Here is a 57,122-nt window from a genome sequence, read left to right as displayed (position 1 = left end):
CCGGGCCGAGGTCGAGGCGAAGGCCTGAGAGAGAGCCCCGAGCGATCCCCCTGGGGAGCGTGGCGGGCCTCCGGTCGGTGTCCTTGGCTGCGGCGGTGTCCGTGTCGGTGTCGGTCGAGCCGAGGCCGGGCGGCGGGCCGATCTCCTCGCTCAAGGCTCGGCTGGCCCGAGGGGGGGCGGGGGCGAGAGGCCGAGGCCCCCTTGGGAGGGGAACTCCGGGCGGCTATGGTGGAGGCATCTCGCCCCGAACCGACCGCCGGGTCGGATCCGATCCGAGAGGAGCACCGTCATGGACCCATCGAGGCTCGTGTCCGCGTTCGCCGCCGTCCTTCTCCTCTTGCTTGCCGCACCTGTCGCGGGGCCGGCCGACGCGAGGGCGGCGGCGCCGGACGAAGACGGGGGCGGAGGCGGGGGCACGGGTGAACCGAGCCCGCCGAACGTCGTGCTGATCATCTCCGACGACCACGGCTGGGCCGATTACGGCTTCATGGGACACCCGACCGTCCGCACGCCGAACCTCGACCGGCTGGCGTCGGAGAGCCTGACCTTCCGCCGGGGGTATGTGCCGTCGAGCCTCTGCTGCCCGAGCCTGGCATCGATCATCACCGGACTGTTTCCGCATCAGCACAAGATCACCAGTAACGACCCCCCGCAGCCGGCCGGGATGCCCAACCGAGCGTTCTACAGCTCGGACCTCTTCGCCCGGGGCCGGGAGGCGATGAACCGCCATCTGGAGGCCGTGCCGACGCTCCCCCGACTGCTGGCCGATCGCGGCTACGTCAGCCTGCAGACCGGCAAGTGGTGGCAGGGCGACTTCTCGAGGGGAGGATTCTCGGAAGGGATGACCCGGGGCCAACGGCACGGCGACGAGGGGCTGGCCATTGGACGGTCGACGATGGAACCCATCGAGGAGTTCATCAGCGACGCTCGGTCGCAGGGCCGCCCGTTCTTCGTCTGGTACGCGCCGATGATGCCGCACTCGCCGCACACTCCCCCCGACCGGCTGCTCGACCATTACCGCGACCTCGCCCCGCTGCCGGTGGCCCGCTACTGGGCGATGATCGAGTGGTTCGACGAGACCTGCGGCCAGTTGCTCGACCTGCTCGACCGCGAGGGACTGGCCGAGGACACGATCGTCCTGTATGTGGCCGACAACGGCTGGACCCAGGACCCCGACGGTCCCGGATTCGTCCGATCGAAACGCTCTCCCTACGACACCGGCCTGCGCACGCCGATCCTCGTCCGATGGCCCGGCCGGGTCGCCCCGCGCGAGGCCGACGAGCTGGCCATGTCGATCGACCTGGCCCCGACGATCCTCTCGGCCGTCGGCCTGGAGCCGACGGCCGAGATGCCCGGCGTCGACCTGCTGGATGCCGACGCCGTCGCCGGCCGCTCGGCGATCTTCGGCGCCTGCTATGAGCACACCGCCATCGACCTGGACGACCCCGCCGCCAACCTCCGCGAGCGCTGGGGGATCGACGGCGACTGGAAGCTCATCCTGCCCACCCCCCTGAGCGACCTGGAGGCCCCCGAGCTCTACGACCTCGCCGCCGATCCGGGGGAGACACGAAACCTGGCCGGGGAGCATCCGGATCGCGTCGAGGAGATGCGGACGATGATCGACCGGTGGTGGGATCCGTCGGCCTGAGGAGGGAGACCGTTGATGGCCGATGGCCGATGGCTGATCGGTGATGGCCGGTCGCGGAGGGCCCTGGCCGGCCGCTCGGGACGGTCGGGGTCTTTCGGGGGATCTGACTGTGATTGATGAATTGTTCGTGGCGGTCGATTCCCCGCCATTGGGCGTCCGCTGGGGATCATCGGCCTTCCCCCACCGTCGTCGCGAGCTCGAATCGAGGGATCGGGGTTTCCAACCCGGCCCATGATCGGTTAATGATGGAATTTCGGCTCTGCCGCGGCGTGGAGCGCCCCTCGACCCGATTCCCGACGGAGGTTCCCATGGCCCAGGCCCAATCTGGCGACACGGTTCGCATCCACTACACCGGCCGGCTGGCCGACGGCACCGTCTTCGACTCCTCCGAGGGACGCTCGCCGCTGGAGTTCACCCTGGGGGAGAACCAGGTGATCCCCGGCTTTGAAGAAGCGGTCTCTGGGATGGAGCCCGGCCAGGAGACGACCGTCACCATTCCCTCCGATCGCGCCTACGGCTCCCACCGCGCCGAACTCGTCTTCGACGTGCCCCGGTCCCAGTTCCCCGACGACCTCGATCCCCAGGTCGGTCAGAAGCTCCAGATGACCAACGGCAGCCAGACGGCGGTCGTCACCGTGTCGGAGGTCAACGACAGCTCGGTGAAGCTCGACGCCAACCACCCGCTCGCCGGCAAGGACCTGACCTTCGACATCGCCCTGGTCGAGATCCGCTGACCCGAACGTCCCGGTTCCCCTTCCCGGTCTCGGGAGACGATGAGGCCGACGCCGGCCCTGCGGCTCGGCCCCGCTCAGCCGGTCTGTTCGCCGATCCTCCGTGTCGCCGTCTCCCCGCCGGCCGCGATGCGATTGCCGAGCCCCCGGACATAGGCCAATGGTTCGGGAGACCGCACCCATCCGCCCACCCCGGGAGGGGGACGACCGGGCTCATCCTGTCTTGGGGTCGGGGCTCTGGTCGAAGAGGTCACGCAGCCGGACTCGGGCCGGGGGGGCGCCGGCGGCGGAGGCCAGGGCCTGCAAGGCGGCCAGGCGGGCCTCGGCCGGGCCGAGGGTCCAGCAGAGCTCCGGAGGCAGCAGCTCGATCGGAGGGCCGGGCTCGTCGTTGAGCGGGCAGATGTCGCGCAGCTCGACGGGGGAGCCATCCTCCGTCTCGTCCACCCAGCGCAGCGGGTAGCCCTGCGTCCGGCAGACGTACGGGCGATGCTCGTAAATCCGGCAGGTCCCTTCCGCGTCGAGGAACGCGCAGGCCCCCTCGGGATGCGGGGTTCCGGTCGCCAGCAACCCTCCGTGGTGGCGGCGGATCAGGTCGGCCTCGACCGGAAAGACGGTCAGGTCGTCGACGCAGCAGGAGGAGCAGCCGGGGCCGCACTTCAGCCGGCTGAGGTGGGCCAGGTCGAGCGGCCGGGTGGCGCGGTCGACGTCCAGGTGCAGCGCGGCCACCGACTCGGCCGGCCCGAAGGGCTGGGGATCCATGGGAGGGGCTTCGCTCCGGGTCGGGGGCGGCCGGCGGCTCACCAGCCCTCGCGCTCGGCCATCGCGATGCGGTGGTAGTGCGACAGCAAGACGAAGTTGATGAACGCGAAGTAGCCCAGCCAGAGGGACACGAGCAGCCAGTTCCCGGCCCCTCCCCAGGCGAGGGCCAGGGCGGCGGCCGAACCGGAGGCGAGGAACGAGAGGATGTGCGCCCGTCGGGCGCCGTGGCGGGGGCTCAGGCGGTCGAGCATCGTCAGCAGGAGCTGGCCGCCGTCGAGGGGCCAGACGGGGATGAGGTTGAAGGCGCTGTAGATCAGGTTGAGGACCAGCAGCGCATTCATCGCCAGCTCGGCCTGGGGGGGGAGCCGGATCTCGTAGGCGACCAACGCGGCCCAGGTCGAGACGGTCGCGATCGCCAGCAGGAGCCCGGCCACCGGGCCCATGAGGATGATCATCAGGCGACGGCCGAAGGGCTGGGCCTCTCGGTTCGAGACGCAGGCGCCGCCGAAGCCGTGGAGCACGATCCAGGGGCGGTCGCCGCAGCATCGGGCCGTCAGCCCGTGGCCCAGCTCGTGCACCAGCACCGAGACGAGCACGCAGGAGGCCACCACCGCGGAGTCCTCGGGGCGATCCAGGCCGCTGCCGTAGCGGAGGCCAATGATCGCCGCCAGCAGCCAGAAGAACGGGCTGATCCGGATGGGAATGCCGAACAGTCGGAAATTCAGGTCGAGCTGGGTCGGAGCGGGAATGCCGAGCATGGGGCCTCACCTTGAAGCCTGGGCCGGGGGCGGGGAGGCGGTCTCGGGGCCCGCGGGCGTCGGCTGGCCGAGGACGAGCGTCTCGACCAGCTCGAACCGGTCGCCCGGCAGTCGAAATCGGATCAGGTCGGCCGGCTCTCCCGGGGCGATCGCCGGCTCGGGGCGGCCCAGCAGGAGGGCGGGCCGGGCCGAGGCGCAGGAGATCGCCTCGATCGGGGGCAGGCCGACGATTCGGATCAGCCGATCGACGCCGAGCGACAGCGGCCTGTTCGCCCCGGCTAGGTAGGGGGTCCCGGCCACGACCACTCGCCCGCTTTCCTCGACCGCCCACCGGCCGTAGGTCCCCGGCGGCAGGCCGGCCAGCGGGCTGGCGTCGCTGACGAGGATCACCCGAGCGGGTGTCTTGGCCCGCACGAGCACCCGGAGCACGTCGTCGCTGAGGTGGTGGCCGTCGGCGATCAGCGAGGCGGCCAGGCGGTCGTCGGCGGCCTGGGTCCAGATGGGGTTCGGGTGCCTGGGCAGGGTCGCGACGATGCCGTTGCCCAGGTGCGTGCTCAGCCGGGCGCCGGCGTCGACAGCGGCCCGGATCGTCTCCGGGTCGGCCGCCGAGTGGCCGATGGCGACCACGACGCCCGAGCCGACGACCTTCTTGATCAGGTCGATCGCCCCCGGCCGCTCCGGCGCCAGAGTGAGCAGGACGACCCGGCCGCCGGAGGCGTCCTGGAGCGATTGAAAGAGGTCCCAGTCGGGATCTCGGATCGCCTCGATCGGGTGGGCGCCTCGGTAGCCGTCATCGGGGGAGAGGAAGGGGCCTTCCAGGTGGATGCCGACGACGCGGTGGGCCACCTCCGGGTCGGCCTCGCAGCAGGAGGCGATGGCGGAGACGCCGCTCCTCATGGCGTCGGCCGGGGCGGTGATCAGGGTCGGGCAGCATCGGGCGGTGCCGATGGCGTCCTGGGCCAGCACGATCTGGCGGACCTGCTCGGGCGTCAGCGTCGGGTCGGAGAACGAGACGCCGAGCCGGCCGTTGGTCTGGATGTCCCAGAAGGCCGGACCGATCCAGTCATCGGCGGGATCGACGCGGTCCGGCCCGTCGGCCGGCTCGACGGCGGCGATCGTCGGGCCTTCGATCGTCACTCGGATCCAGGCCCCGTCGGACCAGCGGCGGCCTTCGATCGCGCCCGGGGGGACGGCGCTCATCGGTCGTCCCCCGCCGGGATCAGTTCGACGTTGGCGACGCGGCAGACGACGTCCTGGAAGTCGTCATTGGTCGAGTACTCCCAGCCGATCAGGTAGCTGTTCGTTACCAGTTCGCCCGACTCGGGGTCGCGGTACGGGTAGATCATCGCCTTGTAGGGCTGGGGAGCCAGCCGCTGGTTGACGGCTCGGACCTCGGCCGGCTGGGTGAAGACGCCGCCGTCGTCCAGGCCGTCGTTGGCGACCCAGAGGCCGAAGGGGCGATCGCCGGGATCGAACTCGACCCGGGACTCGGGCAAGAGGGGAGGCGGCAGGTTCTCGCCGCGTTCCAGGTCGGCGCCGGTGTTCTTGAAGCGGTACGACCAGAGTTCCACCGTCTCGGCGCCTCCGGGCTCGTCGCCGGGGACGTAGAAGCCGCCTCGGTTGACCGTTTCCAGGCCCAGGGCGATGAGGGGCCGGTAGGTCACCGGGCCGTCGCCGGCCTTGCGGAAGAGGCCGGGGGTGGCGTCGGGGGTCGACTCGACGGGGTTGAGCAGGTCGTCGACCATGTCGAGGTGGTAGAGCCCCTCCAGGATCGCCACCCAGTCCGGCTCGACCGGCCCCGGCGCGACCCTTGGCTGGTGCGGGGCTTGGGCGACGGCGACGGTCGGCAGGACGGTCGCGAGCAGGGCGAGGAGGAAGCGTCGGAGGGGCGTCGGCAGCGGCATCGCAAGCCCTCTGCTGGCGTTGGGGGAGCGGGGCGATTGTCGCGAGCGAGAAGCGATCCCTATCCTAACACCTCGGTGCCAGGGCGGGAACGATCGCGCCGCGCCGGGGAGTGGGCCGGCGGTCGCCCCTTGCGCGGCGGGGGAGGAGCCGTTAGGCTCGGGGCGCGTTGGTTGGAGCCTTGTTGAGCAACGCCCGGCCGCGATCGGTGAAGGACGGTCCCGGGCGGCCTGACCATCGGAACAGGAGCGTCCCCCATGAGCGTCACCAACAACCCTCGGGCAGGTCGGCCTTCTCGCCGTCAATTCGTGAGGACCGTGGCCGGATCGGCGGTTGGCGCGATCGCGGCGCCGGCGATCGTGCGGGGGAGGAACCTCAACGACAAGCTGAACATCGCGGTGATCGCCACCGGGGGCCGGGGCGGGCACAACCTCGAGCAGGTCTCGGGTGAGAACATCGTGGCGCTGTGCGACGTGTACGAGCCGGCCGTCGCCCGGGCGGCGCAGGCCCACCCCCGGGCGAAGCGATACGCCGACTTCCGCCGGGTCTACGACGACGCGAACGCCTTCGACGCTGTCGTCGTCTCCACTCCCGAGCACACCCACGCCGCCGCGGCCCTGCCGGCCCTGCTGCTGGGCAAGCACGTCTACCTGGAGAAGCCGCTCAGCCGGGACGTGAACGAGGCCCGCATCCTCCGAGAGGCCGCCGCGAAGGCGAAGGTGGCGACTCAGATGGGCACGCAGATCCACGCCAGCGAGAATTACCGCCGCGTGGTCGAGCTGATCAGGTCCGGCGCGATCGGCCCGGTGCGCGAGGCGCACGTCTGGGTCTCGCGGGCCTGGGGATGGCAAAGTCCCGAAGAGGCGGAGCAAAACCGCGACATCGTCTCGGTCCAGGAGCGACCGACGGACTCCTCCCCCATCCCTCCGGGGCTGGACTGGGATCTCTGGATCGGCCCGGCGCCGGAGCGGCCGTTCCACGAGGTCTACTGGCCGGGGCCGAAGTGGTACCGCTGGTGGGACTTCGGCAACGGCACCATGAGCGACCTGGGCAGCCACTGGAACGACCTGCCCTTCTGGGCGCTCGACCTGAAGGCCCCGCTGACGATCGAGGCCTTCGGCCCGCCGCCGCACCCGGAGATCGCGCCGGCGTCGATGACCGCCGTCTACGAGTACGGCCCGAGGGGCGACCTGCCCGCCGTCCGGCTCTCGTGGTATCAGGGGGCCGACAAGCCGGAGATCTGGAAGCGGGGCGAGATCCCGCAGTGGGGCAACGGGGTCCTGTTCGTGGGGGATGAGGGGATGCTGCTGTCGGACTACGGCAAGCACGTCCTGCTCCCGGAGGACACGTTCCGCGATTACCCCGCCCCCGAGCCGTTCCTCTCCCGCCCGAGCAGCCACCACGCCGAGTGGATCGACGCCTGCAAGACCGGTTCGCCGACCGGCTCGAACTTCGCGTACGCCGGCTGGCTCACCGAGGCCAACCACCTGGGCAACGTCGCCTACCGGGTCGGCCGCAAGATCGAGTGGGACGCCGAGGCGATGCGCTGCCCCAACGCCCCCGAGGCCGATGCGTTCCTCCGCCGCGAGTACCGCGACGGGTGGTCGCTGGGCTGACCCAAGAGACTCGGTGGGGCCCCGACGGTGGATGAGATGAGGGCCGATGGCGAACCGTCCGGACCGAAGGGTCCTGGAGGGACCGTTCCTCTGGGATCCTCGGTTCATTGACGGGCCGACCGCCCTCATTCCACCCCCCGCGTTGTCCTCCCGACGTCCCGCACCCGCCCCCGCACTCGCTTCCAGCCTCCCCGCACCCGCTGCCCGCCGTCAGCCTTCCCGACGCAACCAACACCCCCTCCCTGCCCCGAACCCGAGAGGATCCTCTCATGACCGGACCCACCCCCGCTCGCCCGACCCGAAGGACCTTCCTCGCCTCGACGGCCGCCGCCGCCGCCGCGGGGGCCGCGCTGGGGGCGGCCCCCGCCAGGCGGAGGGAGCGAAAGAAGATCGCGCTGATTGGCACGGAGTCGCGCACCCATTCTCATGCGCAGCACTTCATTGATCGGTTCCTGGTGGGCTATGCCTGGCATGGCGGCTGGTACACGCCCGAGGTGGAGCTGGTGTCGCTCTACATCGACCAGTTCCCCGAGGGGGACCTGGCTCGAGGCCAGTCGGAACGGCACGGCGTGCCGATTCACCCGACGATCGCCGAGGCGCTGACGCTCGGCACCGGGGAACTGGCGGTCGACGGCGTGGTCATCATCGGCGAGCACGGGGACTACCCGAAGACGGAGATCGGTCAGACGCTCTACCCGCGCTACGAGTTCTTCAAGCAGGTGGTGGAGGTCTTCGAGGGGAGCGGCCGGAGCGTGCCGGTCTTCAACGATAAGCACCTGTCGACGCAGTGGGACCGCTGCGTCGAGATGGTGGCCGACTCCCGTCGGCTAGGCTTCCCGTTCCTCGCCGGGTCGTCTCTGCCGGTGACGTGGCGACTGCCGGCGATCGACATGCCGAACGACGTGCCGCTGGTGGAGAGCGTCTGCGTCGGCTACGGCGGCGCCGACAGCTACGACTTCCACGGCCTGGAGACGGCCCAGTGCATGTCCGAGCGGCGCAAGGGGGGGGAAGTCGGCATCTCCCGAGTGCAGGCGCTGCGCGGCGACGCGATCTGGGACATGCTGGCGGGGAGAGAGGAGACGACTCGCCTCTTCCTCTCGGCCCTCTGCCGCAGCCACACCCTGCCGGTCGAGAACGGCTACCCGACGGATCCGCCCTCGATCGAATGGGCCCGCCGCAACTTCCAGAACCCGTTCGCTTACTTCATCGAGCATCGCGACGGCTTCCGCACCACGCTGTTCATGATGCCGGTGATCCAGGATTTCACGTATGCCGGTCTGTTGGAGGGAGGAGAGGTCGTCTCCTGCCAGATGTACCTGCCCATGCCCGGCCGGGCGGCGTCGACGGCGGACTTCTTCAACCCGCTGGTCCACCACATCGAGCGTATGGTCCTCGACGGCCGAGCCCCCTACCCCGTCGAGCGGACGCTGCTGACCAGCGGCATGACGATGGCCGGGGTCGCCTCGCTCGCCCGGGGAGGGGAGGTGGTTGAGACTCCGGAGATGGAGGTCGTCTACTCGGCCCCGAGGGAGTCGCAGTTCGTCAACGCGCCGGGGGCGGAGTCGTAAGGGAGGAGGCGGCAGGCAAGAGTCGGGTCGGGCGCAAGAGAGGGTGGCGGGTCGCTTGTGTCGGGGCGATTCCGCCGCCCTCTTGCCGTTCCGGAGACGGGCAGAGCCGGGCGGGACGGCCTGCGAAATCGTCGGGAATCGTGCGAACCGCCGGGCGGGAGAGCGGGTCGGAAGGGGGCACACCGCGAGAGGAGGTGCCATGAGCCGCAACGCCAGGCGGCGACGCGAGCGCCTCGTGCCCCAGGGGTGGGACGCGATCGGCGCCCTCGCGGACGTCGCCATCGTCCCCGGGCCGGAGGTCGACCCGTCTGCGGCCGACCGGCTCCAGGGGGAGACTGACCGCCTGCGCCGGCGGGTCGACGAGGTCGAGGGCCGGTTCCGCCTGGTCCACCGCGACCGCGAGTCGATCCGCAAGGACCGCGACCGCGCCAACTCCAGGGTGCGCGAGCTTCAGGCCGAGCTCAACCGCCTGGCCGACGAGCACGAGGGCCTACGGGCCCACCTCGACCGGCTCCGGGCGGATTCGCCGCATCCGGCTACCATCGTCATGGAAGGAGCACCACAGATGAACTCCGTTGCAACTCTTCTGGGCAAGGCCTGGCGGAACAAGGCGGTCACCGTGGCCGCGCTGGCCGTCGGCCTGCTGGTGGCCCGGGATCCGGCCGTCTCGGGCGCCGTTCGCTCGGTCGCCGAGTCGGCGGCCTCGGCCGTCGGCCGGGGAGACCGGGAGAACGGCTACCTCGGCTACGCCCGCATGGTCGCCGCCTCGCTCGAGTACGAGGCGGCCCGCCGGGCCTACAACGAGTCGGCCGACTCGCTCGACGGCGACGCGCTGCTGGAGGCCCAGGACAACCTCCGCGCCGCCCGGCTCCGCGACCGTGAGGCCCGCCTCGCCTTTCTCCCCGAGCTTGCCCGCCGCTGCGCCGAGGCCGGCGTGCCGGTTCCCCAGCGCGACGCCGTCGCCCTGGAGGACCTGAAGGCCGAGCTCGTCCGCTGACCGGGCGTGAGCCCGGCCGATCCATCCGAGCCGGGCGGCATGCCCGACCGCGACGCCCCCTCCCGGCCCCGAGCCGAGAGGGGGCGTCTCGCGTCGAGTCGTGTCGGCCCCGGGCCTCCCAGAGCGGGCGCCTCGCCCGATGAGGCCGGGTTCGGCTATGCTGTCGGGCACGCGGCCCGGACCGATCGCAGTGCGCGACGAGGTCGAGGCCTCCGCCATCATGGGCCCTTGATGATGACCCTCCGATCCGTCCCGGCGATCCTCTGGACCGTGTTGATCGTGCTGATCTGCGTCATCCCGGCGTCCTGGTTCCTCAGCGGCGGCGAGGGAGACGGGCCTTCCCTGCTCGATCGCCTCTTGCTGGGTCTTCCGCCCGACAAGGTGATCCACTTCGTCCTGTTCGCCGGCTTCGGCGTCCTCTGGCGATTGGCCGGGGCCCCGGGGCTCGCGACGCTGCTGGGCGGCGTGGCCCTCGCCGTGTTGACCGAGTTGATCCAGACGATCCCCGCCCTGGACCGCTCGGCCGACCTGCCCGACCTGCTGACCGACCTCGCCGCCCTCGCCGTCTCGCTGGTGCTGTTCCCCAGGGGCCTCGCCCCGGTTCCTCGGTCGGCCGAGGCGGCCGGAGGGCTGGCGTCGCGGGACGAATGATCGAGTCTGCTCATTTGTTTTTTTTCTGTTCTTTGTTTTTTGTCTTTCTCTAATCCGTTTCCAACGGTCCCTGACCGGGGAGAGCCAGGGAGGGCGGAGGCTGGATGGCGCCCGGTCGATCCGATAGGGTAGCCACCGAGGCCGAGGACGGGCCCTCCGGCGGATTGTCTGGCCTCGGCCCGCCGGTTCGGGAGTTCGCCCGTTCCGAGGGCCCTCCGCCGAGGAGCCCGAGTTCGGCGCCCTGTTCGACCCGACCGACCCTCCAGGCCGGCTCCTCGCGCTGCGTCCGCCCCGGCCTGACCTGGGGAGGGCGTGCCCCGCGTGTCGGCCGGGGGTGATCCCTCCGGCTCTCCTTGCGACCCTCCTGGGAGGACGACCATGATCGCGGCCCCGATTCTCGCTGGATCGCTGTTGTTCTCCGCCGTCGCCGTACCCCAGGATCCCGGGACTCGGCAGGCGACCGGCGTGAAGATCGGCGAAGTCTCTGCGACGTCCGCCATCATCTGGATGAGGCTCACCAAGCACTCCTCCCGCAACGCCGAGGGGCCCGATCGCGTCGGACAGCCGGTCGAGCCGGTCCCGGAAGACGCCGAGGTGCCCGGCCTCCGGCATGCCTGCCCCGGAGCGCCGGGGCGCGTCCGGGTCCGGTACGGGACGGATCCCGGGCTGGAGGGGGCGCTTGCCACCGATTGGGTCGAGGTCGATGCCTCGACCGACTTCATCCATCAGTTCGCCCTCGGCGGATTGCGGCCCGCCACCGAGTACCACTTCGCCGCCGAGACCGCGGGCCCGGACGGAGCTCCCGAGCATACTCCCCTGCTCGGCCGGTTCCGCACCGCCCCTCCTCCCGACGAGCCGGCCCGGGTCGTCTTCGCCATGAACACCTGTCAGATGTACAAGGATGTCGACCACCCCGACGGTTTCGAGATCTACGAGGCCATCGGCCGCCTCTCGCCCGACTTCCTCGTCACGGCCGGCGACATCGTCTACTACGACAACGAGGATCCCCGCGCCCGGACCATCCCGCTGGCCCGCTATCATTGGCAGCGGATGTACGGTTTTCCCCGGCACATCGAGCTGCTCCGACACCTGCCCGTCTATTTCACAAAGGATGACCACGACCTGCTCAGCGACGACTGCTGGCCCGGCCTCGATCCCCCCTTCATGCGGCCGATGACCTTCGCCGACGGCCTGCGACTCTTCCGGGAGCAGGTCCCGATGGGAGACGGCCCTTCGTACCGCACGTTCCGATGGGGGAAGGATCTGCAGATCTGGCTCGTCGAGGGCCGAGACGACCGATCGCCGAACACCCTGCCCGACGGCCCCGGCAAGACCATCTGGGGGGCCGAGCAGAAGGCGTGGCTGCGGCGGACGATGCAGGAGAGCGACGCGACGTGGAAGCTGCTGATCAGCCCCACTCCCATCGTCGGCCCCGACCGAGAGAACAAGCGGGACAACCACGCCAACACCGGCTTCGCTCACGAAGGCCGGGAGATCCGACGCTGGCTGGCCGAGCACCTGCCGGAGAACGCCTTCATTCTCTGCGGCGACCGCCACTGGCAGTACCATTCCGTCGACCCGGAAACCGGCGTCCAGGAGTTCTCGGTCGGCGCCGCCAGCGACGAGCACGCCGGAGGCTCCCCCGGCCTCGACCCGGAGTACCACCGCTTCCACCGCCTCGCCGGAGGGTTCCTGCTTGTCGTCGTCGACCGCCCCGGAGGTTCGCCGACGATCGCCTTCCAGCACCGAGACGTGGATGGCGCGATCGTGTACGAATCCGTCGCCCGATCCCCCGAGTAAGCCCCCCCTGCCCTCCCGGAGCGACCTCCGATGCCCTTCCCCCGACGGACCCTGGCCCGAGCCGCGATGCTGGCCCCTCTCTTCCTGGTCCTCGCCCTCGGCGCCGGCCCCGCCGACCGTCCCCAGGTCGTCCGGGCCGTGGCCGATCGGGAGGCTCGGCAGCCCCAGGTGGCCGTCTCCCCCGACGGCCGGGTGTTCCTCGCCTTCGGCGTCGGGGATGAGATCCGATGCGTCTGCTCGGACGACGGCGGCCGGACCTTCTCCGAGCCGGTGAGGGTCGGCTCCCCCGGCGTGATGGCGCTGGGGATGAGGCGAGGCCCCCGGATTGCCAGCACGGCCGGCTCGGTGGTGATCGCCGCCATCGGCGGGAGGGTCGGCAAGGGCCGGGACGGAGACGTCTGGGCGTGGCGGTCGGCCGACGGTGGCGAGCGCTGGTCCGATCCGGTCCGGGTCAACGACGTGGAGGGCTCCGCCCGGGAAGGCTTGCACGCCCTGGCCGCCGGACCCGACGGCCGGTTCTTCTGCGCCTGGATCGACCTGCGAGACGACCGGGCCGAGGTCCGGGGCGCCTCCTCGACCGACGGCGGCGCGACCTGGAGCGAGAACGTCCTGGTCCACCGCTCTCCGATCGGGCCGATCTGCCCCTGCTGCCACCCCTCGGCCGCCTTTGGGCCCGACGGGACGCTGTACGTGATGTGGCGGGACGCCATTGACGGCAGCCGGGATATGTACCTGTCCCGATCGGCCGACGGCGGCGAGACCTTCGGGCCGGCGGAGAAGCTCGGCCAGGGGACCTGGCCCCTGGAGACGTGCCCGATGGACGGCGGAGCGATCGCCCCCGGCCCCGATGGCCTCGTGCTCACCGCCTGGATGCGAGACGGCCGCTTCTACGCCGCCGAGCCCGGCCGTTCCGAGCGCCTCCTCGGCCCCGGAGTGCAGGGCTGGGCCGCCTGGGGGGCCGGAGGACCTTCGATCGTCTGGCTGGACCGACGGCCCGGGCGCCTGCTGGCCCTACGACCCGGCGACGAGGAGCCGATCGAGCTCTCCCGGTCGGCCAACGACCCGACCGTTGCCTCCCCGGTTGGCGCCCTCGGTCCGGTCGTCGTCTCCTGGGAGTCCGGCCCCGGCGGCACCGGGATCTTCTCGGCCCGGCTCGACAGGGGCTCGAACGACCCGGGCGGTCGGTGAACGGTTGTCGGAGCGGGGCGACGTCGGCGCGACGGAGCACCGGCGATCGGCTGTCAGGGGCCCCCCCTTCGGCTGAGGACGCTGGCCGGTCCTTGGGATAGACAGTGGACAAATGTTGGCCGGATTCCATGCAGGCCCGCAGCGGTCCCCTCGGCCCCTTGACATGCCGACGCCGCCCGGAAACGCTACTGGCACCCCGAGCCCCGATCGCGGGGCCGGCCACGCCCGGCATCCTCGAACGACCAACTCCCCCGCCATGCCCCCGATCGACGCGAAGACCCTGGATGTCCTCTGGCTCGACCCCGACGCCCGCGAGATGGCCCTCCGGCGGGTCGTCGAGGAACGCCTGGCCGAGAACCCGCCGCCGAGGTCCGACGACCACGTCGTCGCCTCCTACTTCTTCGCCTTCCGCACCGAGTCGCTCGGCGACGCCGTCAAGGAGATCGCCTACCACGCCACCAGCGGCATCAAGGACCCGCCCCCCGGCTCGCTGCTGGCCGAATGCACCGCCACCGCCCTGGGCGTCGACCCGTTCGACGCCACCGGCCGGATCGGCCTGCTGCATATCGCCTTCCCGCTGAAGATGATGCTTCAGGGGGACGGCCACCTCACTTCCACCGACCTGCTGCACACGACCGCCGCCGCCATCATTTTCGACGTCTACGAGAACCAGGACGCCCGGCTCGTCTCGCTCCAGATCCCGGATCGAGTCATCGCCTCCTTCCCCGGGCCGGCGTACGGGCCGCTGGGCCTGCGGCGGAAAACCGGCTTCGACGACGGACGCCCCGCCTTCGGCACCATCCTCAAGCCCACCGCCGGCGTCACCCCCGACGACATCGACCGCATCGTCGGCGAGGTCGCCGGCTGCGACCTGCTCATGTTCATCAAGGAGGATGAGGACCTCTATCCGAACCTGCCGTATTCTCCCGTCGCCGAACGCATGAGGCGGGCGAAGGCCGCCATCGAGCGGGCCCAGGACCGGCGCGGCGGCCTGGGGCTCGTCTTCGCTCCCCACGTGACCGGCGCTCCTCACGAGATTCTGGAAACGGTCCACGCCGTGCTCGAGGCCGGCGCCTCCGGCGTCATGTTCAGCGAGACGTTCGCCACCGGGACCGTCCGGATGGTCCGAGAGGCCACCCGGCACCGGCCCGACCCGCCGGCCATCTACGGCCACAACGCCGGCATCGGCACCCGGACCCGCGCCATCTGGCGCGAGATCATCGACCTGCTGGCCCGGCTCGACGGCATCGACTTCCGCCAGACCGCCCCGGTCAAGCCCGGGACGCCGTTCCTCCGCCCCTACGGGGCCGAGTGGATCGCCTCCGAGACGGCACTCTCCCGCCCCCTGCCCGGCGGCCTGAACCCAACGATGATCGCCCGGGCCGGCGCCCTGGACCAGGGGAATGTCATCCTCAACCTCCAGGATGCCGAGCGCCGGAAGCTGACCGACCACATCCTGTTCCTGGCGGGGTCGGCGATCAATTCTATCAAGGACGACTCCGGCCGCTACGAGCCCCGCCTCGGGGCCGAGGCGATGCGGGAGGCGCTGGAGGTCCACCGCTCGGGGGCGATGGCCGGCGTGCCGGCCGAGCAGCACCTGGACGAACTCGTCGCCCTGGCCGACCGCCAAAAGCTCGCCGCCCTGCGCCGGGCCCTCCGCCAGCGCTATCCCGACCGAGCCGGCTGAGGCGGCCCGGCTCTCGTCGCCGGCCTCGAAGAATCGGCCCGCGGTCACTACACTGGGGGCCCGTGGCCCGTCGCCGCGGCGGGCCGTGGGATCGACGGATCGACCGATACGCCACCGCCTCGGCCGCCCCCCGATCCGACCTGGGGGGCTCGCCGGGTTCCAAGGCCCAAGGGATGAACGACCGAACCATGACCACGACCACCAGGTTGATCGCCACCATGCTCTTCGCCAGCTTCGCCTCGGCTTCGGCCGCCGGCCAGGACGCCACCGCCAACCCCCGCGTCGTCCTCGAGACGAGCAAGGGGGCGATCACCATCGAGCTGTACCCGGACAAGGCCCCCAAGACCGTCGAGAACTTCCTGCAGTACATCGACTCGGGCCACTACAACAACACCGTCTTCCACCGCGTGATCGGTCCGAACCCGAGGCAGCCGCAGGGCTTCATGATCCAGGGTGGCGGCTTCGCGGCCGGCCAGCCGATCTCCGAGAAGGCCACCCGCGCTCCGATCCCCAACGAGGCCGACAACGGCCTGAGGAACGAGCGCGGTACGATTGCCATGGCGCGCACCTCCGACCCGCACTCGGCCTCGGCCCAGTTCTTCATCAACCTCTCCGACAACGCCTTCCTCAACCACACCGCCAAAACCCAGAGCGGCTGGGGTTACGCCGTCTTCGGCAAGGTTGTCGAGGGCATGGATGTGGTCGACCAGATCGCCCGCGTCCAGACCGGCCGCGCCCCCGCCCGCGTGAGCAGTGGGCAGACCGCCCCCTTCGACGACGTTCCGGTCGAACCCGTCGTCATTCGGTCGGCCCGCCGGGCCCAGTGACCGCCTCGCTGGCGGGAGGCTGATCCGATCCTCGGAGGTCGAGACGCCCGGGCCTCGGGTCGGTCATCGACGCATCGATCGGGGGCGCGGCCTCGGCCGTCGCCCCCGGTTCGTTTGACGGGAGCGCGCCAACCCCAGGACGATGCCGGGTTGACGGTCGGCCCCGGGGAGCGGACAGTGTTGACCATCGTGTTCACGGTTCCGGGCCGCGAATGGGATCCCCCGCCATGCTCCGCATCCTCGGAAACCAGCAGGATCGCCACGGCGACGGCTTGACCCGGCGGAGCTTCCTCCAGGCGGGGATGCTTGGCGTCGGCGGCCTCGGCCTGGCCGAGTTCCTCCGGCTCGGCTCACCCAACGCTCGGGGGGCGACGACGATCCGGCAGGACCGCCGCGTGATCCTCTTCTGGCTCAGCGGCGGTCCCGGGCACATGGAAACCTGGGATCCGAAGCCGGAGGCTCCCGACCTCTATCGCGGCCCCTTCGGCGCCATCCCCACCGCCCTGCCCGGCGTCCCCTTCGGCGAGCTCTTGCCCGAGCAGGCCCGCCTGGCCGACCGCCTGGCCGTGCTCCGGACCGTCAATCACGGCTCCGGCGACCACACCAAGGGCAACCACTGGATGCTCACCGGGTTCGAGGGCCCCGCCTTCAACGCCCCCGACAACCGCCACCAGCGCCGACCGGCGATGGGCTCCGTCGTCGCCCGCCTGCGTGGGGCCAACCCGCTCGGCCTGCCCTCGTATGCCGCCGTCCCCCACCTGCGCGGAGGCACGGACAACTTCTTCCACTACGCCGCGTACCTCGGCGGCGGCTCGAATCCGTTCGTCGTCGAGTCCGACCCCAACGACCCGACGTACCGCGTTCGGAACCTCTCCCTCCCGAGCGACCTGCCGCTCGAACGGCTCGAAGATCGCCGCCGGATGCTCCGACAGCTCGACGACCTCCGCCGCGGGCACGAGCCGATCCTGGCCGACATGGACGCCCACCAGCGCCAGGCGTTCGACATCCTCACCAGCCGTCGCGTCGCCGAGGCCTTCGACATCTCCCGAGAGCCCGACGCCACCCGAGACCGCTACGGCCGCCACACCTTCGGCCAGAGCGCCCTGCTCGCCCGCCGCCTGGTCGAGGCCGGCACGCCGTTCGTGACCGTCAACTGCGTCCCCTGGGACCACCACGGCACCCCTCCCCAGCTCACGACCGAGGAAGGGGCCCGCCAGCTCATCCCGCCGCTCGACCGCGCCCTCGCCGCCCTCGTCGAGGACCTGATTGCCCGGGGCCTGTACGACTCCACCCTCGTTGTCGCCATGGGAGAGTTCGGCCGCACCCCCAAGATGAACCGAGACGCCGGCCGAGACCACTGGGGCCGCACCTTCAGCGTCCTGATGGCCTGCGGCTCGATGCGCATGGGCCAGGTCATCGGCCGCAGCGACGCCAAGGGCGAGTCCGTTCTCGACCGTCCCCTCAGCCCCGAGGACGTCACCGCCACCGTCTACCACCACCTCGGCATCGACGCCCGCCGCGTCTCTTTCCCCGGCTACGACGGCCGCCCGCTCTCCGTCGTCGAGCACGGCGAGCCGATCCGGGAGCTCGTCGGCTCAGCCCCTCCGGTCGTCGGGGAGCGCGACCGCTCCTCGGCACCCCACGTTGCATCCAGTCAACTCGGGTGAGCAACGTGCATTGAAGCCCTGATGCGGGATGGCCTAACATGGAACTCCTCCCACGATGATCGTGGGAAGGCGGCCCGCTCGCCGGGCCAAGAGGCCGTCCACCACGCGATGCCGCCGGGAAGGTGGGCGGAGACGGTCGCTTCGTCCGAAGCTTCACCGCCATCGGCACCGCCGAACACGAGACCGCGATCGAGTGCCTCGACATCGGGAGCGAGGCGGATGCTCGGGGAGCGGTCCCCGACCGGGACGTGCCGGGCGTTCCCCCCTTGCTCCGAGGAATCCGCTCTCGATGAATCGCATCCTGACCCTGGCCGCGGCCGTTGCCCTGCTCATCACGGCCCGTTCGGCCCCAGCGGCCTTCTCCGTCGGCGACCTGAGCCGGTTCAACCTGATCACCATTGGGGACCTGGAAACCCACAGCGACGTGCAGGGCCGCGTCCTGGTCGGCGGGACGCTGAGGTCCAACGCCTTCACCTTCGGCGGCCAGGCCGGGTCGATCCAGAATGCGCCGCCAACGTTCTTGGGATCACCGATCAACGGGGTGTTCTCCGCCATTGATGCGGGAGTGACGACCCTCAACACCAACGGCCTGCCGGCCTCGTCGGTGGTCTACGGCTCCTACGGCGGGCCGGGCCTGGCCTCGGCGACGCAGAACGCCGCCGCGGTGGACTTCTTCACCTCCGGGCTCTCCTCGGCGCTGACGGGGCTCTCGGAGTCGATCGCCGGGCTGGCCCCGACCGGGATGGTCGACGCCTCCGATCGCAACCAGATCAAGTTCCTCGACCCGACGAACGCCGGGGAGGTCTCGGTGTTTTCGGTGGGCCTCGACTTCTTCGCCAGTGGGGGCACGATCACGCAACTCGAGGTCGGCTCGGCGACGACGGTGATCGTCAACGTCGTCGGCGCCGGTGTCCTGAACGCCTCGAGCGGGCTGCAGTACTTCCAGAACTTCCAGGACTCGGCGAACATCCTCTTCAACATGGTGGACGCAACCGAGGTCAACGGGATCAACAACCTTGGCGCCTCGCTGCTGGCTCCCAGGGCCGTGCTGAACACGAACGCCACGTTGCGGGGGGGCATCTACGTCGGCTCGGTGGCGAACGTGGGAGAGATCGACCTGCCCAGCTCCGACGGCCGGTTCTTTGGCGGCTACACCGGGTTCGTGCCGACCTCCATGGTCGTTCCCGAGCCCTCCAGCGCCGTGCTGTTCGGCACCGCCGCCTCGGTGCTCGCTGTCGTCGGCTGGCGTCGCCGCCAGGGCTCGGGCCGCTGAGTTCCGCCGCCCCCGAGGCCGACCAGGGAAGCTTGGGATCGCCGGCCGGGTCGGCACGACTCCGGCCCCCGGCGAGAGCGGCCGATCGGAAGCGGCTCGGCCCCCTCGGACGTCAATTGGTCGCGGGCTCGCCCCGACGGCGATCGAGGCTGGACCCAGCGGCGGTGTCTGGCCGATCAGAACGAGAGGTTCCCTGGCGGGGCGTCTGGATGGTCGTCCCCCCCGACCCCGGGACCGCGTGCAAGGAGGCGAGGCCGATGCTCGGGACCGCGATTGAGGCCATCAAGCTTGTCCGGGACGCCTGGCCCCGCCGTTGGTCGAACGTGGAGTCTCGGGTGACGCTCGACGAGCTGGGGGTGTCTGTCTCCTGCCGGGGAATCGGGCCGGGGAGGGTGCGCGTCACCGTGTTCGACGCCTCCGGGCGGATGATCGCAGTGATCGACGGGGACGACCGCCTCGACGGCGAGCTGCGCATGGGCTGCAATCTGGAGGGATTCTCCGACTCCCTGCGAACCGAGTTCTTCCGCATGGCCCGCTGCTATCGCGAGTTCGATCGGACCGGCGACCTCGACCAGTCGAACTATTTCCAGTATTACCGCACCCGAGTCGTCTTCATGGCGGAACGCGATCGGGCCGCTGAGGAGGCCTTCGAGGCGGAAGACGCCGCCTAGGAGCACTGGCCTGGTCCCCGGAACGCGAAGCGACTCTGCCACCCTCGTTGAACCCGGCGACCTCCAGGGCCGGACCTTCTTCTCGTCCCGGCCGCTTCCCCTGCCGCTGTCCTGTTTCGTTCCGAAAGGAACACCAAACCAACGCGGCCAGGCGTGGGATCTGGTCTTTGGTCCGGCGCATCGTGGATTGCTCCGCGCGCTCTGGCTGGCTCGCTCGAACACTGGGACCTTGATCCAGGTCGAACGCGAACTCGGTGCGCGGGGTTTGGACGATGACGGAACTGCAGGACGCCGGGAAGATCCGAACGCCCGAAACGACCTGGCCACGCTCGAACGTGTCGAGCTGGCGATCCTCTCGGGCACGATCGTAGGCGACGTAGAACCGGGCGGATCGGAAGAACGTGCGAAGTTCGTTCGATTGAGCGATTCGGCGGGAGGTGTCTTGGGCGTGCCTTGACGGGTGGCTGGGGTCGAGACGACCCCAGCCACCGCGGTCGAGAACCGAGAGACTTCCGGACGTGTCAGGCCCGCTTGGCGGGGTCTTGGCCGTCGACCCAGTCGCCCTCGAGCTTCTGGTAGTCGGGCGGGAAGAGGACGGAGCCCTCCTTGACGTCGGCGGACCAGCCCTGGACGTGTTGGGGCAGCCCTCGGTTGTGGGACACCTTCTCCCACTTCTTGGCCCAGGACTCGTCGGCCTCGGAAACCTGGCCGGTTTCCTTGTCGAAGAAGTAGGCCTTGCCGTAGCGGTAGCTGTCGACGCCGAGGTTGACGGTGGCGATGGCGGCGTAGCCGAGCTCGGCCGGGCAGAGGGTTTCCTGGTTGCGGCTTCGGATGCAGCCGATGAAGTGCTTCCACAGGGCGCGGGTGTCGGCGTCGCCGCGGGGGTCGAAGCCAGCGTCGACGCGCTCGACGCCGTCCTGACCGGCCGACTCGCGGCTGGGAGGGGCGGGGGCGCCGCGGAGGACCTGCGGGGTGATCTCGAACCCTTCGTAGGTGAACTTGATCGTGCCGGTGTGGCCTCGGATCACCTCGTCGATGGGGGTGTCGTTGCACATGGTGGCGGTGACGATCACCTGGGCGCCCTCGTCGTAGTCGGCCACGACGGTGGCGACATCCGGCACGTCCCGGCCGTCATACTCCAGGTACAGGCCGCCGCCGCCCACCACGCGCCTCGGGAACTTCAGGCCCAGGGCGATGAGCATGTGGGTGAGCTGGTGGACGAACAGGTCGGTGTACATGCCGCCGCCGAAGTCCCAGTAGCAGCGCCACTGGGCGTAGCGGGCGCGGTTGAACGGCTGGTCGGGGGCCAGGCCGAACTCGGTGCCGAGGAACATCTTCCAGTCGACGGTCTTGGGCGTCATGTCCTCGGTGAGCGGGTAGTACCGCCACTGGCCCATGGCGCTGTTGCGGTAGTACTGGGTCTGGGCCTGCATGATCTTGCCGATCTGGCCCGAGGTGATCCGCTCGTGGGCCATCCGCCACTGCGGGTGGGCGGTCGACTGCACGCCGACGGTGAAGACCTGGCCGGTCTTCTTCACGGCCTCGGCCACACGACGCGCCTCGTCGATCGTGTGGGTCATCGGCTTCTCGCAGTAGACGTCCTTACCGGCCTCCATGAAGTCGATCGACATCTTGGCGTGCCAGTGGTCGGGCGTCGCGATCAGCACCGCGTCGATGTCGTCGCGGTCGAGCAGGGTGCGGTAGTCCTTGGTGCAGTTCTTCTTGTCGTTGATGTCGATGCCGCACTTCTCGGCCGAGGGATACAGGCCGCGGCCAACCTCCTTGTTGCCGTCCCAGACGTCGCAGACGGCGGCGATCTTGACGTTCTCCTCCTCGCCGAGCTGCAGCAGGTGGTTGATGTGCCCCTGCGCGCGGCCGCCGGGGCCGACAATGGCGAAGTTCAGGCGCTCGTTGGCCCCCTTGATCCCCTCGCCGATGGCCGGGTGGGGGAAGGCGACGCCCGCCGTGGCCGCGGCGCCGGCCGCCAGGCCGGAGGTCTGGAGGAAGTTGCGACGGTTCACCGGCTTCTTCTGGGTCATCGGTTCTCGCTCCGGGCGGGGAGGGAAACGGTTCGATCGTTCGATCAGGCTCGGGGTCGTCCCGGGCGCGGATCGGCCCGAGGTCGCGGGCGGCGTCCGGCCCCGGAGAGGCCTCGGCGGGCGGGTCGGGCCCGGGTCGGTCCGCGATCGAGGCGGATCCCCCCGGGCGTCGGCGGGCCGGCCGGGCGGAACCCCGACGGACAGCCAGCGGCCCATCCTACCCGAACGGGACCGGAAGGGGCGAGGGGGAGGAGGATGGTCCGGAGCGCCGAAAAAGGGCGAGCGAGAGTGGGTGAGTGATGGCGAAGCGGAGGGAACGCGACCCCGACGGCGGGCCGCCGGCGCCTCGAGGGCTCGTCGGCCCGGCGGCAGGGAGGGAGCGGGATCAGAATCGAGGCGGCAGGGAGTACTGGGTCGGCCTCGACCCGATCGACCCGCGGCCGGCCCCTCGCCGTCGCCAGGGGGGGCTTGACCAGGGGGCCGGGGACGCATCGGAAGGGAGACGCCGAGAGGGAGTGTCCCTCGGGGGAGGGGAAGCGGAAGACCTCCCGCTCCAGGATCATTCCCGCTTCTCGGGAGGTTGAGGAGCAGGCCGATCGACCGATCGGGCTCAGGCCTCCGCCTGCTCGATCTCGGCCCGGGTAACGACCCGGCGCTCGTCGACCGCCTTCCTTACCAGCAAGGCGGTGAGCGTGGCGTTCCGGGCCTCGGTGAGCGTCACCGGGGGAGGCACGGGCTCGGCCGACCGGATGGCCAGGAGGAAGGCGGAGAGGGCGAAGCGCGTGTCCGGCAGGTTGCCGGGATGCAGGGCGCGGCGGGGGATCGAGCGGTCTCGGAAGGTGGCGGTGCCGGTGCCGAAGTCGAAGCCGCCGGCGGTGCCGACCACGCGCTGGGAGATGCCGGTGAAGGCGTCGTCGGCCGGGTCGACCCAGCTATGAACGAACGAGGCGTGGAAGCCGTCCGGCCATTCCAGGGTGACGGAGTAGTGGTCGGTCACGTCGCGGCCGGGGCGGAGGTCGGCGAAGACGTCGCGGCGGCCGGTGCCGAAGGCGCGGGCCGGGGGACCGCCGGCGATCCAGTGCAGCCAGTCCCAGACATGCACGCCCTGCTCCATCATCCAGTCGCCCGATTGCTCCCGAGAGCCGAGCCAGCCGTTGTGCCCGTCGACCGGGCCGTTGCTGCTGGTCCAGGAGGCCCGGGCTTCGAGCGGGGTGCCCAGCTCGCCCGACCGGATCAGCTCGACCCCCTCGCGGAACCGGGGGTTCGAGCGGCGCTGGAAGCCGACGTGGACGACCTGCTCCGGCCGGCGATCGGCCTCGGCGATCAGGGCGTCGCACTCCCGAAGGGTCAGGCCGAGGGGCTTCTCGGCGTAGAGGTGCTTGCCGGCCAGCAGGGCCGAGGCGTCGTAGGTGATGTGCCAGCAGTTGGGCACGGCGACGAGCACCGCCTCCACATCGTCTCGGGCCAGCAGGGCGGCCGGGTCGTCGTAGTCGTCGGGGCGTCGGCCGCGGGCCTTCTCGGCGATCCCCTGGGCTCGGCGGCGGTGGCGTTCCTCCAGGTCGCAGAGGGCGACGACCTCGGCCTCGGGCAGGTCTAGGGCCGATCGCAGGAGCGCCGTCCCTCGGTTCCCCAGGCCGATCAGGCCGACCCGCACCGGGGGCAGGTTCAGCGCGCCTTCCACGTCGCGGCCCTGCGAGATCGCCCAGCCGGCGGCGGCGGAGCATCCCAGGAAGTGGCGACGGTTCAGGCGGATCGGGGGCATGGTGGCCTCCCCTCGGGCTCGGGTCGTGCGTGCGGCGGGCCAGGATGATAGTCTATCAGCGCGTCGGGGAGGGGGGCAACCGACGGAGATCGGCCCGATTCCCGAGCCGGCCCGCCGGACCGGTCCGGGACGTACCGAGGGGCCCCGTGCGGGCCCCCGAGGAGGTCGAGCCGGATGCCGACACCCGTGCGATGCCCGCATCCAAGTTGTGGGGCACGGGGGCCGCTTCCCGAGGGAGCCCCCTCGGGGCGGCTCCGCCGCCCGTCGTGCGGGCTCGTGCCCAGGACTCGATGCGTTGCGGGGTCGCCGGCACCGCCGCCTACATGAGCCCCGGGGAGGCCGGGGTCGGCCCGTCCCCGCTCCGAAGGGCCGTCAGTGACCGGCCTGGAACGATCCAGGATCACCGATCGAGCATCTGGGATAGGATCGTCTGCCCCGCCTCCAGGATCATCTCCACGGCCAACGAGGAGAGGATCAGGCCCAGCACCCGGACGAGCAGGCTCGCCCCCGATCGGCCGAGGACCCGGAAGATCGGCGTCGACAGCAGCAGGCCGCACAGCGTGGCCGCCAGCACCAGCAGCAGCAGGGCGGCGGTGACCATCTGCTGGCGGATGGTGTACAGGTGGTTGTCCGTCAGCACCACGACCGCCAGGATCGAGCCCGGGCTGGCGATCGAGGGGACGGCCAGCGGGAAGATGGCCAGGTCGTGGTCGGGCTCCGGCGCGGCCGATCCGGACGTCGATCCGGAGCCGAAGACCATCTGGATGCCGAAGAGCAGGAAGATCAGGCCCCCGGCCAGTTGGAACGACTCCAGCCGGACGCCGATCGCCTGGAGCAAGAGCTGCCCAAGCACGATGAAGGCCAGCAGCACCAGCCCCCCGAACCCGACCGCCCGCACCGCGATCGCCACCCGCTCCCGGGCCGAGCATCGGGCCGTCAGGCCGACGAACATCGCGAGCGTCCCGATCGGGTCGACGGTCGCGATCAGGATCATCAGATCGGCAACGGCCTTCTCCACCGGCCTGACTCCTCGGGCATCCGATCGAGGAACGCCGGTCGGGCCCCGTCGGCCGGCCGGGAGGCGATGACTCTACCCGATCGCCCGGGAGAGAGCCACACCGGCGCTTGGCGCTGGGCCTCACGGCCCGAATCGGACGCAGGACACCGGACGCGATCACGCGGTTCCGCGGCGGGCTCGCCCACTCCCGGGAATTCGCGGTCCATCGCCTCACCGGCGGTCAGCGGCCCTGCGAGTAGCGCCGGACCTGCGGCGAGGTCAGGTAGATGGCCACCGCGGCCGCCACGCCGAGGATCACGATGCCGAGGGTCACCTGGTCCCAGTTGATCCGCTCGGTCAGCGAGGGGATCGGCGGCGGGACGAACTCGCCGGTCGGAGAGACGGTCGGCGGGGGCGGCTCGTACGGCGGCGGGACCAGGATCGGCAGCACGATCATCGACGCCACGTCGATCAGACCGCCGAGCAGCAGGGCCAGGATCAGCAGGCGGGCCGAGCGGTGGCGCAGCAGCCGAACCGCCGCGAAGACGCCGAAGGCGCTGACGGCCCCCAGCAGCAGAAACCCCCAGCGGTACGGGGCCTCGTCCTTGACCACGTAAAGGACCACCGCGGCGATCGCCAGACCAGCGCCGACCAGGGCCGAGCAGGTTCCCACAACCATCACGCCGAACGGGGGGGCCGGCGCCCGGGGCGGCGGGGCCTGCACCTCCAGCAGGTCGAACTCGGTGTCCCGGGTGCCGGTTTCCTGGTCGAGGCCGCAGCGGGGGCAGATCGACATGCCGACCGGCACCACGCCGCCGCACGAGCAGCGCCGGGAGGTGGCCCTCGCCTCGGCGCCGGCGAGCCGTCTCGGGCGGACCGGCTCGTCGTCCTCGATCAGGCCGGCGGCGTCGGCCTCGGCGTACGGAGACGGGCCCCCGGGAGCCACCGGCACCCCGCCGGAGGACGGCCCCCGGCCCGGGTCCGATCCCCGCCTCGGGGCCGGACGATCGTCGTCGTCCTCGCGCAGCAGCGGCAGATCGAACTGCTCGCGCAGGTCCCCCGAGACGACCGGGAGGTCCTCGTCATCGATCGGCGGCCGTCGCACGGGGACGCTGTCCACCGACGGAGAGCTGACCGGACTGGCCGTGTCCTCCCCAGGCAGCGACGACCGGGCCGACGCCCCCGGATCCCCCACCCGGAACGTGGTCGTGCACCGGGGGCATTTCAGCTTGCGGCCCTCTGCCCCGCTCGGGACGTTGAGCACCGTCTCGCACCGCGGGCATCGGGTCCTGACGGGCATGGGCTGCGGTCCGCTCCCGACTCGTCGCTCCCCGACGGCTCCCCGGACGTTCCCATCCGCCCCGAACCGCCGCCGCGTCGTCGACCGATCCGCTTCTGTCCGCGTCATTGTAACAGTCTTCGGATGAATTAGAAGACGGCTCGACACGCCCGCACGCGCGGCGCCGACCCCCTGGAACATCCCACCTCAGCCGCCCAGGACTTGCCTCTCATTGCATGGTATCATTCATGGTCAAGCCCGGGCGCGATTCCCGCCTCGGCGACGAGGATCCGGTCCGATCCTTCGGATTCGGACCGACCAAGCCGCCTGGGATTCCAACCGGCTCTTGGCGCGTTCGGAGGCCGGAGCCCGGTGCTCGAGACGGGCCCGATCCGGGGCGGCCCTCGGCGTGGTTCGGGGAGGCGCGGGGTGCCCCGGGATCCGGGATCAGTCGACGCCCCCGATGGGGGCGGTCCCGATCGGTCTGGGATCAGGCGGGAGCGGGGTGGGGGAAGTCGCCCGACTCGACGATCCTGCGAACGGTTTCGTGCCGGAAGTCGAACATTTTCTGGAGCTTCTGGCGGATCGTGTGGTCGCCCAGCAGGCGGCCGAGCAGGCCCAGGGGGGGCTCGTACTCGACCTCGTCGCGCATGATGGTGCCGCCCTGGCCGTCGTCGAGGAAGCGATGGACGTGGTACCAGCGGGCGAAGGGGCCGGAGACCTGGCGGTCGGCGAAGCGGTGGGGGGGCTCGTACTCGGTGTGCTCGGCCACCCACCGAATGGGCACCGGGCCGAACTTCGAGACGAGCACCACGCGGGCGCCGGGGCGGATCGAGTCGGCCTGCTCCTCGACGCGCACATCGTCCCAAGGCGGGATCAGCCGACGGAGGGCCCCGGGGCTTTCGTGGAAGGCGAAGACGACCTCTGGGGGCGCGGCGATGCGGCTTTCTTTGACGAAGGTCATCGGCGAGGGGCTCCTCGGCGGTTGGTCGGGGAGTTCCGGGCGTCCCGCCGTCGGGGGGGCGATCCCTGGCTCGGAACCAATTTAGGCCGATTCTGGCCGGGGGGAGAGCCGGAGGGCCCCCAATTCGGCCGCCGTCTTCAACACGATGAGCAAGACCAGCGCCGGCATGGGCGAGCCGAGCATCATCGTCGCGACGCCTCCGGCAAGGATCGAGACGTGCAGCACGACCATCCGGCCGTAAGCTCGGGCGATTCCCGCCAGGGCCGTCGAGAGGGGCCACCTTCCCGACCTCGCCAGGTCCCTGGCCAGGCTGACGACCATCGTCCCCCCGATCACCCCGCCGGCCAGGGCGATCTCGGTCGTCGGCAGCCCCCTCCCGAGGCCCTCGAACGGGCCGACCGGCCCGAACCGGTCTCGGGAGACGAACAGGACGAAGACGAACACGCCGTGGACTGCCCAGAACAGCCCGTAATGGACCAGGAAGAATCCCGTCATGGCCACCCGGGCGGCCGGGCTGATCCCGGAAGGTCCCGACGCCCCCGGCCCGGTCCCCCTCCGGAGCGAGCCGAGCATCCAGGACAGCGACGGCCCTGGAGCCGTCTGCCCGGAATCGTTCTCGTTCCGGTTCGGGAGAGACGGGGCGTCCCCCGATCGGGCCAGGAGCAGTCGAGCGGCCGTCTCCAGCCCCCGGAGGCCGTTCTCGATCCAGTAGACGACCATGACCGGGGCCACCGACCAGCCGAAAAAGAGCACCCCGACCAGCGGCGCCAGGTTCTCGACGACGATCGCCGCCGGGAATGGCCTTGAGGGGGCGGGCATGGCCTTGCTCCGGGTCCGTTGCGGGAGGATCGACGGGCGGAGCGTATCGCGCCCGGCCGATCGGTTCCAGGAGGGAGGCCATCCTCGAAGCGGGGAAAGGCCCGCTGGGGAGGAGAGTCCTCACGGGCGGATCGCCCGCGGTGGCGCCTTGTCTCGTGCGAACGGATGTTGATTCGAGGCCCCGGTGTCCCCTTCGCCCCCTTGACCTCCCCGAGTCGTCCGTCCTAGCATGAACGACACCTCGAGCGGCCCGGGGTCACGGTCCGCCTCCATCTTCCGAACTCATTCGCTCATCCCGAGATGAAGACACCGAAGCCGTCCGACCGACCCGCCGGCACGCCGGAAGCGACGGGGGCCGGGGCCGATCCCGCCGCCGAGAACGCGACCGCGGTCGAGCCCTCGGCCTCGAAGCCGGGTCCCGAGCCGATGACGCCGGCCCGGGTGCTGGAGTGGAACGCCTACTACGACCTGTTCGTGGCCGGCTTTGCGCTGCTGCTCTGCTTCGTCGCCTCGGCCGCCGTCATTGACAACGCCACCCTCTGGAGCCACCTGGCCGCCGGTCGGCTGATCGACCGCCAGGGGGGGCCGATCACCACCGAGCCCTTCTCCTACGCCGTTCCCGAGGGGACCCGATGGGTCGACGTCCCCTGGATCTTCCAGTGGGTCTCGTACAAGGTCTACGGCCTCGGGGAGTCGCTGGCGCAGGCCATCGAACGCCCCGCGGAGGCCGAACAGTTCGGGGCCGGTGCCCTGGTGGCCCTGAGCGCGACGCTCCGGACGCTGGCGGCCCTGCTGCTGCTGCTGATCCGGCACCGGGGGCCGGGCCTGTGGTGGGTGGCGATGACCACGGCGCTGGCGCTGGGGGTGGTCGTCACGCCGCTGGGGGGAGACCCGATCCGGGTGGCCCTGGGCGGCACGGTCGGCGCCGGAGCGGTCGTTTCTCCGGGGACCTGGGGCCTGGTGCTGCTGACGGTCGAACTGCTGCTGCTGCACCAGGCGTACAACCTCGGCCGCCGGAGGGCGCTGTTCGGCCTGGTGCCGCTGTTCGCGCTGTGGGCGAACGTGGACGAGTCGTTCGCCATCGGCCTGATGCTACTGACGGCCCGGGTCCTGGGTGACCTGGTGCCGGTGGGGGTGGCCGCCGAGACCGAGGGGGAAGCCGGCCCGAGGCCCGGGATCTCGGCGGGGCTGGCGACGCTGGGGCTGTCGGCCCTGGCCTGCCTGGCCAACCCGTCCACCGTCGGCGTGTACCCGGTCGCCTTCGGGCCGATCCTGGGGGTCTTCGGCCCGGCCCCCGAAACCCTGCTGCAGGACCAGGTGACCCTGCTTCCCTTCGGCGTCCGGGGGGAGCAGAGCCGGACCCTCTTCTTCCAGGAGGAGTACCCGAGGTTCCTGGGGGCCTACCTGCTGCTGGTGCTGCTGGGGCTCGGCTCGTTCCTGCTCAACCGCCGTCGCTTCTCTCCCGGCCGGCTGGCGATGTTCCTGGTTTCGGCCCTGCTGGCCGCGATGCTCTTCCGCTTGCAGGAGGTGCTTGGCCTGGTGCTCGCCGCCTGCCTGGCGCTCAACGGCCAGGAGTGGTACCAGTCGACGTTCGGCACCGAGGGCAAGACCAGCCTGGGCTGGCGGGTCTGGTCGGTCGGCGGCCGCCTGGCGACCCTGGCGTTCCTGACCCTCGCCACGCTCCTCGGCCTGACCGGCTACGGCAAGCGCTACGGCGAGCCCCCCTTCGGCTTCGGCATGGAGGCCGACCGCTTCGCCTTCGAGGCCGCCGATTTCCTCCGGGAGGCTCCCATCGAGGGCCGGGTGATGAACCTCCGCCTCTCGCTGGGAGACGCCATCAACTGGCGGACCTACCCGATCCGGCAGTCGTTCGTCGACTCCCGGCTGCCCTCCTCGGCCGCCCACCTGCTGACCGAGTACGACACGGTCCGCAACGCGCTGGTCGACGGCGAGGACCAGGCCTGGCGCGAAATCCTCGACCGCTACGGCGTCAGCGTGCTGATGGTCGACGTGCCGGGCGTCGGCGCGCTGAACTCCCCGCTGACCGACGCCCTCGACGCCAGCCGGGACTGGCAGGCGTTCTACGACGACGGCCTGGTGCTGCTCTACGGCCGGCTCGACGAGTCGACGGCCGTCAGCCAGGCCGACCGGGAGTACTTCCTCTCCCAGGGGCTCGATGCCGAGGCGATCGCCTTCGGCCGGGGCAACCCGCCCCGCCCCTGGGACCGGCCGCCGCAGCCAACCGACTTCCTCGACCGCTTCTCGAACACCCGGGCCCTGGCTCCGGTCCAGCCCCACGTGCTCGCCGCCCGCCGCTGGCTTGATCGCGGCTCCCGGGCCGCCGGGGGGGCCGGCGCGGTCCCGGGGATCGCCTCCTGCCTGCTGGCCATCCAGGAGGCTCGGGACGCCCTCTCCGTCCGCCCGGACGACCCCGACGCCTTCTTTGTCCTCGCCCTGGCCTACCGCTCCCTCGGCCAGCAGGAGGCCGAGCTGCTGGCCGAGGCCGGCGACCCCGACCTGCTCGCCGGCCGGCTCACTCCCCCGATCAACCTCCGGCAGCAGCAGCGCATCACCGCGCTGAACGCCTTTCTCCGCACCGCCCCCCGGCCCGCCGCCAGCCCCGAGGCCCGAGTCGCGCTGCGGGGGGCCCACCTGGAGCTCGCCGGCCTGTACGAAACCGCCGGCTTCCTCGACCTGACCCGGGACCAGCTCGGCGCCGCCCTGGATCTGTTCGACACCGCCGAGACCGCCAGCGAGGACGAGCTGGCCTCGGTCGAGAGCATCCGCCTGGCCTTCGAGGCGCTCACCGAGCAGGTCGAGCAAGTCCGGGCCCAGATCGAGCAGGCCGAACTGGAGCAGCAGCTTCCTCCCGATCAGCTCGGCTCGGCCGCCATCTCCGAGGGCCTGGCCGAGACGGCGCTGGGCTACCTGATCGACGCCGAGCGCTCGGGGATCGGCACCGCCTCGGTCCGCATGCAACTGGTCGACCTGCTCTGCAACATCGGCCGGCCCGACGAGGCGATCGAGTACCTTGGCGGCGGCGACGAGCAGGGCCTTTCCAGCGGCCCCGGCACCGCCCAGTTCCGCCAGGGACGCGTCTACTTCCTGATGGGAGACTACCGCACCGCCGCCGAGCTCTGGCGCTCACTGGCCCTGCCGCAGCTCCAGGCCGCCCGAGCCGAGGGGGCGATGCAGACCGCCACCCTGATGCTCACCGGCCAGCCGATGGCCGCCGTCCAAGCCGCCCTGAACGTGCCGGCCCAGCTCTCCCAGCAAGCCGAGTGGGAGTACCTGCTCGGCATCTGCTTGCTCGAAGGCGGCTTCCCCGCCGAGGCCGGCCCCCATTTCCGTTCCAGTCTCGAACTCAACCCCGAGCTGCAGGGCCGCCCCATCGCCGCCTTCTACCTTGAGAAGCTCGGCCTCGACGTGCCCCCCCCTCCCCCGTCCGAGGAGGAGGGAACCCCGGCGGAGGCGGAACCCGGGGAGGCCGGCGAGACCGGCGCGACTGATCCCCCGGCCGGGCCCTCCTCCGGGGCCGACAGCGCCGGAGCGGCCGAGCCCTCCGCCGCCGAACCATCCGAGGACCCCTCGGACGAGGCCCCGGCTCCTGGGTCAGCGCCTTCTCCGCCCACAGCCCCGGCCCCGGCTGAGGAGGCCGACCCCGCCCCCGCCCCCGACCCCGCCCCCGGGGGAGACGAGGCCGCTCCCGACACCCGCTGACGCCAGCTCGAGCGTGGGGATGACGATCGGAGGCCCTCCCCGTCATCTCCATCCTCCCGATCCGAGGGCGAAGGTCGGGAGGGGAGACGCCTTCCCTTTCCGATCAGGGGGTCGGGGCGATCCGATCCAGGTGCACCTGGTCGCCTTCGAATCAATCCGTCCCGGATCCGTTCCTGGTGTCGATCGTGCCCCCTTCGCCGAGGACCTCCACGAGGGCCTGCCCCTCGCCGGGTTCGGCCCGGGTGAAGGTTGCGTCGGTCGGGCCGTCTCGCCTGGCGACGGCGAAGAGGAACGTCTCGCCGCCGAGGGCGACCAGCAAGCGGAGGGCGGAGCTCGTCGGGAACAGGAGAGATCGCATCGCGTCCGCTCGGGTTGCAGGGGGAACCTCTCCGGGAGGTTCGTCCGATCAGCCTCCTTCCGGCCCGGCCCCGCCGATCCTCGGCCGCAGGGCCGACCAGCCGAGCAGCCCCACCGCCAGCGCCAGCCCGGCCGCCGAGCCGAGGCAGCCGATCCGGAAGGAATCGGGTTCATACGTGTAGACAAGTTCGTGCGTTCCAGCCTTCACCGCGGCCCCGCGCATCATGCGGTTGGTGCGGATGATCGGAGCGGGCTCCCCGTCGATCGTCAGCCGCCAGCCGGGGTAATACACGTCGGCCAGCACGACGACGCCGGGGCGGTTGAGCGTCGCCCGCAGGACGACTCGCGTCGGCTCGTGCGAGACGACCTCCACCCGTTCCTCCGCCGAGGGCGGGCCGCCGGGGACGTAGCCGTTGAGGACCGTCGGGTCGTCCGGCTCGACCCAGGCGATCTGCCGGAGGTCGTAGACCGGCAGGCTCGGGTCGTCCCAGAACAGGTCGCCGGGGCCGGGGTGGAGCAGCTCGATGTTCCGGGCGGCCCGGGCGTCGCGGTCGAGCCCCTCGATCGGGTCCAGCGCCCGGACCTTGTGCACCACCCAGGCCCGGGGGAAGGCGGCCTCGTTGCGGAGGACCTGCACGTCCTCCTCCAGGTAGAGCCGCCGCTTCTCCTCGTCGGACATCGCCGCCAGGGCGTCGGGGTCGGGGTCGATCGGCGAGGTGTCGGGCAGGAAGCTGGCGTAGGAGCGGAACTCGTTGTTCCAGTCGCCGGAGACGAGCGGCACCACGAAGTACCTCGTGTTCCACAGGTCGAACCCGCGGCGGGGGAAGACGACGATCTCCTGGCCCGGCGTCGCGTTGAGCAGCCGGGCCGCCTCGGCCCGCAGCCGGCGCTGGAAGGGGGCGAAGAAGAACATGATGTCATAAAGCTCGGCCGTTCCCTCGGTGTGTGTGTACTCCACTCCCGAGAGCAGCCCGTACTTCGGCTGGAGTGTGCCCCGCTCCCACCGGACCAGCTCCTGGACCCGGCCCGGGTCGCCGGAGAGCATCCACCCCGGCGGGCTCCAGACGGGCATCCGGTGGATCCGGTACGGGCCGTCGGCCGGCTCCTCCTCCTCGGCCTGGGCGATCACCTCCAGGACCCTCGGCGTGGCGTTCTCGTCGAGCAATTCCTGGGGCACCGTCATCACGAACCGGCCGTTGGCCACCGCCAGGTCGGCCGTCAGCGCCACCAGGACCAGGGCGGAGGCCAGCCGGGGGCGGCGCGGGGCCATCGCGGCCAGCACGAGCATCGCCGCCATCATCACCGAGGCGTGCCCCAGCGCCCGGGAGGCCTCATCCCTGGCCCCCTCGGGCTGGATCGGCCCGAAGGTCCCCCCCTGCTCCGCCATCGGGCTGGAGGCGACCCAGGAGACGAAGCGGTCGGCGTTGGCCGCGAACGCGACCCCGACCGCGACGGTCAACGCCAGGATCGTCGCCGCCGTCGCCACCACCGGCCGGCGACGCCCGGCGACCAGCCGGTCCCACCCGAATCCGGCCAGGCCGGCGATGCCAACGGCGGCGAAGGTCAGGAACTTCGCCGGGTAGCGGAAGGCGCCAAACCCGGGCAGGCCGGCGGCCAGCAGCCAGTAAACGCTGCCGTCGCCGTCTCGCAATTCGCCGTCCAGCCGCACCGGGCCGGTCATGGCCGGGTCGTGCGGTCCGAGCCGATCGGCCAGCTCCGGGGAGAACCTCGCGTACCAGAGCGGGCTGGTGTACGTTCCCAGCCCCGCCAGCACTCCCAGCAGGGCGACCCCCGCCAGCATCCCCCGGCCCGGCGACCCTCCCCGGAAGCCGAAGCCGGCGATCGCCAGCACGATCACCGGCCCCCCCACGTACAGCGACGGGATCCAGATCTTCTGCGACCCGAACGGCGGCAGGGCGTACAGCCAGGTCGATTCCACCCCGAAGGCCACCCCGAAGACATTCGGCCAGAAGAACTCCGCCAGCCGGTACGGCTCGACGCTGAAGGCGTAGATCTCGTGCGCCCCCTCCTGCGAGGCCCGGCCGGTCATCCCGTTGAACTCGACCGACGGCAGCAATTGCGCCGCCGCCAGCAACCCCGCCAGCACCGCCGAGCCGATCAGCAGCGCCAGCGCCCCGAGTCTCGCCTTCCCCCGGGGCGATTTCCTCCAGGCCGCCAGCAGCACGACCGCCCCGATCGCCCAGGGGACCAGCACCGCCTTTGAGGCGTAAGGCGTCCAGGGGAAGACCGGCATCGGCCGGGTCTGGGTCGGCTCCGGCCTCAGGTCGGGCAGCCAGATCCCCGCCGCGATCGTCGCCGCGATCCAAGCCGACAGGCCGGCGACCGCCGCCAGCGCGACGAGCCCCCGACGCCTCCCCCGGCGGGGCCGATCCTCCCCTCCCGGCCTCCTCCCCCCGGCGATCGCCATCGCGTAGCCCGCGGCGATCAGCCCGGTGACGTAGGTCGCCTGCGGGTCTCCCCCCAGCGTCTGCATCGCCAGCACCGCCGCCAGCTCCACGACCGCTCGACGCCGCCGGAGCCGCACCAGGCGGTCGGCCGCCAGCAGACCCAGCGGCATCCACGCGGCGCCGACGAGGAAGATGATGTTGCAGTACTGGAACAGCACCGGCACGCCGAACCCAAACCCCAGGCTCGACAGCGCCGCCCCGGCCCGGCTGACTCCCCAGTGCCGCATCAGGGCGAACATCGCCCCGACCGCCAGCAAGACATGGGCGATGATGTAGATTCGGGCCCCCCACTCGTACGGGACCCCCACGAACAGCAGCTTGCCGGGATACAGCGCCGCCGAGGTCGCCTGACCGAGCAGCGGCATGCCGCCGTTCTCCCAGGGGTTCCACAGCGGCACCCGGCCGGCGGCCCACTCGTCCTGGACGACCTTGTTGAGCGGGTAGTAGAAGTGGCCCGCGTCCCGGTAGGCGAACTGCCCGCCCCGGAACATCGCGTCGCCGAAGCAGACCAGGCAGAGCGCCGCCAGGCAGGCCAGCCCGAGGAGCGGCATCGGCGCGAGGGATCGTCGGAGCGTCATGAGAACCGGGAGCACCCCGCGGGCCGATCGATCCGGGGCGATCGCGAAGACGGAGAAGGACGAGGGCGATCATGCCGGCCCGCGACCCCCATTCTAGCCGGAGGCCCCTCGCCGGCACGATTCCCGATCACCCCCGACGCTCGACGGCCCTTCCCGCCCGGTTCCCCTCGCCTCGTGGTATCCTGTCGGCAATGATCTCCCGGATCGCGGTCGGGCCTTCGCCTCCCACGATCCGCCCGCCGCCGTCCTCCGATCCCCGAATCACCCACCCCCCGACGCCCTCTCCGGAGCCCCGCCGATGAAGACCTCTCCCCGGGCCGGCATGACCGGCGAGGAGCGGATTACCGTCGACGAGACGAACCGGATCGTCTTCGCCGACGCCCGCATGCCCGCCGTGCTGGCGACCCCCTGGCTGGTCGCCCACCTGGAGTACGCCGCCCGGAACGCGATCGCCCCCTGCCTGGAGGAGCACGAGCGATCCGTCGGCACCTTCATTCAGGTCGACCACCTCGCCCCGGCCCCGGAAGGGACCTCGGTCGTCTGCCGGGCCCGGGTGATCCACGTCGACGGCCCGGTCGTCACCTTCCAGGTCGAGGCCCGGGACGACCTGGAACTCCTCGCCCGAGGAATCCACCGCCGCCGGGTGATCGACGCCGATCGCTTCGCCCGACGGGTTGCCCGCAAGCGAGAACGGCTCGGCGGCTGACCCCGAATCCTCGGGAAGGAGCATCCCCGGCGCTCGGGCCTCCTCCCACGACCCCGGCCTGGTTCCCCCTCGAGCCGACCGGGGCGCCCGTCCGTTCCCTTCGAGCGAGCGAGGAGCCGGGAACGAGGGCTGGCGATCGTCTCGGGCCGATGGCGCCGATCGTGCCGGGACGATCGCCCGGCAGATCGGCCCCGGAAGGCCCGGGGTCGATCTCCCCCCCCTGGCCGCCCGATGATCGACCTGGGACACCCGACCGATCGGCTCGAGCCCCCGCAGGGAGCCTGCCGCCATGCGACCCCCCGAACGCCCCCGGACCCCTCCCGAGGAACCCCCTCGGACCGAAGCCCCCCCCGCCTCCTGTCTCCCGGCCTGCCCGGCCTGCGGCGGGACGCTGATCGAGGTGAAGATGAAGCTCGTCTGCTCCCGATGCCGGACGATCTGCGAGACCTGCTGCGAGGGCGGCCCCGGCTGACCGGCCGAAACGAGCGCGGCCCGGTCGGATTTCCTCCAGAATCTCGACGACTGGCGAACGAACAGGTCTCGTCACCGACCACAATCTCCGGGGGCTCGGGCCGAGGATGCCATCATGATTGCCTTCCCGTTCGCCTGCACGGACTGGTCGTCGTTTCACGAGATCAAGGGCCTGCTCCGCCTGGAGGACGAGGATCTCGTCCTTGAGTACCGGATCGTCCAGTGGGGCTGCCTCCCCAAGGCCCGGGTGCGCGAGGCCCGCCTGCCCCGCGAGGTGATTACCGCGATGACGCTCCGCAAGGGCTGGTTCCGGGACGTGCTGGCCATCCAGACCTCCTCGCTGCGCTCCTGGGAGGAGTTCCCCGGCGCCGTCGATGGCCGAGCCCGGCTGATCGTCGGCAAGGAAGACCGCGAGACGGCCCGGGAGCTGGTCGCCCTGCTCTCCCCCGAGAAGGCGGTCTCGCCGATCGACGAATTCGCCTGAGCCGATCCGAGCGATCCCGGTCCAATCCGGGCGATTGGCCAGATCGGTTGCGTCGAGGACCAGCGGTGGCCGGTCCCCATCGATGACCTGCACCCTCGTCCCGGTGTGGCCGACGGGCCGGAGCACGATGGAATGGCCCGTGCGGCGAGGGTCCGAGACGTCCATCAGACACTCCTTCGGATCGCCAGCGTCAGGGCGACGCCGATGGCGACGATGCCGAACACGGCCAGGCCAATCCGGGAGAGCCTGCCGGGCCCCCAGACCCGGCGGGCCGCCGACGAGGCCTCGACCATCTCGGCCTGCCGCTCGGCTTCGGCCAGACGCCGGTCCAGGTTCTCCTGCACGCTGTCCGGATCGGTCCGGGGCATCGGGGCCGACTTGGCCTGGGCCACCTGGCGCTGAAAGTCGTCATCCAAGGCTCGAAGTCCCGGGTCGGCCGGTTTCTTCGGGGCTCCTTCGGCGGTGAAGATGTGATCGGGCGGATTCTGATTGAACCGAACGGAACTGCGGACGACGTCGTACGTCTCGCGAACGGTCGGCTCGTCGTGGTAGGTCTTTCCGTCCCAGTAGGTCTCCTGGACGCCATGCACCGGCAGCCAATACTCCGTGCCATTGACGTTGAACGAGTTGAGCCTGATCTGATCGACCCGGCTTAGGAGCTTGCCGTCGTCATGCATCTCCATCCGGAGTGGGTGTCCCCCTCGTTCCAGATCAATCCAGAACGAGATCGATGTCGTTCGAGACCCCGGGTGGCGTTGCAGACGCACGTGCAGGCAGCGGTGCCCGTCGATCTCCTCCCAGCCCAGGTTCTCGAACCCCTCCATTGTCAAATTCTCGGAGGGTGCGAAGTACCAGAGGTAGAGAATGCGATGCGGCGAGCCGGGCATGTTCAGCACGCCTCCGCTGCCTGACCCGGTGATGACAGGCAGGGGAACTCCCATCAGATCCGGGCTGTCATACGTCTCCTCAAGTCGGCCCTCAAGCAGGGCATAACGACGATGTGTGAACGCGGCGCCGGCCGCAGAGGAGTGGGTGAAGGAATCAATTACGGAAGCGCCATCGCTCCGGTACACGTAAGTGCCCTGAATTTCGTCCCGATCCGCAGATTGCCCTGGGCCCCTCACCTCAATAACGGCTTCATAAACCAGCGAGACGTCGGCGATGTCGTCGTGTAAACCTCGGATGACTCTCAGGAACGGGTCGGCGTCCAGCTCCGGCGACTGTCCGCAAGCGGCGAGCGCGATCAAGATCGCGTGCATCTCGTCCCTCCATGCTCGGGAAGACGCCCCCCGCCACGGCGAGACGGGGGGCGCCTTTTCGGTTTGGCGTTTGGACGGAACTACTGGGGGAAATACTGTGGGGCCCTGCCATCGCATCGGTCGGGAGTGAGCATTCGGTCCGTGCATTCGCCGTTGTCACATTTGCCGACGTATTTCCTGAAGGGGGTGCAGCGTGCGTTGGCGCCCGCAAACTGAACGTTGGTGCCAACGCCCGGCTCACCAGTGGCGATGAAATGTTCGCAGGATACGCATGGAGTGTCCGGGGCTTGACCGTCGCAGTTGCTCCAGGCGACCTGGCCCTCATCGAGGCTCGAGGGGGCGCAGTCAAAGGTGACCGCCTTCGAGTTCGGGTCGCGGCCGGACACTGCAGCAAGCTCCGTGTCGCTGAGACGCCGGGAGTAGGGCTGGCCCGTCCAGAAGACTGTGAGGAGCCCCAGTCCACCGGCCAGCAGGAGCAGGGTGAACATCTTCGATTGATTCATCGACCCGAGCCTCCGTATCCGGTTTCGAAGGTGGGAATCAGGTCCGAGGCGGCACCGGGCGGGCCACCGCGGTCAGTCCACCGGCTCGCGGCCATTCCGCGAGCCGAATCCGCGCCAGACGGGGGTGGCGATCGTCTCCGAGACGAACCGGAGCGACCCGTCGGCCATCAACGCATGAACGCCACCCCGATGCCAGCTCCGCGCGGTGAACATGTCGGTTTCGATCACGGGGCCACCGGCGGTGCAGTCGGGGATGACCCCGTTGGGGGCCTGGGCGTGGTTGTAGAGGGTGTTGCCCCGACCGGTCCAGAACCACCGGCGGCCCGTCCGGACGAATCCCTCCTGGGGATTCGACGGCCGGGCCGAGATTCGGCAGACCTTGAGCAGGTCGTCGGCGGTCAGGACGATGAGACCATCGGCGAAGCTGAAGACGTCCCGTTCGGGCGACAACCGGCCCTCCCGGCCCGAGCCTCGGAGCCGCTCGCTGAAGGCGACGGTGTGACTCAGGCCGTCGGGCACCCGGCTGATCGAGATGGGGCCGTCCGCTTCGGGGAAGATGCCGTTGCCACTATCCGGATGCTCGGCGGTGACTCCCCAGTGAGAGCCGACGCCCACATTGCCGCGATAGCTGTTTCCGGTTTCGGCGAACGGTCCGCCATCGGACGGGCAGAGAAAAAGATCCATTTGAGTTTCCATGACAGTAAGATTGAAAATGTTTGAATCGTGGCATCCCGCGGGCCCGTGGGAAAGGTGGCTGATGGTAGGCCAGGTGCCGGTGTCGAAGTTGATGGCATCGAAGAGGGGGCGTTGATCGAGGTATGGCAACAGTCTGGTATGGATAGAGTAGAGGCCGCCGTAGCAGCGGGCCCGGACCCCATAGGCTGTGGTGGCCGGCGGGAAGGTGGTGTTTGCGTCGTGGTAGGCGTGCAGGGCCAGGCCGATCTGGTGCAGGTTGTTCTGGCACATGGCCCGCCGCGCCGCCTCGCGGGCCGATTGGACGGCGGGCATCAGCAAGGCGGCCAGCAGGCCGAGGATGCCGATGACCACCAGCAACTCGATCAGGGAGAAGGCGGAGCGGTCGTGTCGAGGGTGTGTCATGGGTTGGTTTCCTGATTGGTCCCGAGCGTGACCACACTCAAGACAACCGTGGGCTGGCCGGGGTGATCCGTGGCGATGGTCACGTCGGCCGCCGCTCCGTCGGCGATCCGGCCCGGCGCGAACGCGAGCCGGAGCTCGTGGACGAGTTCGCTTCCCTCCGGTCACACGGGGGGTTCCCGGAGCGCCGGGCCCGAGACTCCGACAATACGGATCGGACGATCGCTTGACCGCACGACCACACGACGCCACTCGGAGTCTCCCGGCGAGAGGACCAGGCCTGGCGGTGCAACTTGAATCCGGGGCGTGACGCGCCACCGGATCGGTTGCCGCCAGGGCTCAACGGCTCGGGCCCAAATCAGGGTGATTCAACCACCTCGACCGTCTCAGGTCGCACCACCTGGCCGGTCGCGTTCGGCACGCCCTCGCGTCCTCGCTCAGGGGGCACGGCCGGCTGGCCGCATCCCGCGATGAGGAGGGTTGGGAACAGGCCGATCGCCAGCGCCAGGGTCCGAACCGCGGCACCGCTCATGAGGAAGACTCCTCCGGTGATACCGGTGCATCGGAAGGTTCGGCGAATTGCACAGGGAGCCGAGTTGCGATCGCAACGTGATGGCGAGAGCAGATTGGGCCGGGGAAGCGGCCCGGTACGCCATCATATAAGAGCGAGACGAGTGGCTGTCAAGGTGGCGATCGTCTTTTTTCGTTGAACCTTGATCGGGCGAGGCCGGCGGTTGTGTCGCCCCGCGTCGGGGCCAACTCCGGGCGATCTCGGGATCGGCTCGATCTGGGCGCCGATGGGGGCGGTCCCTACAGTGATCGGGAGGGATCGTGTCGGTTCGGGCCCGGGAGGTATTCCCTGTGATCGGTCGGCATCAGGCGCATGTGGCGGTCGCGTCACTGAATCAGACGGTGGGCGACTGGCAGGGGAACGACCGTCGCATCCGGGAGGTGATCGCCTCGGCCCGGGATGAGGGGGTGCGGCTGCTTTGCCTGCCGGAGATGTGCATTCCCGGCTACAGCCTGGAAGACCGCCTGCACCGCACCGGGACGATGGAGCGCTCCTGGGACCGACTCGTCGCCCTGGCCGACGCGACCGCGGGGATCGCCGTCGCCGTCGGCCTGCCGGTCCTGTTCGAGGGGGTCGTCTACAACGCGATGGCCCTGCTGGCCGATGGCCGGCTCGTCGGCCTGACCGCCAAGGAGAACCTGGCGACCGGCGACGTCGAGTACGAGAACCGCTACTTCAATCCCTGGCCCCACGGCCGGCTCGTCGAGCTGCGCGGGCCCGACGGCACCACCGCTCCGCTGGGCACCCAGATGTTCGACCTGCCGGGGCTGGGGGTCGTCGCCTTCGAGATCTGCGAGGACGCCTGGCGAGGCATCCGCCCCGGCTCCACCTACGCCCTGGCCGGGGCCGAGATCCTGCTGAACCCCTCGGCCTCCTGGTTCCGCATCGGCAAGCACCGGATGCGGCGCCGACTGGTCCGGCAGATCAGCCTGGAGGACCATTGCGTTTATCTGTATGCCTCGTTGCTGGGGTGCGACGCCACCCGGTTGATCTTCGACGGTAGCCTGTTCATCGCCACCAACGGCCGGATCGAGGCAGAAGGGCGCCGGTTCGTCTTCGACCGCGAGTGGGAGCTGGTCCATCGCGTCGTCGACCTGGGCGAGATCCGCCACGTTCGCATGGAGGAAGGCTCCTGGCGCGGCCAGCTCGCCCGTACCTACGGCGGCGAGTTCGGCTCCGTTGCTCCCTCGGTGCGCGTTCCCGGCCGGTACGGCACCGAGAAGGCCGCCCCTCCTCCCCCGCCGTACTACCTTCCCCCCGAGCCGGAGCACCCGGATCCCTCGCTCCGATACCTGGAGGACACCGTCTTCCAGGGGAGACGGATCGTCGAAGGGGACCTGAACCACCTGGAGCTGGAGCTGGCCCTGAGCCTCGCCCTGCGCGACTACGTCGCCAAGACCGGCGTTCCCTCGTGCTGTCTGGCGCTTTCGGGGGGCCGCGACAGCGCGATGGTCGCGCTGCTGGTCAACCGGATGTACCGTTACAGCCACCCGGGCCGGTCGGCCGAGGAGGTCCGCCGGCTCGTCGCCGATCGGTTCTACTGCGCCTACCTCGCCACCGAGAACTCCGGAGAGGCCACCCGGGCCGCCGCCCGGGCCGTGGCCGCGGAGGTCGGGGCGACCTACTACGAGGGAGGGATCCAGGAGGCGCTCGACTCCTGCGAGGAAACCGTCTCCCGACTGACCGGGGAGGTCCTCTCCTGGTCCAACCCGGAGCACGACCTGACGCTCCAGAACATCCAGGCCCGGCTGCGGGGGACCCTGATCTGGACCGTCGCCAACCTGCACGGCTCGCTGCTGCTGGTCACCAGCAACAAGAGCGAGGCGGCCGTCGGCTACACCACGATGGACGGCGACAGTTCCGGCGGCCTGGCCCCGATCGCCGACGTGCCCAAGAGCCTGGTGAAGCTCTACCTCTCCTGGGCGGCCGAGTTCCACGGTCTGAAGGGGTTCGAGCTGATCAACGTGATGGAGGCCACCGCCGAGCTGCGCCCGCCGGGCCAGGCGCAGACCGACGAGGCCGACCTGATGCCCTTCCCCGTGCTCGACCAGTTGATGTATGCCTTCGTCCAACTCTCGCTGGACCCGGTCGAGATGTTCCGCCGCCTCTGGCCGGCCGTGCGCGACTCCTACGGCGGCGATGCTCGCGCCTTCGCCGCCCACATCCGCAAGTTTGTCCGCATGTTTTGCCGGGCGCAGTGGAAGCGAGAGCGGTTCGCCATCAGCTTCCGAGTCACCGCCTTCGACCTCGACCCCAAGACCGGCTTCCGGTTCCCCCCCGTGCAGGCCCCCTTCACCGAGGAGCTGGCCGAGCTGGATCGCCTGGTCGACGCCCTCGGCTCGGCCGATTCCCCGTGATCGGTCGCGACCGATGGGAGCGGCCTACGGTATGCAACCGCCCCGCGGCCTCGGCTGCATTAATGACCGCAACGATTCAACTCGACTGATTGGCCGGCTCCAGGCCGCGGGACGAGGAGGGCTCGTCGCGACCAGTCCCGGCTGTCGGGACACCGGAGGAGTGGTGGAGCGATGCCAAACGATCCGGGCTCGAAGGCGCCCGGCGGGGCCGGGGCCGTCCCGGGGGTCGGTCCCGCCGGCGGCGGCCGTCGACGTCGCCCGAGCCCTCCGCGGCCTCCCCGCCTCCCTGATCACCGTCACCAAAAACACCTTCTCCAATCAGCGCCCTCGGGCCGGGGCCGCCGACTGCGCCCCGTTGCTCACCAGGTCCCTCGAACTCGGCGACTTCCCCGCCCCGCTCGCCAGGGTTCCCGGCCGCCGAGCCCACCCCTCCCGGCCCAGTGATCTCCTGACCGCGACCGCGACTGCCGGCCCGCCTCCACAGATTCCGTCGTTGATTTTTTTGAAACGAAGATTCGGGCATGTCCTAGAGTCCTGGTGAATGCGGCCTGTCCAGTCTTAGAATCCTAGGAGATGCGGCCTGAGGCTCGGGCCGCCGGCCGATTGGCTCGGAGTGTGGAGATGAGAGCCGGTCCGATCCCGGAGCGAGGTCGCAGGAAGCGGCGCGGGGTGGCCGCCGTCGAGCTGGCCCTGGTGCTCCCGATCCTGCTGCTGTTCTTCTTCGGCCTGTGGGAGGTGGGGACCCTGGTCGGCGTCCGACAGGTCCTCGGTGCCGCCGCCCGAGAGGGGGGCCGGCAGGCCTCGACCGGACAGCTCACCGAGGCCGAGGTCGTCGGGGTCGTGCTCGACTACCTGAGGCTCTCGGGGGTGCCGACCGACCGTGTCTCGGTCAGCGTGTCAAACCTGACCAACCCGGCCGCCGGCCCGGGAGCGGCCTCCCAGTTCGACGAGCTGGAAGTCGTCGTCACCATCCCCTTTGATGCCGTCCGGAAGGTCGACGTCCGGGTCATCACGACGGACGAGACGACGCTCAGCGGCCGGGCCGTCTGGTACTCGATGAAGGACAAACCCTATCCGGCTCCCCCGGAGCCGACGATTGAATGACGCACGGAGTTCACGGCCGAGCGGACCCGGCGCCCGGTGTCCGCCCGCCGAACAGCGGAGCCGAACCGATGCGTGCCGAGCCGGGCGCGGCGAGGACCAGAAGGCGAGGGGCGACCGTCGTGGAGACGGCCATCGTCCTGAACATCGCCCTGATGCTGATCCTGGGCGTCTTCGAGTCGGGATGCCTGCTGATGACCACTCCCCTGCTCGACAACGCCGCCCGGGCGGCCGCTCGCCAGGCGGCCTCGGGGACCTACGGCACGACCGAGCAGGAGATCCGGGAGGCCGCCGAGCGTCTGCTCGTGGGGACCCGCTTCGAGGAGCCCCCGGAGATCCTCATCTACCGGATCGACACCGACGGCAACCCCGACGGCCACTGGACCGACTCCGCCTTCGGCGAGGGGATCGCCGTCCAGATCAACGCCCGATACACCCCGATCGTGCCGACCTTCGGGATCGTCCCCGACCCGATCCCCCTCTCCTCCCGATCCATCGCCCGAAGCGAAGGGGACTGAGCCCGGATCGCTCGGAGAGACAAGGTCGACGCCGCTCAGACCCGGCCCTAGGGGACGGGAAAGCCTTCCAAGCCATCGCTCCGTGACGCTCACCTCCCGATTCGACCACCATCCGGGGCAAGAAACCGATGACGATTCGATCTCGATCCCGACGACGTCGGGGCACGATCGCGCCGGTCGTGGCCATGTTCCTGGTGAGCCTCTGCGGCTTCGTCGCGCTGGCGGTCGACATCGGCCTGCTCGCCGCGGCTCGCTCCGACTGCCAGAACGCCGCCGACTCCGCCGCCCTGGCCGGCGCCCGGGCGCTGGACGGCAGCAGCCCGCAAGACCTGGGCCTGGCCACGAGCAAGGCGAGGCAGGCCGCGGGCCGCAACCAGATCCTCAACCGGGCCCCCTCTCCCGAAGCCGTCGAGGTGGAGCACGGATCCTACCACTACGATCGACTGACCGAGCGGTTCTCGCCCCGCTACCCCCCCGTCCCCCCGGACACCTACAACCTCACCCGGGTGACCGTCCGCCACCGCCTCGACACCGCCTTCGCGCGCACCCTGGGGTTCAACCACATCGATCTCGTGGCCACCGCCACCGCCGCCCACCGCCCCAGGGACGTGACGATCATCCTGGACTTCTCCGGGTCGATGAACAACGAGAGCGACCTGTGGAACAACGAGGGCTACCTCGGCTCGGCCAACAACAGCCCCAACAACCGCGACCCGATCTTCCCCCGCTTCGGCCACTACAGCGACGTCAACGGTGCCAGGCTCCAAACCACCAGCACCGACCCCCGCGTCGGCAAGTGCAACATCACCCAGGAGGCCCTGGGGCTCCCCCCTCTGGTCGAGGGCTTCCACCAGCACTCCCGGGGAGAGGAGGCCCTCCCCGCCTTCTCCCCCGAGCCCGACGAGTACGACCGCTCCCCAGGGGGTGATCTCCCGCTGCTGACCAACGGCCACACCGGCTCCAGCTACGCCCACACCCTCGCCGAGGTGGTCGGCAACGGCCGCGACAGCGACTTCGAGGACTACGGCTACGACTTTTACTACCTCTACCGCTCCTACCGGGCCGAGGGCCGCGGCTCCTCCTCCGCCCGCACCGCCGCCCGCAACGACCTCGAAAACCACGTCGCCGACCCGATCGTCCAGGACCGCCTCTTCAAGGGGTATACCCTGGGCCCGAAGTACTGGGGCAAGACCTTCTTCATCTGGCCCCCCAGCCCCGTCGGCCGCCATCCCTCGCTCCCCAACCCCGACTCCTCCGGCCGGCGGGTGGCCGACTGGCGGAATCGCTTCTTCCTCCACGACGGCGGCTCCTATCCCCATTTCGGCGGGCCGATGGACGACAACACCCAGCTCTTCGACAGCTCGGGTGCCCTGCGCGATCCCTCCGGCCGCTATGTGATCAACTACCGGGCCATCCTCTCCTGGATCAAGAGCGGCCCGAACCCCTTCCCGCCGCGGCTCCGAGCCGGCCGGCTCCTCTACTACAGCGCGATCCCGGACGACGTCCCCGCCTCGGCCTACGACCATTCCCGGCGCAATGACCTGATCGCCGACCAGGACCAGCGGTTCTGGAAGGAGTACATCGACTACGTCATCGGCGTCTGGCGCAGCCCCAACGGCTCGATCGTGAGGCCCGGCCAGCCGGCCTGCTCCTACGGCCCCGACTTCAACTGGGGCAGCCGAGACATCGACGGCAAACCCTCCACCCGCTACATGGACTACGACGACAACCCCCAGCGCCCCCGCCACCGCTTCTGGTTCGGGCCGATGACGATGGTCCAGTTCATCTCCGACACCGGGCTGCTGCCAGGAACGGCCAGGGATATCTCGATGTATCCGGCCAAGCTCGGCATCTCCGGCGCCCTGCAAGACATCAAGAACAACCACCCCAACGACCTGGTCTCGATCATCCTCTTCAGCCGCCCCCGCTTCCAGGGGGAACGCACCGGCGCCTTCAACCAGGCCCAGTTCAACCTCGGTCGCGACTACGACGGCATGATCGACGGCCTCTGGTTCCCTCCCCATTCCGGGGAGCAGGACGTCCGCCCCTGGGACCCCGATGGCGAGCAGACCCCCCGCGCCTTCGGCGACTACACGTCGAACACCGCCACCCAGCACGGCTTCATGCTCGCCTACAACCAGCTCTCGTCCAGCCAGACCGTCCGATTGGCCGGCGCCGGCGGCCTGGGCCGCAAGGGGGCCCAGCGTCTCGTCGTGCTCGAGACCGACGGCATGGCCAACGTCAACACCCGGCCCGACGGGGGGTTCCACGACGCCGGGGCGAACCGCTCCTACTACCGAATCCTGCCGGGGGACACCATCCGGGCGGGGGGCTACAACGAGGGGGATCTGCTCGCGGTCGTTCGCCGCATCGCGGCCCGGGAGGACGACCCCAGCACTGGCCCCGGCTACTCCACCCCCCGCAAGCCGGTTGTGATCCACACGATCGCCTTCGGCCCCCTCTTCGAGCCCACCGCCTCCGGCCAGGCCAGCGCTGTCGACCTGCTCCAGAAGATCTCCGCCATCGGCGGCACCCGCTTTCCCAGTTCCTCCAGCGATCCGAGGGACGGCTACAAGTGGTGCATTGGTACCCTGGACGAGCGCAAGGACCGGCTCCGCCAGGCGTTCAGCCGGGTGATGGACGACGGCGTTTCGGTCTCGCTCATTGAGTGACCCCACCCCGATGGCGTCGGCCCAACTGCCCCAAGCGATCCGAGACCGAGCCTGACCGGAATTCGGGACCCATCCGATGCCCCAGGAGTTCCCCGTCGCCTTCGAGGCCGTGACCAAACGCTACCCTCCCTCCCGGCCGGGGGGGGCGTGGCGGGAGGCTGTTATCGAGGTCGGTTTCCGGGTCGAGCCAGGAGAGATTGTCGGCCTGCTCGGCCCGAACCGATCCGGCAAGACGACGCTGGCGAAGCTGCTGCTGTCGCTCTGTCGGCCGACCTCCGGCCGGGTCACCCGGCTGGGCCGGCCGGCCTCGGATCGGGCCACGCTGGCCCGGGTTGGCTACGTCCCCGAGCGCGCGGTCTTCCCCGGCCACCTGACCGCCACCGAGCTGCTCTCGTATCTCGCCGCCCTCTCCGGGGTCTCCCGGGCCGTCCGCAGGCGACGGATCCCGGCCCTGCTGGACCGCGTCGGCCTGCTCGACCGAGGCCGGGAGCCCATCTCCCAATTCAGCAAGGGGATGGTCCAGCGGCTTGCGATCGCCCAGGCCCTGGCCAACGACCCGGACCTGCTGGTGCTCGACGAGCCGACCGAGGGCATGGACCTCTCCGGCTTCGTCCTGCTCGAAGAGATCCTGGTTGATGCCTCTCGGGCGGGGAAAACGGCCGTGCTCATCACCCACCTTCCCGGGCTCGCCGAGCGGCTCTGCGACCGCCTCGCCGTGCTCCGATCCGGCCGCTTGGTCTTCCTCGGCTCGCCGACAGCGCTCCGGAGCCGGACCGACCCGGGTCGGTCGCTTGGCTCGGCCCTGCTCGACCTCGACGCGGGGGCCGCCTGATGACCGGCTTCTCCTGCGCGTTCTGGCTCGTCCGAGACACCTTCCGGCAGGCGCAGGCCACCCGGCTTTCTCGCCTGATCCTGGCCATGAGCGCCCTCTGCGTGGCCCTCTGTCTGAGCATCCGGATCGACCCCGGCCCTCCCCTCCGGCCCGAGGGCGAGATCGAGCTCTACGGCGCCGACGGGCTCCCCCTGGACGATCCCTCCCAGCGGCCGGGCCGTCTGGCCGTCGGCTTCGGCGGCCTGGAGGTCCCGCTCTTCCGAGGGGCGGAGGACGAGGTCCGGTTCCTCCGGGTGATCCTGGCCAAGTGGGTGGCCGGCGCCGCCGGGACGCTGCTCGCGCTGGTCTGGGCGGCGTCGTTCCTGCCCGAGTTCCTTCGGCCGGAGTCGTCGGCCCTGCTGCTGGCGAAGCCGGTGCCACGCTGGCATCTGCTGATGGGAAAATACGTGGGGACGGTCGCGTTCGTGGCGGCGCAGGCGGCCGTCTTCGTCGGCGGCACATGGCTGGCCCTGGGGATCCGGTCGGGGGACTGGGATCCGACCTACCTGCTCTGCCTACCGCTGCTGGCGGGCCACTTCGCGGTCGTCTACGCCGCCTCGTCCCTGATCGCCGTCTGCACCCGGAGCGCCTCGGCGGCTTCTTTCGGCTCGATCGTCTTCTGGTGCCTCTGCTTCGCGATGAACCGAGGCCGGCACCTGCTCGTCGCCTCGGCCGGCTCCTCGGGGGAGGTCGGCTCTCCGTTCCGGGAGGCCGTCGAGCTGGGCTACTGGATCCTGCCCAAGCCGGCCGACTTCGTCGCGCTGCTGGACCGCGCGATGGGAGCCGGCGACCACTTCAGCACCCTCGCCGAGGTCGACGCCGTCGGCTCTCTCGGCGCGTTCCACCCCGGCCTTTCCCTGGCGGCCTCGGCCGCCTTCGCGGCGGCCCTGCTGGCGGCCGCCGCCCGGGAGTTCGGGACGATCGACTATTGATCCGGCTCCGGGGGGCACCGATCGCCGGTCATCCGGGCTCCGGGGAGGCCCATCCGAGGAGGCGATCGGAGGAACCGGCTGGCCGACGGTTCACGCGGCGGCCTCTCCCGGGAGGCCCTCGGGCGGGTCCTCGCCGTTCTTGAGGGCCTCCCACTCCTCGACCGTGTAGAGCACTTCTCGGGCGGCTCCCGACTTGTACTCGCCGACGATGCCGTCCTCGGCCATGAAGTCGATCAGCCGGGCCGCTCGGCCGTAGCCGATCCCCAGCGCCCGCTGCAGCAGCGAGCAACTGCCGCGCTGCTCCCGGACGATGATGTCGATGGCCGCCTCGTACAGCTCGTCCCGGTCCTTCAGCGCGCCGCCGTCCTTGCCCCCGGCCCCGCCGCTGCGGAGCTTCATCAGCTCCTTGCTGAACTCCTGGGGGAACTGGGAGAGGTAGTCGCAGATGCGTTCGACCTCGGCGTCGGAGACGTAGGTGCCCTGCGCCCGGACCAGGTGCGAGGTGCCGGGGATCAGGAACAGCATGTCGCCGTTGCCCAGCAGCTTCTCGGCCCCCATCTCGTCGAGCACCACGCGGCTGTCTCCCCGGCTGGAGACCTGGAAGGCGATCCGGGCGGGCAGGTTCCCCTTGATCAGGCCGGTGATCACGTCCACCGTCGGCTTCTGCGTGGCCACGATCAGGTGCATGCCCACCGCCCGGGCCTTCTGGGCCAGTCGGACAATGTGGGCCTCGACCTCCTTGGCGGCGGTCATCATCATGTCGCTCATCTCGTCGACGACGATGACGATGTGCGGCATGTAGGTGGGGATGCGCTGGCGCTCCTCCTCGTCCTCGGGCTGGAGGCGGTTGTAGATCTCCTCCGCGCCGAGCTGGTTGTAGATGTGGAGGCTTCGCACCCCGGCCCGGGCGAGGTAGGTATAGCGCTCGTCCATCTTCTCGCAGGCCCAGGCCAGCAGCGACTCGGCCTTCTTCATGTCGGTGACGACCGGGTGCATCAGGTGGGGGACCTGCTTGTACTGCGACAGCTCGACCATCTTCGGGTCGATCAGGATGAGCTTGCACTCCTCGGGCCGTCGGGTCATCAGGATCGAGGTGATCATCGCGTTCAGGCAGACCGACTTGCCGGTGCCGGTCCGGCCGGCGATGAGCAGGTGGGGCATCTCGGCCAGGTCGAACGCCAGGGGGGAGCCCTTCACGTCCTTGCCCAGAAACAGCGGGATGTGGGCCTTCACCAAGCTCTTGCCGGCGCCGACCCCCTCGATCACCTCCCGGAGCCGGACCATCGACCGCCGCTCGTTGGGGACCTCGATCCCCACGGTCGTCTTGCCCGGGATCGGGGCCACGATGCGGACGCTCGGCACCGCCAGGGCGATCGCCAGGTCGTTGGCCAGGCCGACGATCTTGGAGACGCGGAGGCCCGCCTCCAGCTCGATCTCGAACTGGGTGATCACCGGCCCGGTGTCGATCTGGACCACTCGGACCTGGCAGCCGTGCTCCAGCAGCGTCTTCTCCAGCATCAGGGCGCGGGCCTGGATGGAGGCCTCGCGCTCGTGGATCGGGATGGCGGAGGTGGGCTCCAGCAGGTCCATCGGCGGCGCCTGGTAGCCCGAGAGGAGCCGGCTGGGAGGGGCGGCCGGGCGGACCGCCGGCGCGTTCGGAGCGGACGGGGCCGCCGGGGCCGGCGCTCCTCGGCTCGGGGAGGCCGGCGGGGCCGGCGGGCCGGAGGGAGAGGCCGGGGAGGGCAGGTCGGCCCGGGGGCGGGGGATCGCCGGAAGGGTGTCGGAGGGCCTCGGCACCACCCCGGCGGCCGTCGGCGAGCAGTGGACCCGGCGCCGGGAGGCAGGGGAGTAGACCAGGTCGTGCACCAGCGCCAGGCCGATGACCGCCGCCGAGCCGAGGACCAGCGCCATGCCGATCGGCCCGAACTGCCCCCGAAGGCCGCCGGCGATCAGGGCCCCGGCGTACCCCCCCGAGCCGACCGGGGGAGAGCCGGCCAGCCCCGGCCGCAACTCCTGGAGGCTCGCCGAGGCGACCCCGACCAGCATCGCCAGCCCCGCCAGCCGGGCCGCCGGCTCCCCGATCGGACGGCCGAGCAGGACCCGGACCGTCACGACCCCCCAGGCCGGCAGCAGCAGCAGGCAGGCCCAGCCGATCGCCGTGTACAGCCCGTGGGCGATCGAGGCCCCGACCGGGCCGCAGGGGTTGGACAGGGGAACCGCCGACCCGTCCGAGCCGTTGGGCGGGTAGCAGGCCGATCCCGGCGCGTCGGCCGGGTCGTAGCCCAGGAGGCTCAATGCCAGGAAGGTGCCGACGACGAGCAGGGACAGGCCCCGTCCGTTGCGCCAGAGCCGCTGACGATCGAGCATGGACGCCCGCCCCCCGGTCCCGCCAACACGACTCGGCCCGGGGCCGGCCCGGGGGCCCGCCGGCACCTCCTCCCGAGTCGGCCCGGGGGGGGCGGCGCGGCCCCGGGGTCGGCCCCGGGCCCGTCCGTTAGGCGATCATCGGCAGGACCGGCCCCGGGGCTTTGGCCCGGAACGACCCGATCGGGGGGCGGCGGCCTACTCTTCCGGCTGGGTAAGGTCGACGGTGTCCCCCATCGGCCCCCCCATGTCCTCGGCCTCCTCCCGAGACCGGACGTTGCCGGCCAGGTCGAGGTAAATCTTGTCCTGCATGATCTCCTGGATCACGATCGCCATTTTGTCTGATGTGCGCATGTCCACCAGCGGGCGGGCCCCCTGGTTCAGGGCGATCATCCGCTTCTGAATCAGCGTCGAGAGCTTGAACCGGCCGCCAACGCGGTTGACGATCTCTTCTTCCTTCAATTCTTCATGCATCGCGGTCGTCCCCTCGGGGTTCGGCCCCGGCCAGCAGCGCGGCCATCTCGGCGACGGCGCGGTCGAGGTCGTCGTTGACGATGACGTGGGCGTACAGGCCGATCGACTCCAGCTCGCGGCGAGCGTTCTCCAGCCGACGGCGGACGACGGCCTCCGACTCGGTCCCCCGGCCCCGGAGGCGGGCCTCCAGCACCTCCAGGCTCGGCACGGTGATGAAGATCGTGTCGGCCGAGGGCACGGCGTGGATGATCTGGAGGGCCCCCTGCACGTCGATCTCCAGCACGACGCACTCTCCCCGCTCCAGCGCCCGCATCACCGGGCCGATCGGCGTGCCGTAGAGGTTGCCATGCACCTCGGCCCATTCGAGGAACTCCCCCCGGTCGCGGGCGGCCTCGAACTCCTCCCGGGAGACGAAGTGGTAGTGCCTCCCCTGCTCCTCTCCCGGCCGGGGCGCCCGGCTCGTGGCGGAGATCGACAACCGGGCCGACACCCCCGGGTACTCCAGCGCCCGGCGCAGGATCGTGCTCTTGCCGCTGCCGGACGGTCCGGAGACGACGACGAGGCGGCCGGGAAGATCGGTCCAGTCGTGGGTCATGGAACGGGACGAGGGCTGCGGACTGAGGGAGGCCGGGGCGAGGTCGTCGCGGGCCGAGGGGGCCGACCCCGGGCCAGGGGGGCCGAGCGGGGGGCGCCACGACCCCGAAGAACACCACGACGCTCCTCGAAGGCTCCCACGGCGTCACTCTCGGGCTGAGGGAGGTTGACAGATCACGGCTGACGGTTGACGGCGGACGGCTGACGGATGGCGGAAGCGGGGGAGACGGCCGGCGGCGTCGCGGGGCGGTCTGGGGAAGACGCGGCGATCGGGACGATTGCGAGGTTCGGGCCTCCCCGGCCGCCGGGCATCCGGCCGGCCTCCCCTTCCAAGATCATCGGGAGGAATCGGCCTTTCGCTGACCGGTTCGAGGAGTCCTTCTCCCCTCCCTGAGGACGGCCGGCGGCGGAGGGCGGATTCCGGCTCGGTCCCGCCCCGAGGCCGCTACTCGATGTTCTGGATCAGCTCGCGGATCTTTTCCAGGGCCCCTTTGATCTCGACGACGGCTCGGCTGATCTCGACGTCGTTGGCCTTGGAGCCGATGGTGTTGGTCTCTCGGCCCATCTCCTGGACGACGAACTCGAGCTTGCGGCCGGGGGCGTCGGCGGCGGTGGCGGAGGAGATCACGGCGTCGAACTGCTGGAGATGGGCGCGGAGGCGAGTGATCTCCTCGGCGATGTCGGAGCGCTCGGCGAAGATGGCGACCTCTCGGATCAGGTGCTCGGGCTCGACGGCGATACCTCGTTCGGCCACCAGGGAGGAGACGCGGTCGGCCAGGCGGTCTCGGTAGGAGGAGACGACCTCGGGCCCTCGGGAGGCGATCCGCTCCAGGTGGCTGGCGATCTCCGAGGCGAGGGACCGGAGCTCCTCCTCCATCGCCCGGCCTTCCTCCCGGCGACTCCGTTCGAGCAGGTCGAGGGCCTCGACGATCACCGGCTCCAGCGCCGGCCACTCGGCCCGGGGGTCGTCCGGGCAGGGGCGGGAGGTCTCCACCACCCCGGGCAGCGAGAGCAGGGCCGAGAGGAAGTCGGGGGGCTCGGGAGCGTCGCCGAGGAAGGCGATGAGCTGGGCGCGGTACCCCTCCAGGGCGGCCAGGTTGAGGCGGTAGTCCTCGGGGCGTCGCAGGGCCTCGACCCGGATCGAGAGCTGGACGGTCCCTCGCTTCAGGCGGTGGCGGACCAGCCGCTCGACCTCGGGTTCGAGGCTGGAGAACGGCTCGCCGATGCGGGTCGAGAGCTTCAGGTGCCGGCCGTTGACGCTGCGGACCTCGACGATCACCGTCCTCGCCTCGTCCTGCCGGCGCGCCTCGCCGAATCCGGTCATGCTCAGCAGCACGGCGAGGCCTCCTTGAGGGTTCGGGGCGGTGGGACGGGTCGGGTCGGGTCGGTTCGAGTCGAGTCGAGTCGCATCGCGTCGAGGGGAGGCGGGTCGGCCGGGGCCGATCCGGGGCGGGGAGCCAAGGGGCCCAGCCCCGGGAGGGGGGCAGGTCAGCCGGAGCCCTCGGGATCGTCGCCGGTCTGGTTGCCGGCGCCGGCGCCGGAGTCGGAGTCGGAGTCGGGGGGCAGGCCGCCGTCGTCGAGGGCCGGGGGAAGGCCGGAGGGGGCCTCCGAGGAGCCGGGGTCGGCGCCCTCGTCGGGGGGGGAGGGGGTGCCGAGCTCCTGGTCATCCCGGTCCGGGACGGTTGAGCCGCCGGTCCTGGAGCCGGAATCCTCGCCGAAGGCGGGCAGGCCGCCGAGGTCCTCCTCGGCGTCGATTCCCTCGGGCAGGAAGTCGCTGCCGATCTCCCGCTCGGTGGCCCGGGTGCGGGCGTTGGCGTTGATGACCAACCCCATGTTCAGGGCGATCCAGACCGAGGCGGTCACGATGGTGATCCGGGTGAAGACGTCCCCGGCCCTCGTGCCGAAGGCGCTGGAGCCTCCCACGCCGCCGAAGGCCCCCGCCAGGCCGCCTCCCCGGCCGCGCTGGATCAGCACCAGGCAGATCAGGAAGAGCGAGACGATGCCGATGAGGATGTAAGTGAGCACCGCCGGAAGCTGGTAGCCGAGGAACGTGCAGACGACCAGCGCGATGACGCTGCTGATCACGTAGGGCATGATTTCCACGGTCGGGGCCTCGATTGGGAGTCGTGGGAACGCAACCAGCGGTTGGGAAGAAGCGGCCGGCGGCAGGGAGGTCGGCGGATCGGGGAGGTCGGGAGGATGGCGGCCGGATGGATGCGGGGCCTCCGCCCGTGGTCCTCCTGCGATCGTCCGAGAGCGGTTGGCCCGGCGGTCCAACGTCGAGCCGGTCGCTCAGCGCCGCTCGGCCGTCACCGCCCGAGCGGCCTCGACGATGCCGAGGAAGTCGGCGGCCTTCAGGCTGGCGCCGCCGACAAGGGCGCCGTCGATGTCGGGGCGGGCGAGCAGGTCGCGGGCGTTCTCGGGCTTGACGCTCCCTCCGTACTGGATGACGACTCGGGAGGCGATCGCCTCGGAGAATCGCTCGGAGAGCCGGGAGCGGATGAAGGCGTGCACCTGCTGCGCCTGCTCGGGGGTGGCGGTGCGGCCGGTGCCGATGGCCCAGACCGGCTCGTAGGCGAGGACGACGCCGGCCATCTGGTCGCCGTCCAGGCCGGCGAGTGAGCCGTCGAGCTGGTCGCCGACGACGGCCTCGGTCTGGCCCTGCTCGCGCTCCTCCAGGGTCTCGCCGATGCAGACAATGGGGATCAGGCCGGCCTTCAGCGCGGCCAGGAGCTTCTTGTTGACGAAGGCGTCGGTCTCTCCCAGGCCGTGCCGGCGCTCGCTGTGGCCGAGGATGACGTGGGTGCAGCCGACGTCGACGAGCATCCCCGCGGAGAGCTCTCCGGTGTAGGCGCCGGAGGGCTCGGGGTGCATGTTCTGGCCGCCGAGCCCGATCGGGGAGTTGGACAGCACGGTGTCGAGCCGGTGCAGGAACACCGAGGGGGGGCAGACGGCCACCCGGACGGCGTGGTCCTGGCCGACCCCTTCCTTGACGGCCTCGGCCAGGGAGACGGCGTCGGCCTCGGTGGTCGGGTTCATCTTCCAGTTGCCGGCGATGAACAGCGGTCGCATCAGGCGGGTTCCGGGCGGGTCGAGGTCGAAGGGGTCCAGGGAAGGCTTGGCTCGGGGAGGAATCGGAGGCCGGGACTCGAGGGCGGAATCCCGGAGTTCTGGCCGATGCTCCCGAGGCCAGGGGGGACCGGCTCGGTCCCCGGGGAGGTCGTCTCGGCCGGGGGGGCTCCTCGGCGTCGGGGGACGACGGTTGGCACGTCCCGGTCGTCGTCTCCCCTTGCCCGACGATCCGGTGGGCCCGAGAGGGGCCGTCGGCCCGGCCCGGCTCCGACTCGATCCGATTCGATCCGATCCGATCCGACCCGGGCGAGAGCCAACGCGATTGGGAAGGTCAGACGGCGGCCACGCCGTCGCAGGCGTCGATGGTGCGTCCGAGGACTTCGGCCAGGCGGCGGAGGTCGTCGACCAGCGCGGCGAACGGTTCGGGAAGCAGGGCCTGGGGGCCGTCGGAGAGGGCCTGCTCGGGGCAGGTGTGGACCTCGACGTGCACCCCGTCGGCCCCGGCGGCCACCGCGGCCCGAGCCATCGCCGGGATCAGGTCGGGCCGTCCGGTCGCGTGGCTGGGGTCGGCGATGATCGGCAGGTGGCTCTGCCCCTGGGCATTGGGGATGGCCGAGAGGTCCATCATGTTTCGGGTCGAGTCCTCGAAGCTGCGGACGCCTCGCTCGCAGAGGATGACCTTGTGGTTGCCCTGCGAGAGGACGTACTCGGCCGACATTAGCAGGTCCTTGACCGTGGCGCTCATGCCTCGCTTGAGCAGGACCGGCTTGTCGACGCGGCCGACCTCCTTGAGCAGGTCGAAGTTCTGCATGTTGCGGGCGCCGACCTGGAGCATGTCGGCATAGGCGCAGACGAGGTCCAGTTGGCGAGGGTCCATGATCTCGGTCACGGTCGGCATGCCGAGCCGGTCGCCGGCCGTCTTGAGGATCTTCAGGCCGTCCTCGCCGAGCCCCTGGAAGCTGTAGGGGCTGGTCCGGGGCTTGAAGGCGCCTCCCCGGAGGACGTTGGCGCCGGCGGCTCGCACCGCCTCGGCGATCTCCAGGAAGATCTCCTCCCCTTCGATCGCGCACGGGCCGGCGATGACCGCCAGGTGGCCGCCTCCGATGCGGATCCCCTTGACCTCGAAGACCGAGGGCTCGGGCCGGAACTCCCGGCTGGCGAGCTTGAACGGCTTGAGCACCGGGATCACCTGCTCGACGCCGGCGATCGCCTGCAGCGGGGTGGCCTGCAGCTTCCGCTCGTCGCCGATGACGCCGATGATCGTCCGGGAAACCCCCTGGCTCAGGTGCGGCGTGAAGCCAAGATCCTCGATCCGCTCCAGGACGTGCTGGATCTGCTCGGGGGTCGGCTGCGGCTTCAGGACGATGATCATCGGCCTCGGGTCTCCGGCGCGGTCGCTGCGAGGTCGTGGGGGGACGCTCGGGGAGGACGGTGGCTTCGGTCGGATCGCGACGCACCTTTCCCCTGCCTGGGCGTGGAAACATCACAGTGTAACGACGGCGGGCCCGATCCGGAAGGGGGATCCGGCCGCCTCTGCCGGCGATGCCGGTCGCGAGGCCGGGGAGGGGCCCGATCGCGGTCGGTGCGCAGACCGTACGCCGCTGGTGCGCCGTCGGTGCGCGGTCGGTGCGCTGGCGCGGATCGGCGATTGTTCTTCGGGAATCTTGAGTTGCGTCGATCGCGTTGGCTTCGTTCCGCGCCGGAGTCGGCAGCGGAGCCGAGGCGGCTCCGGCCCGTCGGGGCCAGGAGGCCTTCGGCGCGATCGGGACGCCGACGAGCGGCCTCGGTGCGCGCTCGGTGCGCCGTTGGTACGCGGTTGGTGCGCTGGCGGAGATCGGCGATTGTTCTTTGGGAATCTTGGGTTGCGTCGATCGCGTTGGCTTCGCTCCGCGCCGGAGCCGGGCGCGGCCCGGCTCGCCGGCCCTCCCGGCAAGGGGCCGGCGATCGGCCGGGAGGGAGCCGGGCCTCGACGCGGGGGATGGCAACGGGTGTCGTCGTCGGCGGTCGACAGTCATGGCTGGAATCGCGTGGGTGCGTGTTCCGGTCGAGCGACGGGAGGGGAGCGACCCCCTTACTGGAGATCATCGGAGCGGTGGGGAGGGGCGGTGACTCGGGCCGGTTTGAAGGAGTGGTGTGTGTGCGTGTGCGGTTTGATGCAAGTCGATGCGGAGACGAGATCGGGAGTGTGAGCCGAGCCGGGAAGCCGGGGGGTGCCCGAAGAGAAGGTGAGGGGGGAGCGGGTTAGGGGCAGGGGCGTCGGGCGAGGAGCCAGAGGTTGCTGGCGAGGAGGTTGAGGGGGGGGATGCGTTCGAGGGCGGCGTTGAGGAGGTGGAGGGGGCGGTCGAGGCGGGT

48 protein-coding genes (1 of these 48 running past the window's edge) are annotated in these 57,122 nt (G+C 70.7%); 25 read left to right on the top strand and 23 right to left on the bottom strand.

All coding sequences use genetic code 11. The annotated features are described in order from the left end of the window. The 3 genes from TsocGM_RS08010 to TsocGM_RS08000 form a co-directional block, all read left to right on the top strand. Positions 1-28, top strand: partial view of a CTP synthase gene (locus tag TsocGM_RS08010; RefSeq protein WP_126724784.1) — the end only. Its footprint begins 1,607 nt before the window's first position; 28 of the gene's 1,635 nt are visible here — the last part of the coding sequence; the start codon falls outside the window, past its left edge; its stop codon occupies positions 26-28. Between the two features lie 261 nt (positions 29-289). After that, positions 290-1,648, top strand: coding sequence for a sulfatase family protein (locus tag TsocGM_RS08005; protein ID WP_126724783.1), 1,359 nt, complete (start codon positions 290-292; stop codon positions 1,646-1,648). Positions 1,649-1,956: 308 nt separating this feature from the next. Next, positions 1,957-2,382: an FKBP-type peptidyl-prolyl cis-trans isomerase gene (locus TsocGM_RS08000; RefSeq protein WP_126724782.1), complete on the top strand. Its 426-nt coding sequence runs from the start codon at positions 1,957-1,959 to the stop codon at positions 2,380-2,382. Positions 2,383-2,592: 210 nt separating this feature from the next. Here the strand turns inward: TsocGM_RS08000 and TsocGM_RS07995 are convergent, their stop codons facing one another. Genes TsocGM_RS07995 through TsocGM_RS07980 form a run of 4 tightly spaced genes read right to left on the bottom strand, consistent with a single transcriptional unit; the run spans position 2,593 to position 5,800 of the window. Further along, positions 2,593-3,138: a YkgJ family cysteine cluster protein gene (locus TsocGM_RS07995; protein WP_126724781.1), complete on the bottom strand. Its 546-nt coding sequence runs from the start codon at positions 3,136-3,138 to the stop codon at positions 2,593-2,595. Between the two features lie 38 nt (positions 3,139-3,176). Continuing rightward, positions 3,177-3,896, bottom strand: coding sequence for a metalloprotease (locus TsocGM_RS07990; protein WP_126724780.1), 720 nt, complete (start codon positions 3,894-3,896; stop codon positions 3,177-3,179). Between the two features lie 6 nt (positions 3,897-3,902). Beyond that, entirely contained in the window at positions 3,903-5,096 is a 1,194-nt protein-coding gene (locus TsocGM_RS07985) for an N-acetylglucosamine-6-phosphate deacetylase (RefSeq protein WP_126724779.1), read from the bottom strand. Continuing rightward, a complete protein-coding gene (locus TsocGM_RS07980; RefSeq protein ID WP_126724778.1) occupies positions 5,093-5,800 on the bottom strand; it encodes a hypothetical protein in 708 nt (235 codons plus the stop codon). Before TsocGM_RS07980 ends, TsocGM_RS07985 begins: the two co-directional genes overlap by 4 nt. Before the next feature lie 255 nt (positions 5,801-6,055). Between TsocGM_RS07980 and TsocGM_RS07975 the strand changes: the two genes are divergently transcribed. The 12 genes from TsocGM_RS07975 (at position 6,056) to TsocGM_RS25660 (ending at position 20,200) form a co-directional block, all read left to right on the top strand. Further along, entirely contained in the window at positions 6,056-7,414 is a 1,359-nt protein-coding gene (locus TsocGM_RS07975; protein ID WP_126724777.1) for a Gfo/Idh/MocA family protein, read from the top strand. Positions 7,415-7,683: 269 nt separating this feature from the next. Further along, entirely contained in the window at positions 7,684-8,982 is a 1,299-nt protein-coding gene (locus tag TsocGM_RS07970) for a hypothetical protein (protein ID WP_126724776.1), read from the top strand. A 199-nt stretch (positions 8,983-9,181) separates the two neighbouring features. After that, positions 9,182-9,979, top strand: coding sequence for a mitotic spindle assembly checkpoint protein MAD1 (locus TsocGM_RS07965; RefSeq protein WP_126724775.1), 798 nt, complete (start codon positions 9,182-9,184; stop codon positions 9,977-9,979). Between the two features lie 231 nt (positions 9,980-10,210). Then, positions 10,211-10,630 (top strand): VanZ family protein, encoded by a 420-nt coding sequence (locus tag TsocGM_RS07960; RefSeq protein ID WP_126724774.1) that lies wholly within the window; start codon positions 10,211-10,213, stop codon positions 10,628-10,630. 378 nt (positions 10,631-11,008) lie between these two features. After that, on the top strand, positions 11,009-12,430 hold the full coding sequence (locus tag TsocGM_RS07955) for an alkaline phosphatase D family protein (protein ID WP_126724773.1): 1,422 nt from the start codon (positions 11,009-11,011) through the stop codon (positions 12,428-12,430). A gap of 30 nt (positions 12,431-12,460) precedes the next feature. Further along, positions 12,461-13,618, top strand: coding sequence for a sialidase family protein (locus TsocGM_RS07950; RefSeq protein WP_126724772.1), 1,158 nt, complete (start codon positions 12,461-12,463; stop codon positions 13,616-13,618). 256 nt (positions 13,619-13,874) lie between these two features. After that, positions 13,875-15,305, top strand: coding sequence for a RuBisCO large subunit C-terminal-like domain-containing protein (locus TsocGM_RS07945; protein WP_158633426.1), 1,431 nt, complete (start codon positions 13,875-13,877; stop codon positions 15,303-15,305). A 218-nt stretch (positions 15,306-15,523) separates the two neighbouring features. Next, positions 15,524-16,132: a peptidylprolyl isomerase gene (locus tag TsocGM_RS07940; protein WP_126724838.1), complete on the top strand. Its 609-nt coding sequence runs from the start codon at positions 15,524-15,526 to the stop codon at positions 16,130-16,132. A 227-nt stretch (positions 16,133-16,359) separates the two neighbouring features. Next, positions 16,360-17,799 (top strand): DUF1501 domain-containing protein, encoded by a 1,440-nt coding sequence (locus TsocGM_RS07935; protein WP_126724770.1) that lies wholly within the window; start codon positions 16,360-16,362, stop codon positions 17,797-17,799. Positions 17,800-18,088: 289 nt separating this feature from the next. Continuing rightward, positions 18,089-19,072, top strand: a complete 984-nt coding sequence (locus tag TsocGM_RS07930) for a collagen-binding domain-containing protein (RefSeq protein ID WP_158633425.1) — start codon at positions 18,089-18,091, stop codon at positions 19,070-19,072. A gap of 257 nt (positions 19,073-19,329) precedes the next feature. Then, complete coding sequence (locus TsocGM_RS07925; protein ID WP_126724769.1) at positions 19,330-19,743, top strand: hypothetical protein; 414 nt, start codon at positions 19,330-19,332, stop codon at positions 19,741-19,743. Positions 19,744-19,972: 229 nt separating this feature from the next. After that, positions 19,973-20,200: a hypothetical protein gene (locus TsocGM_RS25660; protein WP_148114869.1), complete on the top strand. Its 228-nt coding sequence runs from the start codon at positions 19,973-19,975 to the stop codon at positions 20,198-20,200. 64 nt (positions 20,201-20,264) lie between these two features. On the opposite strand, the gene TsocGM_RS07920 is transcribed toward TsocGM_RS25660, so the two are convergent. The 6 genes from TsocGM_RS07920 to TsocGM_RS07895 form a co-directional block, all read right to left on the bottom strand. Beyond that, entirely contained in the window at positions 20,265-21,782 is a 1,518-nt protein-coding gene (locus tag TsocGM_RS07920; protein WP_126724768.1) for a Gfo/Idh/MocA family protein, read from the bottom strand. A 610-nt stretch (positions 21,783-22,392) separates the two neighbouring features. Next, positions 22,393-23,544: a Gfo/Idh/MocA family protein gene (locus TsocGM_RS07915; RefSeq protein WP_126724767.1), complete on the bottom strand. Its 1,152-nt coding sequence runs from the start codon at positions 23,542-23,544 to the stop codon at positions 22,393-22,395. Between the two features lie 400 nt (positions 23,545-23,944). Continuing rightward, positions 23,945-24,562: a MarC family protein gene (locus TsocGM_RS07910; RefSeq protein WP_199756718.1), complete on the bottom strand. Its 618-nt coding sequence runs from the start codon at positions 24,560-24,562 to the stop codon at positions 23,945-23,947. A gap of 220 nt (positions 24,563-24,782) precedes the next feature. Beyond that, entirely contained in the window at positions 24,783-25,841 is a 1,059-nt protein-coding gene (locus tag TsocGM_RS07905; protein WP_158633424.1) for an MJ0042-type zinc finger domain-containing protein, read from the bottom strand. Positions 25,842-26,310: 469 nt separating this feature from the next. After that, positions 26,311-26,784, bottom strand: coding sequence for an SRPBCC family protein (locus tag TsocGM_RS07900; protein WP_126724765.1), 474 nt, complete (start codon positions 26,782-26,784; stop codon positions 26,311-26,313). An 81-nt stretch (positions 26,785-26,865) separates the two neighbouring features. After that, positions 26,866-27,603 carry a DUF6498-containing protein gene (locus tag TsocGM_RS07895; RefSeq protein ID WP_126724764.1) on the bottom strand — a complete coding sequence of 246 codons (738 nt, stop codon included), beginning with the start codon at positions 27,601-27,603 and terminating at the stop codon, positions 26,866-26,868. Positions 27,604-27,903: 300 nt separating this feature from the next. Here TsocGM_RS07895 and TsocGM_RS25905 point away from each other — a divergent pair, with 300 nt between their 5' ends. After that, positions 27,904-31,323, top strand: a complete 3,420-nt coding sequence (locus TsocGM_RS25905) for a tetratricopeptide repeat protein (protein ID WP_158633423.1) — start codon at positions 27,904-27,906, stop codon at positions 31,321-31,323. Positions 31,324-31,474: 151 nt separating this feature from the next. Here TsocGM_RS25905 and TsocGM_RS07890 read toward each other — a convergent pair whose 3' ends face one another. After that, entirely contained in the window at positions 31,475-31,681 is a 207-nt protein-coding gene (locus tag TsocGM_RS07890; RefSeq protein WP_126724763.1) for a hypothetical protein, read from the bottom strand. A 48-nt stretch (positions 31,682-31,729) separates the two neighbouring features. After that, positions 31,730-34,699: a YfhO family protein gene (locus TsocGM_RS07885; protein WP_126724762.1), complete on the bottom strand. Its 2,970-nt coding sequence runs from the start codon at positions 34,697-34,699 to the stop codon at positions 31,730-31,732. A gap of 325 nt (positions 34,700-35,024) precedes the next feature. Between TsocGM_RS07885 and TsocGM_RS07880 the strand changes: the two genes are divergently transcribed. From TsocGM_RS07880 to TsocGM_RS07870, 3 genes are all read left to right on the top strand, one after another. Then, positions 35,025-35,432, top strand: coding sequence for a thioesterase family protein (locus tag TsocGM_RS07880; protein WP_126724761.1), 408 nt, complete (start codon positions 35,025-35,027; stop codon positions 35,430-35,432). 289 nt (positions 35,433-35,721) lie between these two features. Next, positions 35,722-35,904: a hypothetical protein gene (locus tag TsocGM_RS07875; protein WP_126724760.1), complete on the top strand. Its 183-nt coding sequence runs from the start codon at positions 35,722-35,724 to the stop codon at positions 35,902-35,904. 114 nt (positions 35,905-36,018) lie between these two features. Beyond that, positions 36,019-36,387, top strand: a complete 369-nt coding sequence (locus TsocGM_RS07870; RefSeq protein WP_126724759.1) for a hypothetical protein — start codon at positions 36,019-36,021, stop codon at positions 36,385-36,387. A 164-nt stretch (positions 36,388-36,551) separates the two neighbouring features. Here TsocGM_RS07870 and TsocGM_RS07865 read toward each other — a convergent pair whose 3' ends face one another. The 4 genes from TsocGM_RS07865 to TsocGM_RS25895 form a co-directional block, all read right to left on the bottom strand. Then, complete coding sequence (locus TsocGM_RS07865) at positions 36,552-37,646, bottom strand: LolA-like protein (RefSeq protein WP_126724758.1); 1,095 nt, start codon at positions 37,644-37,646, stop codon at positions 36,552-36,554. A gap of 80 nt (positions 37,647-37,726) precedes the next feature. Beyond that, positions 37,727-38,149: a hypothetical protein gene (locus TsocGM_RS25900; RefSeq protein ID WP_126724757.1), complete on the bottom strand. Its 423-nt coding sequence runs from the start codon at positions 38,147-38,149 to the stop codon at positions 37,727-37,729. 72 nt (positions 38,150-38,221) lie between these two features. After that, entirely contained in the window at positions 38,222-39,247 is a 1,026-nt protein-coding gene (locus TsocGM_RS07855; protein ID WP_126724835.1) for a DUF1559 domain-containing protein, read from the bottom strand. Between the two features lie 355 nt (positions 39,248-39,602). Further along, the gene (locus tag TsocGM_RS25895; RefSeq protein ID WP_158633422.1) at positions 39,603-39,776 is read right to left on the bottom strand and encodes a hypothetical protein; all 174 of its coding nucleotides are present in this window, start codon (positions 39,774-39,776) and stop codon (positions 39,603-39,605) included. A gap of 329 nt (positions 39,777-40,105) precedes the next feature. Here TsocGM_RS25895 and nadE point away from each other — a divergent pair, with 329 nt between their 5' ends. From nadE to TsocGM_RS07825, 6 genes are all read left to right on the top strand, one after another. Continuing rightward, the gene (gene nadE / locus TsocGM_RS07850; RefSeq protein WP_126724756.1) at positions 40,106-42,172 is read left to right on the top strand and encodes an NAD(+) synthase; all 2,067 of its coding nucleotides are present in this window, start codon (positions 40,106-40,108) and stop codon (positions 42,170-42,172) included. Positions 42,173-42,793: 621 nt separating this feature from the next. Next, on the top strand, positions 42,794-43,276 hold the full coding sequence (locus TsocGM_RS07845) for a TadE/TadG family type IV pilus assembly protein (RefSeq protein ID WP_126724755.1): 483 nt from the start codon (positions 42,794-42,796) through the stop codon (positions 43,274-43,276). Positions 43,277-43,344: 68 nt separating this feature from the next. Then, the gene (locus TsocGM_RS07840) at positions 43,345-43,791 is read left to right on the top strand and encodes a TadE/TadG family type IV pilus assembly protein (protein WP_158633421.1); all 447 of its coding nucleotides are present in this window, start codon (positions 43,345-43,347) and stop codon (positions 43,789-43,791) included. Between the two features lie 128 nt (positions 43,792-43,919). Then, entirely contained in the window at positions 43,920-46,463 is a 2,544-nt protein-coding gene (locus tag TsocGM_RS07835; RefSeq protein WP_126724753.1) for a pilus assembly protein TadG-related protein, read from the top strand. Positions 46,464-46,539: 76 nt separating this feature from the next. Further along, complete coding sequence (locus TsocGM_RS07830) at positions 46,540-47,295, top strand: ABC transporter ATP-binding protein (RefSeq protein WP_126724752.1); 756 nt, start codon at positions 46,540-46,542, stop codon at positions 47,293-47,295. Next, on the top strand, positions 47,295-48,266 hold the full coding sequence (locus tag TsocGM_RS07825; RefSeq protein ID WP_126724751.1) for an ABC transporter permease subunit: 972 nt from the start codon (positions 47,295-47,297) through the stop codon (positions 48,264-48,266). Before TsocGM_RS07830 ends, TsocGM_RS07825 begins: the two co-directional genes overlap by 1 nt. 90 nt (positions 48,267-48,356) lie before the next feature. Here TsocGM_RS07825 and TsocGM_RS07820 read toward each other — a convergent pair whose 3' ends face one another. The 7 genes from TsocGM_RS07820 to aroF form a co-directional block, all read right to left on the bottom strand. Further along, positions 48,357-50,633 (bottom strand): DNA translocase FtsK, encoded by a 2,277-nt coding sequence (locus tag TsocGM_RS07820; protein WP_126724750.1) that lies wholly within the window; start codon positions 50,631-50,633, stop codon positions 48,357-48,359. Between the two features lie 195 nt (positions 50,634-50,828). Further along, positions 50,829-51,104: a DNA-directed RNA polymerase subunit omega gene (locus TsocGM_RS07815; protein WP_126724749.1), complete on the bottom strand. Its 276-nt coding sequence runs from the start codon at positions 51,102-51,104 to the stop codon at positions 50,829-50,831. Continuing rightward, positions 51,097-51,699: a guanylate kinase gene (gene gmk / locus TsocGM_RS07810; RefSeq protein ID WP_126724748.1), complete on the bottom strand. Its 603-nt coding sequence runs from the start codon at positions 51,697-51,699 to the stop codon at positions 51,097-51,099. Before gmk ends, TsocGM_RS07815 begins: the two co-directional genes overlap by 8 nt. A 444-nt stretch (positions 51,700-52,143) precedes the next feature. Next, positions 52,144-53,034: a YicC/YloC family endoribonuclease gene (locus tag TsocGM_RS07805; protein ID WP_126724747.1), complete on the bottom strand. Its 891-nt coding sequence runs from the start codon at positions 53,032-53,034 to the stop codon at positions 52,144-52,146. Positions 53,035-53,186: 152 nt separating this feature from the next. Continuing rightward, positions 53,187-53,792: a preprotein translocase subunit SecG gene (gene secG, locus TsocGM_RS26450; RefSeq protein ID WP_199756723.1), complete on the bottom strand. Its 606-nt coding sequence runs from the start codon at positions 53,790-53,792 to the stop codon at positions 53,187-53,189. 198 nt (positions 53,793-53,990) lie between these two features. After that, positions 53,991-54,770 carry a triose-phosphate isomerase gene (gene tpiA, locus TsocGM_RS07795; RefSeq protein WP_126724746.1) on the bottom strand — a complete coding sequence of 260 codons (780 nt, stop codon included), beginning with the start codon at positions 54,768-54,770 and terminating at the stop codon, positions 53,991-53,993. A gap of 331 nt (positions 54,771-55,101) precedes the next feature. Then, complete coding sequence (gene aroF, locus TsocGM_RS07790; RefSeq protein WP_126724745.1) at positions 55,102-56,142, bottom strand: 3-deoxy-7-phosphoheptulonate synthase; 1,041 nt, start codon at positions 56,140-56,142, stop codon at positions 55,102-55,104. Positions 56,143-57,122: the final 980 nt, after the last annotated feature.

The sequence above is a fragment of the Tautonia sociabilis genome, assembly GCF_003977685.1.
GTDB classification, from domain to species: Bacteria; Planctomycetota; Planctomycetia; order Isosphaerales; family Isosphaeraceae; genus Tautonia; species Tautonia sociabilis.
Note: the sequence above shows the minus strand (reverse complement) of the source record. Positions and strands in the feature narration are given on the sequence as shown.

Excerpts from the sequence above, each read along its gene's own strand:
- tpiA (WP_126724746.1), bottom strand. The coding sequence starts at position 54,770 with ATGCGACCGCTGTTCATCGCCGGCAACTGGAAGATGAACCCGACCACC.
- TsocGM_RS07965 (WP_126724775.1), top strand. The coding sequence starts at position 9,182 with ATGAGCCGCAACGCCAGGCGGCGACGCGAGCGCCTCGTGCCCCAGGGG.
- TsocGM_RS07915 (WP_126724767.1), bottom strand. The coding sequence starts at position 23,544 with ATGCCCCCGATCCGCCTGAACCGTCGCCACTTCCTGGGATGCTCCGCC.
- TsocGM_RS07990 (WP_126724780.1), bottom strand. The coding sequence starts at position 3,896 with ATGCTCGGCATTCCCGCTCCGACCCAGCTCGACCTGAATTTCCGACTG.
- gmk (WP_126724748.1), bottom strand. The coding sequence starts at position 51,699 with ATGACCCACGACTGGACCGATCTTCCCGGCCGCCTCGTCGTCGTCTCC.
- aroF (WP_126724745.1), bottom strand. The coding sequence starts at position 56,142 with ATGATCATCGTCCTGAAGCCGCAGCCGACCCCCGAGCAGATCCAGCAC.
- TsocGM_RS07970 (WP_126724776.1), top strand. The coding sequence starts at position 7,684 with ATGACCGGACCCACCCCCGCTCGCCCGACCCGAAGGACCTTCCTCGCC.
- TsocGM_RS07975 (WP_126724777.1), top strand. The coding sequence starts at position 6,056 with ATGAGCGTCACCAACAACCCTCGGGCAGGTCGGCCTTCTCGCCGTCAA.
- TsocGM_RS07950 (WP_126724772.1), top strand. The coding sequence starts at position 12,461 with ATGCCCTTCCCCCGACGGACCCTGGCCCGAGCCGCGATGCTGGCCCCT.
- TsocGM_RS07930 (WP_158633425.1), top strand. The coding sequence starts at position 18,089 with ATGAATCGCATCCTGACCCTGGCCGCGGCCGTTGCCCTGCTCATCACG.
- TsocGM_RS07925 (WP_126724769.1), top strand. The coding sequence starts at position 19,330 with ATGCTCGGGACCGCGATTGAGGCCATCAAGCTTGTCCGGGACGCCTGG.
- TsocGM_RS07895 (WP_126724764.1), bottom strand. The coding sequence starts at position 27,603 with ATGCCCGCCCCCTCAAGGCCATTCCCGGCGGCGATCGTCGTCGAGAAC.
- TsocGM_RS07845 (WP_126724755.1), top strand. The coding sequence starts at position 42,794 with ATGAGAGCCGGTCCGATCCCGGAGCGAGGTCGCAGGAAGCGGCGCGGG.
- TsocGM_RS25905 (WP_158633423.1), top strand. The coding sequence starts at position 27,904 with ATGAAGACACCGAAGCCGTCCGACCGACCCGCCGGCACGCCGGAAGCG.
- TsocGM_RS07995 (WP_126724781.1), bottom strand. The coding sequence starts at position 3,138 with ATGGATCCCCAGCCCTTCGGGCCGGCCGAGTCGGTGGCCGCGCTGCAC.
- TsocGM_RS07980 (WP_126724778.1), bottom strand. The coding sequence starts at position 5,800 with ATGCCGCTGCCGACGCCCCTCCGACGCTTCCTCCTCGCCCTGCTCGCG.
- TsocGM_RS07865 (WP_126724758.1), bottom strand. The coding sequence starts at position 37,646 with ATGCACGCGATCTTGATCGCGCTCGCCGCTTGCGGACAGTCGCCGGAG.
- TsocGM_RS07815 (WP_126724749.1), bottom strand. The coding sequence starts at position 51,104 with ATGCATGAAGAATTGAAGGAAGAAGAGATCGTCAACCGCGTTGGCGGC.
- TsocGM_RS07880 (WP_126724761.1), top strand. The coding sequence starts at position 35,025 with ATGAAGACCTCTCCCCGGGCCGGCATGACCGGCGAGGAGCGGATTACC.
- TsocGM_RS07885 (WP_126724762.1), bottom strand. The coding sequence starts at position 34,699 with ATGCCGCTCCTCGGGCTGGCCTGCCTGGCGGCGCTCTGCCTGGTCTGC.
- TsocGM_RS25900 (WP_126724757.1), bottom strand. The coding sequence starts at position 38,149 with ATGAATCAATCGAAGATGTTCACCCTGCTCCTGCTGGCCGGTGGACTG.
- TsocGM_RS07875 (WP_126724760.1), top strand. The coding sequence starts at position 35,722 with ATGCGACCCCCCGAACGCCCCCGGACCCCTCCCGAGGAACCCCCTCGG.
- TsocGM_RS07935 (WP_126724770.1), top strand. The coding sequence starts at position 16,360 with ATGCTCCGCATCCTCGGAAACCAGCAGGATCGCCACGGCGACGGCTTG.
- TsocGM_RS07985 (WP_126724779.1), bottom strand. The coding sequence starts at position 5,096 with ATGAGCGCCGTCCCCCCGGGCGCGATCGAAGGCCGCCGCTGGTCCGAC.
- TsocGM_RS07960 (WP_126724774.1), top strand. The coding sequence starts at position 10,211 with ATGATGACCCTCCGATCCGTCCCGGCGATCCTCTGGACCGTGTTGATC.
- TsocGM_RS07835 (WP_126724753.1), top strand. The coding sequence starts at position 43,920 with ATGACGATTCGATCTCGATCCCGACGACGTCGGGGCACGATCGCGCCG.
- TsocGM_RS25895 (WP_158633422.1), bottom strand. The coding sequence starts at position 39,776 with ATGAGCGGTGCCGCGGTTCGGACCCTGGCGCTGGCGATCGGCCTGTTC.
- TsocGM_RS07825 (WP_126724751.1), top strand. The coding sequence starts at position 47,295 with ATGACCGGCTTCTCCTGCGCGTTCTGGCTCGTCCGAGACACCTTCCGG.
- TsocGM_RS07820 (WP_126724750.1), bottom strand. The coding sequence starts at position 50,633 with ATGCTCGATCGTCAGCGGCTCTGGCGCAACGGACGGGGCCTGTCCCTG.
- TsocGM_RS07870 (WP_126724759.1), top strand. The coding sequence starts at position 36,019 with ATGATTGCCTTCCCGTTCGCCTGCACGGACTGGTCGTCGTTTCACGAG.
- TsocGM_RS07830 (WP_126724752.1), top strand. The coding sequence starts at position 46,540 with ATGCCCCAGGAGTTCCCCGTCGCCTTCGAGGCCGTGACCAAACGCTAC.
- secG (WP_199756723.1), bottom strand. The coding sequence starts at position 53,792 with ATGCCCTACGTGATCAGCAGCGTCATCGCGCTGGTCGTCTGCACGTTC.
- TsocGM_RS07905 (WP_158633424.1), bottom strand. The coding sequence starts at position 25,841 with ATGCCCGTCAGGACCCGATGCCCGCGGTGCGAGACGGTGCTCAACGTC.
- TsocGM_RS07945 (WP_158633426.1), top strand. The coding sequence starts at position 13,875 with ATGCCCCCGATCGACGCGAAGACCCTGGATGTCCTCTGGCTCGACCCC.
- TsocGM_RS08005 (WP_126724783.1), top strand. The coding sequence starts at position 290 with ATGGACCCATCGAGGCTCGTGTCCGCGTTCGCCGCCGTCCTTCTCCTC.
- TsocGM_RS07955 (WP_126724773.1), top strand. The coding sequence starts at position 11,009 with ATGATCGCGGCCCCGATTCTCGCTGGATCGCTGTTGTTCTCCGCCGTC.
- TsocGM_RS07900 (WP_126724765.1), bottom strand. The coding sequence starts at position 26,784 with ATGACCTTCGTCAAAGAAAGCCGCATCGCCGCGCCCCCAGAGGTCGTC.
- TsocGM_RS07890 (WP_126724763.1), bottom strand. The coding sequence starts at position 31,681 with ATGCGATCTCTCCTGTTCCCGACGAGCTCCGCCCTCCGCTTGCTGGTC.
- TsocGM_RS07920 (WP_126724768.1), bottom strand. The coding sequence starts at position 21,782 with ATGACCCAGAAGAAGCCGGTGAACCGTCGCAACTTCCTCCAGACCTCC.
- TsocGM_RS07940 (WP_126724838.1), top strand. The coding sequence starts at position 15,524 with ATGCTCTTCGCCAGCTTCGCCTCGGCTTCGGCCGCCGGCCAGGACGCC.
- TsocGM_RS07840 (WP_158633421.1), top strand. The coding sequence starts at position 43,345 with ATGCGTGCCGAGCCGGGCGCGGCGAGGACCAGAAGGCGAGGGGCGACC.
- TsocGM_RS07855 (WP_126724835.1), bottom strand. The coding sequence starts at position 39,247 with ATGACACACCCTCGACACGACCGCTCCGCCTTCTCCCTGATCGAGTTG.
- TsocGM_RS08000 (WP_126724782.1), top strand. The coding sequence starts at position 1,957 with ATGGCCCAGGCCCAATCTGGCGACACGGTTCGCATCCACTACACCGGC.